At 41.2% G+C, this 47378-nt stretch carries 49 protein-coding genes and 3 pseudogenes; 47 read left to right on the forward strand and 5 right to left on the reverse strand.

Annotated elements, in window-relative coordinates; genetic code table 11:
- Positions 1 to 95: 95 nt before the first annotated feature.
- From AB5213_RS14575 to AB5213_RS14610, 8 genes and pseudogenes are all read left to right on the forward strand, one after another.
- The gene (locus AB5213_RS14575; RefSeq protein WP_008375501.1) at positions 96 to 527 is read left to right on the forward strand and encodes a hypothetical protein; all 432 of its coding nucleotides are present in this window, start codon (positions 96 to 98) and stop codon (positions 525 to 527) included.
- A 298-nt stretch (positions 528 to 825) separates the two neighbouring features.
- On the forward strand, positions 826 to 2307 hold the full coding sequence (locus tag AB5213_RS14580) for a peptide MFS transporter (RefSeq protein ID WP_368276869.1): 1482 nt from the start codon (positions 826 to 828) through the stop codon (positions 2305 to 2307).
- 135 nt (positions 2308 to 2442) lie between these two features.
- On the forward strand, positions 2443 to 2880 hold the full coding sequence (locus tag AB5213_RS14585) for a hypothetical protein (RefSeq protein WP_055247362.1): 438 nt from the start codon (positions 2443 to 2445) through the stop codon (positions 2878 to 2880).
- 86 nt (positions 2881 to 2966) lie between these two features.
- The gene (locus AB5213_RS14590) at positions 2967 to 3287 is read left to right on the forward strand and encodes a hypothetical protein (protein WP_055247366.1); all 321 of its coding nucleotides are present in this window, start codon (positions 2967 to 2969) and stop codon (positions 3285 to 3287) included.
- A 115-nt stretch (positions 3288 to 3402) separates the two neighbouring features.
- Positions 3403 to 3663: a type II toxin-antitoxin system Phd/YefM family antitoxin gene (locus AB5213_RS14595; protein WP_044999282.1), complete on the forward strand. Its 261-nt coding sequence runs from the start codon at positions 3403 to 3405 to the stop codon at positions 3661 to 3663.
- Entirely contained in the window at positions 3653 to 3949 is a 297-nt protein-coding gene (locus AB5213_RS14600; protein WP_368276870.1) for a type II toxin-antitoxin system RelE/ParE family toxin, read from the forward strand. Before AB5213_RS14595 ends, AB5213_RS14600 begins: the two co-directional genes overlap by 11 nt.
- 135 nt (positions 3950 to 4084) lie before the next feature.
- Positions 4085 to 4531, forward strand: a pseudogene (locus AB5213_RS14605) (helicase); the annotation flags it as partial.
- Positions 4511 to 4708 carry a restriction endonuclease subunit S gene (locus AB5213_RS14610; protein ID WP_256171082.1) on the forward strand — a complete coding sequence of 66 codons (198 nt, stop codon included), beginning with the start codon at positions 4511 to 4513 and terminating at the stop codon, positions 4706 to 4708. The pseudogene AB5213_RS14605 and the gene AB5213_RS14610, both read left to right, overlap by 21 nt.
- Here the strand turns inward: AB5213_RS14610 and AB5213_RS14615 are convergent.
- Positions 4687 to 5226 (reverse strand): restriction endonuclease subunit S, encoded by a 540-nt coding sequence (locus AB5213_RS14615; protein ID WP_055157818.1) that lies wholly within the window; start codon positions 5224 to 5226, stop codon positions 4687 to 4689. The genes AB5213_RS14610 and AB5213_RS14615 overlap by 22 nt on opposite strands.
- A gap of 221 nt (positions 5227 to 5447) precedes the next feature.
- On the opposite strand from AB5213_RS14615, the gene AB5213_RS14620 reads away from it, so the two are divergent.
- The 3 genes and pseudogenes from AB5213_RS14620 to AB5213_RS14630 all read left to right on the forward strand — a co-directional run.
- Entirely contained in the window at positions 5448 to 6128 is a 681-nt protein-coding gene (locus AB5213_RS14620) for a GTP pyrophosphokinase family protein (RefSeq protein WP_009203863.1), read from the forward strand.
- A gap of 35 nt (positions 6129 to 6163) precedes the next feature.
- Positions 6164 to 7723 (forward strand): cardiolipin synthase, encoded by a 1560-nt coding sequence (gene cls / locus AB5213_RS14625; protein ID WP_009203864.1) that lies wholly within the window; start codon positions 6164 to 6166, stop codon positions 7721 to 7723.
- A 160-nt stretch (positions 7724 to 7883) separates the two neighbouring features.
- Positions 7884 to 8165, forward strand: a pseudogene (locus AB5213_RS14630) (CDP-alcohol phosphatidyltransferase family protein); the annotation flags it as partial.
- 207 nt (positions 8166 to 8372) lie between these two features.
- On the opposite strand, the gene AB5213_RS14635 reads toward AB5213_RS14630, so the two are convergent.
- A complete protein-coding gene (locus AB5213_RS14635; protein WP_055248539.1) occupies positions 8373 to 8711 on the reverse strand; it encodes a hypothetical protein in 339 nt (112 codons plus the stop codon).
- Positions 8712 to 8862: 151 nt separating this feature from the next.
- On the opposite strand from AB5213_RS14635, the gene AB5213_RS14640 reads away from it, so the two are divergent.
- Genes AB5213_RS14640 through ftsH form a run of 3 tightly spaced genes read left to right on the forward strand, consistent with a single transcriptional unit; the run spans position 8863 to position 11930 of the window.
- Complete coding sequence (locus tag AB5213_RS14640) at positions 8863 to 9054, forward strand: hypothetical protein (protein WP_008370191.1); 192 nt, start codon at positions 8863 to 8865, stop codon at positions 9052 to 9054.
- A gap of 21 nt (positions 9055 to 9075) precedes the next feature.
- Entirely contained in the window at positions 9076 to 10065 is a 990-nt protein-coding gene (bsh, locus tag AB5213_RS14645; protein ID WP_055158662.1) for a choloylglycine hydrolase, read from the forward strand.
- Positions 10066 to 10115: 50 nt separating this feature from the next.
- Positions 10116 to 11930: an ATP-dependent zinc metalloprotease FtsH gene (gene ftsH, locus AB5213_RS14650; RefSeq protein WP_368276871.1), complete on the forward strand. Its 1815-nt coding sequence runs from the start codon at positions 10116 to 10118 to the stop codon at positions 11928 to 11930.
- A gap of 939 nt (positions 11931 to 12869) precedes the next feature.
- On the opposite strand, the gene AB5213_RS14655 is transcribed toward ftsH, so the two are convergent.
- Complete coding sequence (locus AB5213_RS14655; RefSeq protein ID WP_243861738.1) at positions 12870 to 13082, reverse strand: hypothetical protein; 213 nt, start codon at positions 13080 to 13082, stop codon at positions 12870 to 12872.
- A 251-nt stretch (positions 13083 to 13333) separates the two neighbouring features.
- Between AB5213_RS14655 and AB5213_RS14660 the strand changes: the two are divergent.
- From AB5213_RS14660 to AB5213_RS14770, 23 genes and pseudogenes are all read left to right on the forward strand, one after another.
- Positions 13334 to 13975, forward strand: a pseudogene (locus AB5213_RS14660) (recombinase family protein); the annotation flags it as partial.
- Positions 13976 to 14177: 202 nt separating this feature from the next.
- Entirely contained in the window at positions 14178 to 14795 is a 618-nt protein-coding gene (locus AB5213_RS14665; RefSeq protein WP_368276872.1) for an ATP-binding cassette domain-containing protein, read from the forward strand.
- A 112-nt stretch (positions 14796 to 14907) separates the two neighbouring features.
- A complete protein-coding gene (locus tag AB5213_RS14670; protein ID WP_117834776.1) occupies positions 14908 to 15105 on the forward strand; it encodes a helix-turn-helix domain-containing protein in 198 nt (65 codons plus the stop codon).
- A 310-nt stretch (positions 15106 to 15415) separates the two neighbouring features.
- Positions 15416 to 16147 carry a tyrosine-type recombinase/integrase gene (locus AB5213_RS14675; protein WP_256171318.1) on the forward strand — a complete coding sequence of 244 codons (732 nt, stop codon included), beginning with the start codon at positions 15416 to 15418 and terminating at the stop codon, positions 16145 to 16147.
- A complete protein-coding gene (locus tag AB5213_RS14680; RefSeq protein WP_022221001.1) occupies positions 16138 to 16575 on the forward strand; it encodes a tyrosine-type recombinase/integrase in 438 nt (145 codons plus the stop codon). Before AB5213_RS14675 ends, AB5213_RS14680 begins: the two co-directional genes overlap by 10 nt.
- A gap of 38 nt (positions 16576 to 16613) precedes the next feature.
- A complete protein-coding gene (mutS, locus tag AB5213_RS14685; RefSeq protein WP_055157135.1) occupies positions 16614 to 19244 on the forward strand; it encodes a DNA mismatch repair protein MutS in 2631 nt (876 codons plus the stop codon).
- Between the two features lie 33 nt (positions 19245 to 19277).
- A complete protein-coding gene (mutL, locus tag AB5213_RS14690) occupies positions 19278 to 21398 on the forward strand; it encodes a DNA mismatch repair endonuclease MutL (RefSeq protein WP_173686614.1) in 2121 nt (706 codons plus the stop codon).
- 9 nt (positions 21399 to 21407) lie between these two features.
- Positions 21408 to 22373 (forward strand): tRNA (adenosine(37)-N6)-dimethylallyltransferase MiaA, encoded by a 966-nt coding sequence (gene miaA, locus AB5213_RS14695; protein WP_173686615.1) that lies wholly within the window; start codon positions 21408 to 21410, stop codon positions 22371 to 22373.
- On the forward strand, positions 22373 to 23668 hold the full coding sequence (locus tag AB5213_RS14700; RefSeq protein WP_117558327.1) for a methionine gamma-lyase family protein: 1296 nt from the start codon (positions 22373 to 22375) through the stop codon (positions 23666 to 23668). The genes miaA and AB5213_RS14700 overlap by 1 nt, the downstream gene beginning before the upstream one ends.
- 1 nt (position 23669) lies before the next feature.
- On the forward strand, positions 23670 to 24905 hold the full coding sequence (locus tag AB5213_RS14705) for an NAD(P)/FAD-dependent oxidoreductase (protein WP_368276873.1): 1236 nt from the start codon (positions 23670 to 23672) through the stop codon (positions 24903 to 24905).
- A complete protein-coding gene (locus tag AB5213_RS14710; RefSeq protein WP_173692524.1) occupies positions 24898 to 26550 on the forward strand; it encodes an NAD(P)/FAD-dependent oxidoreductase in 1653 nt (550 codons plus the stop codon). Before AB5213_RS14705 ends, AB5213_RS14710 begins: the two co-directional genes overlap by 8 nt.
- 105 nt (positions 26551 to 26655) lie before the next feature.
- Positions 26656 to 26916 carry a DUF4321 domain-containing protein gene (locus AB5213_RS14715; protein ID WP_055157107.1) on the forward strand — a complete coding sequence of 87 codons (261 nt, stop codon included), beginning with the start codon at positions 26656 to 26658 and terminating at the stop codon, positions 26914 to 26916.
- A gap of 66 nt (positions 26917 to 26982) precedes the next feature.
- The gene (gene radC / locus AB5213_RS14720; RefSeq protein ID WP_008370231.1) at positions 26983 to 27693 is read left to right on the forward strand and encodes a DNA repair protein RadC; all 711 of its coding nucleotides are present in this window, start codon (positions 26983 to 26985) and stop codon (positions 27691 to 27693) included.
- Positions 27694 to 27714: 21 nt separating this feature from the next.
- A complete protein-coding gene (locus AB5213_RS14725; RefSeq protein ID WP_008370233.1) occupies positions 27715 to 28737 on the forward strand; it encodes a rod shape-determining protein in 1023 nt (340 codons plus the stop codon).
- Positions 28738 to 29625 carry a rod shape-determining protein MreC gene (mreC, locus tag AB5213_RS14730; RefSeq protein WP_368276874.1) on the forward strand — a complete coding sequence of 296 codons (888 nt, stop codon included), beginning with the start codon at positions 28738 to 28740 and terminating at the stop codon, positions 29623 to 29625.
- Positions 29626 to 29627: 2 nt separating this feature from the next.
- On the forward strand, positions 29628 to 30155 hold the full coding sequence (mreD, locus tag AB5213_RS14735; RefSeq protein WP_172676481.1) for a rod shape-determining protein MreD: 528 nt from the start codon (positions 29628 to 29630) through the stop codon (positions 30153 to 30155).
- Complete coding sequence (locus AB5213_RS14740) at positions 30136 to 33057, forward strand: penicillin-binding transpeptidase domain-containing protein (protein ID WP_368276875.1); 2922 nt, start codon at positions 30136 to 30138, stop codon at positions 33055 to 33057. The genes mreD and AB5213_RS14740 overlap by 20 nt, the downstream gene beginning before the upstream one ends.
- Before the next feature lie 19 nt (positions 33058 to 33076).
- On the forward strand, positions 33077 to 33721 hold the full coding sequence (gene minC / locus AB5213_RS14745; protein WP_022221007.1) for a septum site-determining protein MinC: 645 nt from the start codon (positions 33077 to 33079) through the stop codon (positions 33719 to 33721).
- 13 nt (positions 33722 to 33734) lie between these two features.
- Complete coding sequence (minD, locus tag AB5213_RS14750; RefSeq protein ID WP_215686514.1) at positions 33735 to 34526, forward strand: septum site-determining protein MinD; 792 nt, start codon at positions 33735 to 33737, stop codon at positions 34524 to 34526.
- Between the two features lie 11 nt (positions 34527 to 34537).
- A complete protein-coding gene (locus AB5213_RS14755) occupies positions 34538 to 34768 on the forward strand; it encodes a cell division topological specificity factor MinE (protein ID WP_022221008.1) in 231 nt (76 codons plus the stop codon).
- Positions 34765 to 35889 carry an FtsW/RodA/SpoVE family cell cycle protein gene (locus AB5213_RS14760; protein ID WP_195250629.1) on the forward strand — a complete coding sequence of 375 codons (1125 nt, stop codon included), beginning with the start codon at positions 34765 to 34767 and terminating at the stop codon, positions 35887 to 35889. The genes AB5213_RS14755 and AB5213_RS14760 overlap by 4 nt, the downstream gene beginning before the upstream one ends.
- 14 nt (positions 35890 to 35903) lie before the next feature.
- The gene (locus tag AB5213_RS14765) at positions 35904 to 36299 is read left to right on the forward strand and encodes a methylglyoxal synthase (protein WP_008370250.1); all 396 of its coding nucleotides are present in this window, start codon (positions 35904 to 35906) and stop codon (positions 36297 to 36299) included.
- Positions 36283 to 37269, forward strand: coding sequence for a D-alanyl-D-alanine carboxypeptidase family protein (locus tag AB5213_RS14770; RefSeq protein WP_055157101.1), 987 nt, complete (start codon positions 36283 to 36285; stop codon positions 37267 to 37269). The genes AB5213_RS14765 and AB5213_RS14770 overlap by 17 nt, the downstream gene beginning before the upstream one ends.
- 122 nt (positions 37270 to 37391) lie before the next feature.
- Here AB5213_RS14770 and AB5213_RS14775 read toward each other — a convergent pair whose 3' ends face one another.
- Complete coding sequence (locus AB5213_RS14775) at positions 37392 to 37598, reverse strand: DUF378 domain-containing protein (protein WP_022221010.1); 207 nt, start codon at positions 37596 to 37598, stop codon at positions 37392 to 37394.
- 79 nt (positions 37599 to 37677) lie between these two features.
- Here AB5213_RS14775 and AB5213_RS14780 point away from each other — a divergent pair, with 79 nt between their 5' ends.
- The 10 genes from AB5213_RS14780 (at position 37678) to pepV (ending at position 46357) form a co-directional block, all read left to right on the forward strand.
- Entirely contained in the window at positions 37678 to 38622 is a 945-nt protein-coding gene (locus AB5213_RS14780; RefSeq protein ID WP_055260970.1) for a TIGR01212 family radical SAM protein, read from the forward strand.
- Positions 38623 to 38639: 17 nt separating this feature from the next.
- Entirely contained in the window at positions 38640 to 40055 is a 1416-nt protein-coding gene (locus tag AB5213_RS14785) for an HlyD family efflux transporter periplasmic adaptor subunit (protein WP_368276876.1), read from the forward strand.
- 17 nt (positions 40056 to 40072) lie between these two features.
- Positions 40073 to 40771, forward strand: coding sequence for a YggS family pyridoxal phosphate-dependent enzyme (locus tag AB5213_RS14790; protein WP_008370261.1), 699 nt, complete (start codon positions 40073 to 40075; stop codon positions 40769 to 40771).
- Between the two features lie 28 nt (positions 40772 to 40799).
- Positions 40800 to 41345 carry a cell division protein SepF gene (locus AB5213_RS14795; RefSeq protein ID WP_008370263.1) on the forward strand — a complete coding sequence of 182 codons (546 nt, stop codon included), beginning with the start codon at positions 40800 to 40802 and terminating at the stop codon, positions 41343 to 41345.
- 17 nt (positions 41346 to 41362) lie between these two features.
- Positions 41363 to 42139 (forward strand): YlmH/Sll1252 family protein, encoded by a 777-nt coding sequence (locus tag AB5213_RS14800; RefSeq protein WP_008370265.1) that lies wholly within the window; start codon positions 41363 to 41365, stop codon positions 42137 to 42139.
- A gap of 25 nt (positions 42140 to 42164) precedes the next feature.
- Positions 42165 to 42692: a signal peptidase II gene (lspA, locus tag AB5213_RS14805; RefSeq protein WP_022221012.1), complete on the forward strand. Its 528-nt coding sequence runs from the start codon at positions 42165 to 42167 to the stop codon at positions 42690 to 42692.
- Positions 42682 to 43599: an RluA family pseudouridine synthase gene (locus AB5213_RS14810; protein WP_055260964.1), complete on the forward strand. Its 918-nt coding sequence runs from the start codon at positions 42682 to 42684 to the stop codon at positions 43597 to 43599. The genes lspA and AB5213_RS14810 overlap by 11 nt, the downstream gene beginning before the upstream one ends.
- 83 nt (positions 43600 to 43682) lie before the next feature.
- Positions 43683 to 44318: an AAA family ATPase gene (locus tag AB5213_RS14815; protein ID WP_022221014.1), complete on the forward strand. Its 636-nt coding sequence runs from the start codon at positions 43683 to 43685 to the stop codon at positions 44316 to 44318.
- Between the two features lie 143 nt (positions 44319 to 44461).
- Positions 44462 to 44911: a D-aminoacyl-tRNA deacylase gene (dtd, locus tag AB5213_RS14820; protein ID WP_055157091.1), complete on the forward strand. Its 450-nt coding sequence runs from the start codon at positions 44462 to 44464 to the stop codon at positions 44909 to 44911.
- Positions 44912 to 44989: 78 nt separating this feature from the next.
- Positions 44990 to 46357 (forward strand): dipeptidase PepV, encoded by a 1368-nt coding sequence (gene pepV, locus AB5213_RS14825; protein ID WP_055157089.1) that lies wholly within the window; start codon positions 44990 to 44992, stop codon positions 46355 to 46357.
- A gap of 271 nt (positions 46358 to 46628) precedes the next feature.
- On the opposite strand, the gene lexA is transcribed toward pepV, so the two are convergent.
- On the reverse strand, positions 46629 to 47249 hold the full coding sequence (gene lexA / locus AB5213_RS14830; RefSeq protein ID WP_055157087.1) for a transcriptional repressor LexA: 621 nt from the start codon (positions 47247 to 47249) through the stop codon (positions 46629 to 46631).
- Between the last annotated feature and the right edge of the window lie 129 nt (positions 47250 to 47378).

Consider the following 47378-nt stretch of genomic DNA (forward strand, 5'->3'; position numbering starts at 1 on the left):
CGCCAGCCATAGCATGGCTGACGATACAAAAATTTATTATTTTTTATTGTCCTCTTGACGGGGAGCATACCATTTGCATAGTGAGGGCGTTTTTTATGGTGAAAAGAGTGAGTAAAAGGGTAAGTGAGATAGTCTTTCTGATAGCAGCAGGGGGAAGCACCTATTATCTGATCGAGATCTGGTTTCGTGGATTTTCTCATTGGACTATGTTTGTGCTTGGGGGAGTTGCATTGACATTTTGTAGTTTTCAGGGCGAGGTAATGCACTGGTCTGAGCCGATGTGGATTCAGATTATCCGGGCAGTGCTTTTCCTGACATCCCTGGAATTTATGACGGGGATTATCTGTAATAAATGGCTGAAGATCGGGATCTGGGATTACCGGGATCAGCCGTTCCAGCTGTGTGGCCAGATCTGCCTGCCATTTATGGTGATGTTTTCAGGACTTTTATGCCTTGCGATCGTGCTTGGAGGAGTGGTGCTCTGGGGCGTATATGGGGAGGAAAAGCCGGAGTTTCATGTGTTGTAAAAGGGACTTAAGCATTTTTTATATGTGAAAAATGATGAAATTAAGATGAAAAGAGTCGTGGGAAACCAAACTCTTTTCATCTTTTTTTGTGGATGGTTACAAAAATGAGCATAAATGCATTTTGTTAAATGTAAAATGTTGACAATTCTAGGAAAATTAAGTAAGATACAAGAAAGGTTCAAGATAAAAAACAAGTGAATATAATCATGGAAAAAGGAGGGCAGCAGGAAAAATCGGGGAAAATATAAACTGTTTTTTATTGAATGAGAAGTATATGTTATTTGGAGGAAAACTAAAAATGAATCAATATGATGAAGCCTTAAAAAAGGAGACCGCGTTTTTGGGCCAGCCTAGGGGGGTGGGGACTCTCAGCTTTGTACAGCTTTGTTCGTCTTTTTCAAACTACGCAATGAATGCCGTAATGATCTATTACCTGTATGCAAATGCACCTGCAGGTCTTGGATTTGATAAAGCGGATGCAGCACAGTTGATTTCTTTATATGCAACTGTAGTCGGAATGACAACCATCATCGGAAGCTATGTCTGCGACCGTATTCTTGGATGTCGTAGGTCACTGCTTGTAGCCAGAATTACCGGATTTATCGGTTATACTTTACTTGCATTTCCACTTGGGGTAGTAGGATATGCAGTAGCTATGGGATGTATGGTATTCGGTTCACTCTTCGCAGGAAGATGTATCGAAACTCTGATCGGTAAATTCTACGATGAGAACGATGGAAGACGTGACAGTGCCTTCACAATTTCCTACGTAATTTCCAATATCGGTGCAGCAGCTCCGGCCCTTGCAGGTGTAATCGCAGCGAAATGCGGATATCACGCAGCATTCGCATTATCAGCAGTTCTCTCATTCTTAGGTACTGTTGCTTATATTGCTACTTACAAAAAATTCTTTGGAAATATCGGTCTGGAACCGGATGATCCGCTTCCGGCAGATAAGAAACGTTCTTTTGTTGTAAAAATGCTTATTGTTGTTGCTATCGTAGGAACAGCTTTAGCAGTTTCATTTGCAACAGGAAAGCTGAAAATATCTTCCTTTGCAAACGTAGTAAGTACTATTTCCATCTTTATCCCGCTTGCTTATCTTGTCTTCATCTACTCAAGCAAGAAGACAGAAAAGCACGAGAAAAAGAAAGTACTTTGTCTGCTTCCACCATTTATCTGTAACGCCGTTACACTTTTGATCTGGACACAGACAATTTCAATCCTTGCTATTTTCTATGAAGAAAAAGTAAACCGTGTGATCTTCGGAGTAGAAATTCCGGCAGCTTCATTCCAGACAATCCCGGCAATCTTTGCGGTTTGCTTCGGTAGTCTTCTTACCATGCTTTGGACAAAGCTTGGCAAGAAACAGCCATTCGGAACAACAAAGATGGGATTCGGAACGATCTTGTGGGGACTTGGAGCAATGATTATTGCACTCCTTTATATCATCTACCCGGGCGATGCAAAAGTAAATGCATGGTGGATCGTATTATTCTATGCAGTACTGATGGTCGCCGAAGGATTTACCTGCCCGATCGGTTACTCCATTACAGCAGTAGCAGCACCAAAAGCCTTTGTAACACAGATGATGACTGTATGGTCAATGTCTCAGTCAGTAGGAGCTGCTCTTAACATGATCCTCGTTAACTTCTATAAAGAAGGAAGCGAAGTGCCGTTCTTCATCGGAATCGGTGCAGTTGTAGCTATCCTTGGTGCAGTCGTACTCGCTTTCAGCAAGAAGCTTGCAGAAGGAATGGGAATGGAAAGAGAAGCGTAGGAAGTTTCTCAAGAATAAATCTAATAAATGTCCTCTTAAAGAAGAAGTAGTAAAAGTATCAAAAAAATCCTTGTCAGGCAGAGATGTCCGGCAAGGACTTTTTGATTTTGTAATATTTTGTAATAAAGGAGGAAAGTGAGGTGGACAGATTTAAAAGAATGCTGCGATTATTACAATATAAACTATAAATCCCTATGTACTTATATGCAGAAAAATAAAATATCAAAAGAGGAGGCGCTCAGTCATTATTATCAGTATTATAAATATAATCGTTTTACATATAACCATGTGACCTATGACAGTTTCGCCGCATGCTGCATGGCATATGAGATTAAACCGATCTGCGTCCGGCGATATGCAAAAAGAAAGCATTTTCTGCTGCGGCATGCGCTTTCCAGCTATTTGAATTATCATAATAAAAGAAAAATATATTTCTGCGGACAGGAATATATTACATTTACATCATGTTGCAGAGCATTTGGATGCAATGCATCTTATGTGTCGGCATACGCAAAACGGCACGGAATATCCAGAGAAGAAGCTTTGAAATTTTATATCAATCGGTGTCATTAAAAGCGGTGCGCAATAGAGCATGGCGAAAGAATTGTTCGGCACAAGAAGCATTCCGGCATTGTTTGAAAAGGAAGAAGAATCTGGAAATGGACGCGTTTTACTATAAAGGTGATAGGTATAAGGACTTGAAAGAATGCTGCAAGCAATATGGAATCAATGTTCAATCTGTGCATTCTTATAGGTTCCGGAATAAAGACAGCGATTATGATGAGGCGATTGATTATATTAGAAAGATTACGAAACAGCGGCAATTTATTTGGGAGGATGGAAGTGTATATGAATCAATCAATTCCTTTTGTAGAATGAAAAGTATCTCTGTAAGCAGTGTGAGAGATAAAGTGAGAAAGAAAGGGATGTCTTTACAGGAAGCGGCAAAATATTATATTGAGAGAAATAGTTATGACTGATGAGTACGCAGTATAAGCGGATGGTAGAATTTGTGAGAAATGTGTTGCTGTTTATTGCAATTATGATAAAATTAGGATAAAATAAAGATAGAAAAAAGTGAAAGGAGAGGTGGAAATGATACAAATTCGCCCAGTTTCTGATCTCAGAAATAAATTTCCTGAAATTGAGACTCTTGTTAATAGTGGAAATCCTGTGTATTTAACTAAAAATGGATATGGAGCTATGGTTGTTTTAAGTTTAGAAGAGTATGCAAGCCTCACTGATAATATCGAAATGAAGCTTGATGAAGCTGACAGACAGGCTGCGGGAACCGATGAAAGACTTTCTCACGAAAGCGTGTTCAAAAATGCAAGGAGTGCAATACATGGAAAATAAATCTTATCAGCTTCGCTACTTGTCAATATTTGAAACTGATTTGCTAAGTACGGTAAATTACATTACAAATGTCTTGAAAAATGAAGATGCAGCACATCGGTTGGTTGATGATATTGAAAGTGCCATATTGAAAAGGCTGGAAAATCCTCTTGCGTTTGAACCTTATCGTTCTGCAAAAAGGAGAGAGTATCCATATTATCGGATTTATGTGAGGAATTATGTGGTATATTATGTGGTTATCGGGAATGTTATGGAAATAAGGCGACTGATATATAAAAGCACTTGATAAGGAACTGTAAGTTACGATGTTAAAAAGTAGAAGTTACTGATGATGGAACGCCGGATGAGGGGAAACTCTCATGTCCGGTGTGAAGTGGGGGAAAGTCTGGCGATAACATCAAAGGATTACCTATCACTATAGGACCGTTTGATTGCCCTGCATCATTTGGATATTGGTTGGAAACCATCTGACTTGGAACAGAGGGAAGGACGTATTATCCGTCAGGGAAACCATAATAAAAAGGTTCATATCTTCCGGTATGTAACAGAATCCACTTTCGACAGTTATATGTGGCAGTTGATCGAGAACAAGCAGAAATTCATTTCCCAGATTATGACGAGCAAAGCACCGGTCAGAAGTTGTGAAGATGTGGACGAAGCGGCGCTGTCCTATGCAGAGGTCAAAGCACTTGCAACCGGAAATCCGGCAGTAAAAGAGAAGATGGCATTAGATGTGGATGTGGCAAAATTAAAGCTTTTAAAAGCTAATCACATGAATAACCAGTACCGCCTGGAAGATGACATTGCAAGGAATTTTCCGCAACAGATTGCAAAACTGACGGAGATTATTGCCAGCTACAAGGCAGATAAAGGAAGTACTGTTGATCGTATTTCGGTAGAGGAGTTTCCAAATTACACTATTCCCGTGATTTCATTGAAGAATCAGAAAAAAATGGTTGCAGTATTAGAAAAAATCGACGCTAAGATAAGGACTAATAATAAGATAAATGATTATTTATCATATCAATCTTCGATGGCAGCTTGACCATTCATGAGCATTGGAAGTAACCAGTCTCTTATTGAGGCTAATTCATCACTTTCTTTCTGATATTGTTCTTGAAGCATGAGCAAACAATTAAACTTGTTTAAAATAGCTTTATTATCAGGAATAAAAACTGGAATATTTTCAATATCTCCTTTGGTAATGAATTTTACAATCGAACCTGAAGCTGCAGATTTAAATGACTTTATTTGATACATGCTTGCTAAATACAGAAGAGCATAATACTCTAGGTCTGGTATTAACACATATGTTCTTTGATAAGCATTAAATTTTCCTGTATAATGCTTAACATTAAACTCTCCATTGCCGGCTATCAAAATAGATGAAGCATTGAACGCATATTCATCACATTTCAATGTATTACTTGAGCAAGTAAAGAAATTATATTTCCCATTTGGTGATGAAAAATTTGCATCTTCCTTCCCAGTAACAATATTGGTCAAAGCAGATGCAATTGTATTACGACCAGTAATATTCCCAGTTTGAGCATCATTCATCATATTTTCATACAACAAGCAAAGTAGCTGTTCTAAATAATCATTTAAAGTGGAATGGAGAAGATAGATACGATCGAGAAATTTCTATTGTAAAAGAGTCATGACCAAAGAGAAATATCTAAATTATATAGATAGCCTTGTTATCCAGTAATTCAAGGAGAACGAATCAACTATCAAAATAAATAATGTTTTGAATACGGGGATGAAGTAGAAAGGAAAGTACCATGACAAAGGATGAAGTAAAAAAACTCTGGATGGACAGTCCGGAATCACTACAATTTTTAAATAATGCTACAAAATTTTATAATTTAATGATGATGTATCGTTGTGCTATTCGGGAGATACAAACTAAACTTGAGGTTTTGGATGATGAATTTTCAGTTGAGAACAATCGAAATCCTATTTCTTTTATAAAAACAAGGATTAAGAAGCCCAATAGTATTTACAATAAATTGCAGAAAATGGGACATGATTTTACAACAGAAAATATACAGACATATTTAAATGATGTAGCAGGCGTTCGAATAGTTTGTGCGTTTATTGACGATATTTATATGATATCAGATTTGATTACCCAACAGGATGATATTAAAGTTATTGAAATAAAAGATTATATAAAAAATCCAAAACCAAATGGTTATCGAAGCTATCATATGATTGTTGAAATACCAGTATTTTTTGCTAAGGGTAAAACACCTATGCGTGTAGAATTACAGATCCGAACCAATGGTATGGATTTCTGGGCAACATTGGAACATCAACTTCGCTATAAAAAAGGAATTGAAGAAATGCCTGGTTATGATGAGATAAGTGAAGAATTACTTCATTCTGCAAGAGCTATCATTGAAGCGGATAATGAAATGCAGAGAATAAAAGACAAAATTGGTATGTTTCATGAAATTTAGGCAGAAAACTGAGCAAGTAGGAAGGTGGAATATATATGAAGCAAGATACTTTAGAGGGCAAAGCAAAAACAAAAAATGGGGTAAAACGGCTGTGTTTTTCCATAGTCTGCATTCTTCTGGAAGTAATTTTTATTATTACTATCGTAACACGCTTGAATGAATATGCAGAAATTATAAATTTATTTACAAGGATTTTGAGTGGAATCTTGGTTTTGGGATTGTACGCATCAGATAAGACCTCTTCTATGAAAATGCCTTGGGTCATCTTAATTCTAATCTTCCCAATTATGGGTGTAGGCCTGTATTTGTTGATTGGTTTGAATGGTGGCACACATAAAATGCGTGAACGATATACAGAAATTGATAGTAAATTATTACCAATGCTTCCTGACAATCAGGAGTGTTTGAGTAGAATAAAAGAAACGATTCCGAAAGCAGGAAATATCGCAAGTTACATACAAAGAAATTCGCAGTATCCAATCTATCAGAATACAGATATTGTGTATTTTGATGAAGCAGTGACAGGATTAGAGGCACAGCTTAAGGATTTGAAGAAAGCACAGAAATTTATCTTCATGGAATATCATGCGATAGAAGACGCTGAAGCATGGCATAAGATTCAAGATGTTCTGGAAGAGCGAGTAAAAGCAGGTGTGGAAGTTAGAGTATTCTATGATGATATGGGTTCTATAGGCTTTATTAATACAGATTTTGTGAAAAAAATGGAGCGAATAGGAATTCATTGCCGTGTATTCAATCCGTTTATGCCAGGTTTAAATCTGTTTTTGAACAACCGTGATCATAGAAAAATAACAGTTATTGATGGAAAAGTCGGATTTACAGGTGGATATAATCTCGCAAATGAATATTTTAATTACACACACCCGTACGGACAGTGGAAAGATACAGGTATTCGTTTAGAAGGAGATGCTGTTCAGTCGCTTACGGTGACATTTTTGGAGATGTGGAATGCAGTAAGTGATAAGGATGCTAATGATTCTGATTTTAGTAAATACCTTTTCCATTATGATTATGCGGCACAGCAAACTGGGTTTGTTCAACCTTATGCAGACAGTCCTATGGATAATGAGCAGGTAGGAGAAGAAGTTTATATCAGTATGATAAATAAAGCTGAAAAATACTGTTGGTTTATGACTCCATATCTAATCATAACAGATGAAATGACACATGCGTTATGCCTGGCTGCTAAGCGAGGGGTAGATGTAAGAATTATCACACCGGGTATCCCTGATAAGAAGTTCATTTATAATATAACTCGTTCTTTTTATCATGGATTAGTTAAACATGGTGTTCGTGTTTATGAGTGGACTCCTGGTTTCTGTCATGCAAAAATGAGTGTGGCAGATGATTGTATGGCAACCTGTGGAACAATTAATCTGGATTATCGAAGTTTATATCACCATTTTGAAAACGGCTGTTTTATGGCAGATTGTCAGGCAGTTGTGGAAATAAAAAATGATTTGATAAGAACGATGGGAGAATGTCGTGATGTGACAGACCAATATCAAACCGGACGAAGTGCATATTTGCGACTGGGACAATTATTTATGAGATTATTTGCTGGATTGCTATAAGAATCTGATGAAACGACCTTTCAAAAAACAGTTGATTTAGAAGTTAACTGTTTTTGAAAGGCCGTTTTTGTTATATCTAACAGTCTGTTGTACAAAGAAGATTTTGCATGGATGAAAAAACAAACCTTGTTGAGGTTAAATTGAGTTTTCCATTGTATTGTATGTGTTTCTTTTAATCGTAATAATGGCAGGTAAGGAGCTGTATATGGTAGTCAGTGGATGTCTTGTGATACGAAAGACAGGAAAAGTACATGGTGCAGACTGGCATGGAAAGATAGTAACCTTTTTATTATATGGAACTGCAGCGGTGCATATTATATGGTTCCACATTACACCGATGGTATCAGATCTGTTGATTGGTTTGTGCGCTATAATGATGGTCATATCGGTCGCTCTGTATATTATCCAGAATACCAGGACTCTTAAGGGAGAGACTGTATAAGCAATTTTATATTGCAATGACTAGAAAAATATTTAGGAGAAGATAGATATAAACAGTAAGTCAAACACACAAACTATGGAGTCTTTAGTCGGTTTAATAAAATTTTAGATAGAAAATAAATCATTCAATGTCATTTAGATAAGGTTTTTTATGACAAAAAGACAGATTGCATATCTGCCTCATAATGCAGTATAATAGTAACGAGATTTATGTAACCCGATACATGAAATCCCTATTTCTCTTTGGACTGAGGTGGATAGGATATTTTCGATTGTACCTGACAGGTGTCAGATACTTTTGTATGAGAAGCATGGTCTCTGTTTCATCACCGCCGTGTTTGAGATATGCCCTGCATATGTTTACTGCATTTGAAACGGATTTACTCTGCATCTGGAGCATAAACTGAATATACTCGCGGAAAGAAAGTTTGCGGTTCCTGGTAAAATCACTTTCCGGATTACGGCAGAACATGGAGTGAATTTCATCGAGTTCTGTGATGCAGTTGTCGAGTGTGGATTTTAAATTAGATAAGAAAAAATCAGCCATAATGAGCCTCCTTGAAATATGTTTATAATCAAGGCTTGCGCAACATATATTGGCTTACTTGTCAACTGTTTTTTGTAATATTTTTAAAGTTTTTAGGCATAAAAACAGTGGCTTTCTATGACAGAAAACCACTAAAATGATGCTTAACTGAATGGCATTGCTTTATAATCACTTTGAAAATGGATGTTTTATGGCGGATAGTCAGACAGTTTTGGATATAAGAGATGATCTTGGAGCAACAATGAATGAATGTAGGGAAGTGACCGAAAAGTACCGCACAGGACGGAGTGCATATTTACGGATCGGACAGTTGTTTATGAGATTGTTTGCAGGACTATTATAGCAGAAAGAAGAGGTGTTCGATATGTGTACAGCAGCAACTTACAAAACAAAAGATTTTTATATGGGTAGAACGCTTGATTATGAATTTTCCTATGGGGAACAGATTACGATAACGCCAAGAAATTACGAATTTGATTTCCGGTTTGCCGGGAAGATAAAAAGCCATTATGCTTTGATCGGAATGGCATTTGTTGCAGGAGGTTATCCGCTTTATTATGATGCTGTTAATGAAAAAGGCCTTGGAATGGCAGGTCTTAATTTTGTCGGCAATGCGGCATATGAAGAGGCTTTGCCGGAAGATGAAACAGAAGTCAGCCAGGTGGCACAGTTCGAGTTCATCCCATGGATCCTTACACAGTGTGCTACTGTAGCAGAGGCGAGAGAGAAGCTGGCAGCAATGAGACTGACAGGCACAGCATTCAGTGAACAGCTGCCGACAGCACAGCTTCACTGGATCATTGCAGACAAAGACGCCTGTATCGTTGTTGAGTCTATGAAGGATGGGCTGCATGTATATGATAATCCGGTAGGAGTGCTTACCAATAATCCACCATTCCTGGGTCAGATGTTTGCACTGAATAATTATGCCGGAGTATCCAGAAAACAGCCGGAGAGTACTTTTGCAGGAGTATTACAGCTTGATGCATATAGCAGAGGAATGGGTGGAATGGGAATACCTGGAGATCTTTCCAGCCAGTCAAGATTTGTGAAAGTTGCCTTTACAAAATTAAATTCGATCTCCGGTGAAGAAGAGGGTGAGAGTGTAAGCCAGTTCTTCCATATCTTAGGATCTGTAGATCAGCAGCGTGGATGTTGTGAGGTGACAGAAGGCAAATATGAGATCACGATATACACGTCCTGTTGTAATACAGCAAAAGGTATTTATTATTATACGACTTATGATAATCATCAGATCACAGCGATTGACATGCATGCGGAAAATCTGGATTCAGATCAGCTGATCTGTTATCCGCTTCTGTCCAAGGGCGAAGTCAGATGGCAGAATAAATAATACGAAAATGCGCGGAGAAAGCATATCGCAGAACAACAGGAGGAAAGACCATGAAAGAAGTTAAAACACCGAAAAAACCACTGGCATATTATTATGGGATTGTGTTAATAGTGCTGATCGTATTTAATCTGGTTGTCACACCAATCCTTATGGAGCATCAGGTAAAGGAAACGGATTATGGAACTTTTATGAGCATGATCGAGAAGAAGAATATCGGTGAAGTAGAAGTTAAGGACAATCAGATCATCTTTACAGATAAAGATCAAAAAAATATTTATAAAACAGGTCTGATGAACGATCCGAACCTGACGGACAGGCTATATGAATGTGGAGCAGTATTCGCAAAAGATATCGATAAGCAGATGTCACCGATCATCAGCTTCCTGCTGACCGGGGTTTTGCCATTGATCCTTTTTATCGCACTGGGAAATTATATGGCGAAGAAACTGATGGAGCATGCCGGAGGAAAAAATTCGATGGCTTTTGGAATGGGAAAAAGCAATGCGAAGATTTATGTGCAATCCAGTGAGGGAATCCGTTTTTCAGACGTTGCAGGAGAAGATGAGGCGAAAGAAAACCTTTCAGAGATCGTTGATTATCTTCACAATCCGAAGAAGTATACCGATGTAGGTGCGTCTATGCCAAAAGGTGTCCTTCTTGTAGGACCTCCGGGAACTGGTAAAACAATGCTTGCAAAAGCAGTTGCGGGTGAATCAAATGTACCATTTTTCTCAATGTCCGGATCAGAATTCGTAGAGATGTTTGTCGGTATGGGAGCTTCCAAGGTTCGAGATCTTTTCAGACAGGCAAAGGAAAAGGCACCATGTATCGTGTTTATTGATGAAATTGATGCCATTGGTAAAAAGCGTGACGGACAAATGGGCGGAAATGATGAGAGGGAGCAGACCTTAAATCAGCTTCTTACAGAGATGGATGGATTTGAAGGAAATAATGGTGTCATCATTCTTGCTGCAACGAACCGTCCGGAGTCGTTAGATCCGGCACTTACACGTCCGGGACGTTTTGACAGGCGTGTGCCGGTTGAACTGCCGGATCTTGCAGGACGTGAAGCAATTTTAAAGGTTCATGCAAAGAAGATAAAAGCATCTGATGATGTTGACCTGCATACGATTGCACGTATGGCATCCGGTGCATCCGGTGCGGAGCTTGCCAATATTATAAATGAAGCAGCATTACGTGCTGTCCGTAGTGGAAGGATCGTTGTAAATGAATCTGATCTCGAAGAAAGTATAGAAGTGGTTATTGCAGGATATCAGAAGAAGAATGCGGTTCTTTCAGATCAGGAGAAGAAGGTTGTTGCATATCATGAGATAGGACACGCTCTGGTAGCTGCATTGCAGAGTCATTCAGCACCGGTCCAGAAGATTACGATCATCCCGCGTACCTCAGGTGCACTCGGCTACACTATGCAGGTTGAGCAGGGTGATAAATATCTGATGACGAAAAAAGAACTTGAGAATAAGATTGTTACATTTACAGGCGGACGTGCGGCAGAGGAGATCGTATTTGGTGAGATCACGACAGGAGCCTCCAATGATATCGAACAGGCAACAAAAATTGCAAGAGCGATGATCACCCGCTACGGCATGACAGATGAATTCGACATGGTGGCAATGGAAACCGTGACCAACCAGTATCTTGGCGGCGATACGTCTCTTTCCTGTTCCACAGATACCCAGAAGGAAATTGATGAAAAAGTCGTGCAGCTCGTAAAAGCAGAGCATGAAAAAGCAAGAAAAATCCTTTCCGAAAACAGGGAAAAACTGGACGAACTGGCTATGTACCTGTATGAGAAGGAAACAATTACAGGTGACGAATTTATGGATATTTTAGACAGAAAATAATGTAGTTAATTAGATAATCAATGTCATTTAGATAAGGTTTTTTATGATGAAAACAGTATATCATATGCGTTCATGCATTGAAAATACTGTTCAGTTAAGAAATGCTGTATTTTTTAGGTGCACTAATGCGTAGAAAGCAGGTGTATGATGAGTTCAAATCATTTTTTGTGTATGACAAAAAGACAGATTGCATATCTGCCTCATAACGCAGTATAATGGTAACGAGATTTATGCAACCCGATACATGAAATCCCTATTTCTCTTTGGACTGAGGTGGATAGGATATTTTCGATTGTACCTGACAGGTGTCAGATACTTTTGTATGAGAAGCATGGTCTCTGTTTCATCACCGCCGTGTTTGAGATATGCCCTGCATATGTTTACTGCGGTGGCGAAATTAATTTTATAGACGTGTTTGGTATTTTTAGATGTTTTTACCACAGCGTGAGAAGTCACTAATTCACAGAAATTATACAGAATCATACGAGCATTGATTTCCCCGATTAATACTAAATTGACTACTCCAGCATCACCTATTGATCATATCTTTACTAAAGGATTTATAAAAAATACATGTAGAGTGTCGCAACCAACAGAGTGTTCTGATCGTTTAATTTTATGGGCTGAAGAAAAATAGTTAGTAGTTCTGAAAAATGGAATTATTTTATATAAAGGAGCGGACAAATTCTCATTTACAGGGAGCGGAAGATTGAGCTGGATAAAATACCCAGCTCAATCTTCCACATGGAATACATCTTCCACCAGCATATTAAGGGTGATAGGGTAGAGCAATAAAACAGATTAGATGGAAAGGGAAGAGGCACCGTTACATAGGTACCTCTTCTTTTTAAAGAGTTGGCTCTTTCCCTGATACAGGAATTTGCATCTCCGGAGCATTGAGCAGTGCTGTGAAATTCTGCTGAATGATTTCCAGAGTTTTCAGCTTTTTCTGTAATTCCTGTTTTCCCGAACAGTAGAAGTCTGTTCAGATTCAAGATTTTCAATCTGCTTCTGGATTTTATTAGAGCTTGGGATTTTGGTAACACCGAGATCCTGAAGCTCTTTTTTTAGTGAATCGTGGAGCTGGTATTCTGCCTGATGTTTGATCCGGTATGCTTTGGGATTTTTAGCAGATTTGCAATCTTCAATCACTTTTCGGCAGAGACGGTAAGAATCACAGTGTTTTTGAATGATTTTCTGTGTGCTCAGCTCACTGTTAATTTGTATTATTCTCTGTTCAGCCGCTTTAACAGAAGCATCAACGTCAGAAATATGCTGTTGGAAATCTTCATAATTCAGCAGGTTATTTTCGGAAAGATAGTTGAAGGTGCGGGCTGCTTCTTTTAGATTATTTAGTTTTGCCCAACGTTCAAATCCTTCTCGATTGCCGGTTGTAACATACGTGCCGTGACATTTCTATTAAGATCAGGAGTAATCTTGAGATTAAGAGGGAAAAAGGGGAATGCGTGACTCCGTTTGTAGCATTTGGATACAGGAAGACAAAGACAGATAAGCATAAATTAGAGATTGACCCATCTGCAGGCAGTGTAGTACAGGATATTTTTAAGATGAAGCTACGGGGAATGAGTCAGGATGCGATCGCTAATCGTTTAAATGAACTGGGTATTCTTTCACCATTTGAATATAAAATCAGCAGCGGCAGTCATTATGAAACTGGCTTCCGGCAGAAAGAGCAGGCACTTTGGAGTTCTGTTACAGTCCGTAGGATACTGGAAAACGAGGTTTATATCGGAAATCTTGTGCAGGGAAAAAGGACAACACCGAACCATAAAGTGAAGCAGACTTATGTGAAACCGGAAGATGACTGGATCCGGATTGAGAAAAATCATGAGCCACTGGTGAGTGACCGTGATTTTGAAATTGTTCAGAGACTTCTGGGCATGGATACACGTACTTCACCTGACCAAAAGCAGGTATATCTGTTATCCGGAATTGCTGTATGTGCGGATTGTGGTGCACCTATGACAAGAAAGGTTTCCACTGTGGCAGGAAAAAAATATGCTTATTATCTATGTTTCACAAATATTGTAGGAGATGGAACTCCAGGGGATATCTTTGGAGATATTCAACTATTACAAGATGTTAAAATGGATATTCCGCCGGTGGTTGAATTGGGGATGAGATTAAAAAGAAGAGGAATCGAATTAGATACACCGATTCTCAGAGAGCAGGACATGATAGAAGCTATAGAAAAATTATACAGAATGAAATGTGGAGGCAGTGAAGATGCTGAAAGGTAAAAATATCACATTTTCTTATTCGGATTCTGCAAAGGGGAAAATACAAATATTAAAGGATATTTCATTTCATATCAATAAAGGGGATTTCATTGGATTAATTGGTGCATCGGGGTCTGGAAAAACAACTTTTATCAAACATTTAAATGGTTTATTAAAGGCAGATTGTGGAGAAATTTTTTTTGAAGGGCAAAATATATATGAAAAAAAATATCCGTTGTCACAGCTTAGAAAAGAAGTAGGGCTCGTTTTTCGGTATCCGGAGCAGCAATTATTTGGAAGAACAGTTTTGAAAGATACGATGTATGATCCGCTAAATCTGGGGATGAGCGAACAGGACGCAAAAAAGTCCGCAATTGATAGTTTAGAGCTGGTTGGAATAACAGAAGAATATTATCAGATGAGTCCGATTGAATTGTCTGGTGGTCAGAAACGTTGCGTGGCAATTGCAGGGGTACTTGCAATGCAACCGAAAATATTAGTTCTTGATGAACCGGCTGCAGGACTTGACCCTGAAACAAAATGTGATATTTTTGAAATATTACAGAAAATACGTAAACAACGAAACGCGGCAATTGTATTAGTATCCCATCATATGGAAAAATAGGACCTTTCGCATGAACGAATGGTCCTATTTCTTTTAGGGACTTATTTCACAGCCTCTTTTCCTATTTTTTACAAATTATTTCATATTGCTCATAGCTAAGGAGGTTTATTAATTGGAATATACTAAGAAAAATACAGAGGATCCAAAACTTCTTTTATCAGTAAAAGAAGCCTGCAAGTTAACAGGAGTGTCCGAAAAAACAATGCGTTCTTTAGCTTATGAGCAAAAAATGATGGTGCGAATAGGAAAAAGAACTTTAATTCACAAAAAAAAATTAGAAAAATGGATTGACTATCAAGTGCGGCATTGAGTATTTTATCCTATAGTACCCAAAAAGAGCTTCTTGAAAAGCTCATTAAAATTTGATACTATTAAACGGATGAAGTACCTGTCCATGGGTCAAGAAAAGACAGGTGATCGTCATGGGAAAAGATCTAACAGGCAAAGAATTAGGAAAAGGGTTTACCCAACGAAAAGATGGGCGTTATCAAACACGCATATCACTTGGAGGAGGAAAGAAACCGATATGCCTAATATGGTCATACTTTAAAAGAAGTTAAAAAGAAAAGGGAAAATTATTAGAAAAAACAAAATACGGATTAGATATAGACACACACAAAATAACTCTAAATCAGTGGTTTGAAAAATGGATGGAACTCTATATCGTAAATAGGATAAAAAAAACAACAATTCGGAATTATATCGATTCGTATAATCGGTGTATAAAATATATAGGCTATATGAAATTAGCAGATATTCAAATCACGCATGTTCAAAATATGGTTATTGAACTAGCTAACAAAGGCTATAAAAAATCCACTATCCGTTCTACTGTTTCTGTCGTATCCAGCTGTCTTGAAAGAGCTGTAATCGGAAAAATGCTTTTATTCAATCCATGCAGAGGGATTGTTTATCCGGAAATAACGAATAAAAACTTCAAACCGGTCAAAATAGCAGGACAGAATTTGAAACGCATGACAAACGACGAAATCATAAGGTTTTTTGATGTAGCAAGAGATACTCGATATTACGAATTATATATGCTGCTTCTTTTTACAGGAATGCGGATTGGAGAGGCGTGTGCATTGGAATGGAAAGATGTTGACTTTCAAAACAACTATCTCCATGTGTATAAAACAATCAATATTGTCCCTGTTTATTACGATGACAACGGGAACAAACTAGATAGACCTTATTACATCAAGCAAATTACATCTCCAAAAAGAACCGCAAGTATAAGAAAAATCCCTCTATTCAAGGCGGCAGTTGATGCGTTATATAGTTGGCGCGAAAAACAGCTTGCTGACAAAAGAAAGTACAAAAAAAGTGGGGGATTAAAAATTTGTTATTAAATGATTATCCTCAATTGATTTTTACGACACAAGAGGGAAATTGTTTTATGCCGACACAGGCAGAAAAAGAGTGCCGACGGATAACTTCCATAATGAATAATCATGAAAAACAACAGGCACTAACAGAAAATAGGGAATATCATATTTCCAATATTCATCCTCATTTATTCCGCCATACGTTTATTACATTGTGTTATGAATCTCATATGGATCCAGCGTCTATAATGCTTATTTCCGGACATAATGATATTGATATGATGAAACATTATACACATCCGGACTCCGTATTTATTAACAGCGAGTTTAATAAATATACAGGTTATATGCATAATTATTCATTTCGTTCAAATGCAACAATTGATCAGGATTTACAAATTTGGTCAAAAGATGGTCAAATTAGCATACCACAAACGCTGAAACCCTTATAAAATAAGGAGATTTTGATATGAGTAATGAATTAACACCGATGATGAAGCAATATATGCAGACAAAAGAGGAATACAAGGATTGTATCCTTTTTTACCGCTTAGGAGATTTTTATGAAATGTTTTTCGACGATGCTCTCACAGCATCAAAAGAGCTGGAAATTACTCTGACTGGAAAGAATTGCGGACTGGAAGAACGGGCACCGATGTGCGGAATCCCGTACCATGCAGTTGACAGTTATCTGAACCGTCTGGTATCAAAAGGCTATAAGGTAGCAATCTGTGAGCAGGTAGAAGATCCGAAAACAGCAAAAGGAATTGTAAAACGGGAAGTTATCCGTGTAGTAACACCTGGAACCAACTTGGATACTCAGGGACTGGATGAAACAAAGAACAATTACATTATGTGTATTGTCTATATGGCAGACCGGTACGGACTTTCGGTTGCGGATGTTACAACCGGGGAATATCTGGTGACAGAACTGGATTCCCAGACAAAACTGATGGATGAGCTTTACAAATTTATGCCGTCTGAGATTGTCTGCAATGAAGCATTTTACATGAGTGGACTGGATTTGGATGATCTGAAAAACCGTCTGCATATGGCAATTTATTCACTGGAAGCATGGTATTTTGATGATGCACTCTGCCGGGAAACTTTGCAGGAGCATTTTAAGGTGGCTTCTCTTGAAGGGATTGGACTTTCGGACTATGAATGTGGGATGATCGCGTCCGGTGCGCTTTTAAAGTATCTGGAAGAGACGCAGAAGAATTCCCTGTCTCATATGAGCCGTCTGACACGTTATGCAACGGGTAATTATATGGTTCTGGACAGTGCTACAAGGCGTAATCTGGAGTTGGTTGAGACTTTGCGTGAAAAGCAGAAAAGAGGATCCCTTCTGTGGGTACTGGATAAGACAAAGACGGCAATGGGGGCGAGAACCCTTCGGAAATATGTAGAACAGCCGTTGATCGACAAGAAATCCATTGTCAAAAGGCTGGATGCAGTTGCGGAATTGAAGGACAATGCTATTTGCAGAGAAGAAATCCGGGAATATTTGAATCCGGTGTACGATCTGGAGCGTCTGGTCGGGAAAATCACCTATCAGTCAGCAAATCCAAGAGACCTGATTGCATTTCAGAGTTCCCTTTCCATGCTTCCGTCGGTAAAATGCATATTAAAGGATATGGAGAGTGACCTTTTAAAAGAAATTTATGAAGAACTGGATCCGCTGGAAGAACTTTGTGATCTGGTTGGACGGGCGATTCAGGAAGAACCGCCGCTTGCCATGAAAGAAGGCGGAATCATCAAAGACGGTTATAATGAAGAAGTGGATCGTCTTCGAAAAGCAAAATCCGAAGGAAAGAACTGGCTTGCTGATCTGGAGACCAAGGAACGGGAAAAGACCGGGATTAAAAACCTGCGGATCCGTTATAATAAAGTATTCGGTTATTATCTGGAAGTTACCAATTCGTTCAAAGATCTGGTTCCGGATTATTATACAAGAAAGCAGACCCTTGCCAATGCGGAGCGTTATATCATTCCAGAACTGAAAGAGCTGGAAGATACGATTCTGGGAGCAGAGGATAAACTCTGTGCACTGGAATATGAGCTTTACTGTGAGGTTAGAAATACTATCGCAGCAGAGTTGACCAGGATACAGAGAACAGCAAAGGCAGTTGCAAAGCTGGATGTGATAGCTTCTCTTGCACTGGTTGCCGAGCGCAACAACTATGTACGGCCAAAGATCAATGAAAAGGGCGTGATCGACATTCGTGATGGGCGACATCCGGTGGTGGAAAAGATGATCCCGAATGATATGTTTATTGCCAACGATACTTATCTGGATGATAAAAAACAGCGCATTTCCATCATTACCGGACCAAACATGGCTGGAAAATCCACCTATATGCGTCAGGCTGCGCTGATCGTACTGATGGCACAGCTGGGATCCTTTGTGCCGGCGTCTTCAGCAAATATTGGACTTGTGGACCGCATTTTTACCCGTGTGGGAGCGTCAGATGACCTGGCAAGCGGACAGAGCACCTTCATGGTGGAAATGAACGAAGTGGCAAATATTCTGCGAAACGCGACAAGCAAGAGCCTTCTGATCCTGGATGAGATCGGAAGAGGAACCAGTACCTTTGATGGATTGAGTATTGCTTGGGCGGTTGTCGAGTATATAAGCAACAGCAAGCTTCTTGGGGCAAAGACCTTATTTGCAACCCACTATCATGAGCTTACCGAGCTGGAAGGCAAGATTAGCAATGTCAATAACTATTGTATTGCGGTCAAGGAAAAAGGTGATGATATCGTATTCCTGCGTAAGATCGTAAAGGGTGGAGCAGACAAGAGTTATGGTATCCAGGTCGCAAAGCTTGCAGGAGTGCCGGATCCGGTCATTAACCGCGCCAAAGAGATCGTAGAAGAGCTGGTGACAGCGGATATTACCGGAAAAGTAAAGGATATTGCGGTACAGGGAAGTGAGACGAAGAAAAAAACGCAGAAGAAGCTGGATGAGGTGGATCTGACACAGTTTTCTCTGTTTGATACCGTAAAAGATGATGATGTGTTAAATGAGTTAAAGGAACTGGATATCAGCCATATGACGCCAATGGATGCCATGAACAAACTGTATCAGCTGCAGAATAAGCTGCGGAACAGATGGTAGGCTGATCCATAAGAGAAAGGAAAGAAGAATCGAATGCCGCATATAGAATTGCTGGATCAGATTACAATTGATAAGATAGCAGCCGGGGAAGTGATTGAACGCCCGGCTTCTGTTGTGAAAGAGCTGGTGGAAAATGCGATTGATGCAGGATCTACAGCGGTGACTGTGGAGATTGAAGAGGGCGGGATTTCTCTGATACGAATTACGGATAATGGTTGTGGGATCGCGAAACAGGACGTGGAAAATGCATTTCTGCGCCATTCGACCAGCAAAATCCGCAGTGCAGAGGATCTGACACATTTGTCTTCTCTTGGGTTCCGCGGAGAAGCGTTGTCGAGTATTTCGGCAGTTGCAAGAGTGGAACTGATCACAAAGACAAGAGAAGATGTATTTGGGACAAAATATATCATAGAAGGCGGAAAAGGAAGAACGCCGGAGGAGACCGGAGCGCCGGATGGGACGACCTTTCTGGTGCGTCAGCTGTTTTTCAATACACCTGCCAGGCGCAAATTCCTGAAGACGCCGATGACAGAGGCAAGCCATATCAGTGATCTGCTGACTAGACTTGCCCTTTCCCATCCGGATATTTCCTTCCGGTTTATCAACAATGGACAGGTAAAGCTGCATACTTCCGGGAACGGGAAGATGAAAGATGTCATTTACCACATTTACGGACGGGAAATTGCGAACAATCTGATCCCACTGGAATTTGAAAAAGATGGTGTAAGGCTGTCCGGATATCTGGGAAAGCCAGTGATTAACCGTGGAAATCGAAATTTTGAAAATTATTTTGTCAACGGGCGTTATGTAAGGAACAGTATTCTTGCAAAAGCGATTGAAGATGGATACAAAGATTTTACGATGCAGCATCGTTATCCGTTTGTTGCATTCCAGATTGAGATCAATCCGGAAAAAATTGATGTAAATGTGCATCCATCCAAGATGGAACTTAGGTTCAGTAACCAGCAGGGGATTTACAATCTGCTTTATGAGGCGATCAGTAAAGGATTGCATGAGCCGGAGTTGATTCCGGAAGTGGAAATGTCTGAGATCAAAGTACCGGGAATGTCTGAAAAAAGACAGGAAAAGAAAACTGTTATAAGAGATGCGGGAAATCCATATCGGACAGATGGCACTTCACCCAAGATGCGAAAGAGTTCCGTTCAGGAGGGGGCAGAGCGAGCGGAATCCTGGTCGCAGTCAGAGATGCCGTCAGCAGAACTTCAGACACAGATAAGTACAGAAAAGACAGTCTCAACCGGTGACGAAAAGCTGGATTATTTTATGCAGAAGATGAGGGAGCGGGTTTATGCCAGTCATCTTACAGAAGCAAAAGAAGAGCAAGAGAAGAATATCGGTGCTAAAGAGTCAAAGATGGCTGCATTAGATGAAAATCCGGCTGTAGATATCCAGAATAAAGGAACAGAAAACAGAGCGCATTCTGATAAAAGTAAAGAAAAAACAGAGCGTGATCCAGAAAAAACAGAGCCAAATCTGTTTTTGAAGGATTTGAAAGCAAAAAAAGTAAAACAGTTAGATTTGTTTGAAGAGCAGATTTTAAAGAAAGAGGCAAGACAGGAATACCGGATCATCGGACAGGTTTTTGAAACCTACTGGCTGATCCAGTATCGTGACAGCCTCTATATTATAGACCAGCATGCCGCACATGAAAGAGTCCTTTATGAAAGGGCCCTTGCAGGAATGAAGAAGAGAGAGTATACTTCACAATACTTGAGCCCACCGATCATCCTGAGCCTTTCTATGCAGGAGATTGATGTGTTGGAGACATTTAAAGACCGCTTTACGGCAATCGGGTTTGAAATTGAGCCATTTGGTGGTGACGAGTACGCAGTTCGCGCAATTCCGGATAATCTGTTTGGAATCGCCAAAAAGGAACTGCTTCTTGAAATGTTGGATTCCCTGTCGGATGGGTTATCGACCAGTCTGGAACCAGAGCTGATTGATGAGAAGATTGCGTCCATGTCCTGCAAGGCGGCTGTCAAAGGAAATATGAAGCTGTCCTATGCAGAAATGGATGAACTGATCAATGAACTGTTGTCCCTGGATAATCCATATCATTGTCCGCATGGCAGACCAACGATCATTGCGATGACAAAGCGGGAACTGGAAAAGAAATTTAAGCGTATTGTGTAGGAGAAGAACATGACACAGATGACAGAGAAGAAAAAGCCACTGATCATATTGACAGGCCCGACTGCTGTCGGAAAGACGGCTGCGTCGATTGGCCTTGCAAAAGCAATTGGAGGAGAGATCATTTCGGCGGATTCGATGCAGGTATACCGGCACATGGATATTGGTTCCGCGAAGATTTTGCCGGAAGAGATGAAAGGTGTGAAACACTATCTGATCGATGTGCTTAATCCGGAAGAGGAATTTAATGTAGCTGTTTTTCAGAAGATGGCAAAAGATGCAATGGTAGAGATCTATAAGAGAGGACGTATTCCGATTGTTGTAGGTGGCACGGGATTTTATATCCAGGCGCTTTTGTATGACATTGATTTTGAAAAGGGAGAAGAAAACACTGCCTATCGAAAGAAGCTGGAAACGTATGCAAAGGAGCATGGTGCGCAGGCACTCCATGACAGGCTACGGGAAGCGGATCCAAAGTCGGCAGATGCAATTCATGCAAATAATGTAAAACGGGTGATTCGTGCTCTGGAATATTATCATGAGACAGGAACAAAGATTTCCGAACATAATGAAGCAGAACGGGAGAAGGATTCCCCGTATCGGTTTGCGTATTTTGTTCTGAATGATGTGCGTAGCCGTTTGTATGAGCGGATTGATCGTCGTGTGGATCTGATGGTGGTGCAGGGACTTGTAGATGAGGTGACTGCTTTAAAGACCAGAGGATGCACAAGGGAAATGGTTTCAATGCAGGGACTTGGATATAAGGAAATTCTGGATTATCTGGATGGAAAGAATTCACTTGAAGAAGCGGTAACGATCCTGAAAAGGGATACCCGTCATTTTGCAAAACGTCAGTTGACCTGGTTCCGCAGAGAGCGGGATGTGAACTGGATCCAGAAAGAGGAATTCGGATACGATGAAGAGAAGATTTTGCAGGCAATGCTTGCGATACTGAAAGAAAAGGAGATTACAGACTAATGGATATCAGTCAGAAAATACAGAAATTATATGAACAGACCGGAATTTCACCGGAAGTGTATGACTTTGGAGAAAAAATTGAAAAATCACTGAAAGAACGTTTTGATAAGATCGATAAGATGGCAGAGTTGAACCAGTTGAAGGTCATTCATGCCATGCAGGAGGCAAGGGTGAATGCAGAATGCTTTAACTATGCATCTGGCTATGGATACAATGATTTCGGAAGAGATACGCTGGAAAAGGTGTATGCAAATGTCTTTCATACCGAAGATGCGCTGGTAAGACCACAGATTACCTGTGGAACCCATGCACTTGCTTTAACGCTTTCTGCAAATTTAAGACCTGGTGATGAACTGCTTTCCATCGCAGGAAAGCCTTATGACACACTGGAAGAGGTTATTGGAATCCGCCCATCCACAGGTTCCCTTGCAGAATATGGAGTAATCTATAACCAGGTGGACCTGCTGCCGGACGGAAGCTTTGACTTTGATTCGATTGAAAAAGCGATTGGCGAGAAAACAAAGCTGATCACGATTCAGCGTTCCAAAGGATATCAGACAAGACCGAGTTTTTCTGTGGATCAAATTGGGGAAGCAATTGCATTTGTCAAGAAGATCAAACCGGAAGTCATCTGTATGGTGGATAACTGCTATGGTGAATTCGTAGAAGAAAAGGAGCCAAGTGATGTGGGTGCGGATCTGGTTGTCGGTTCCCTGATCAAGAATCCGGGCGGCGGACTTGCCCCGATCGGTGGCTATGTGGCTGGAAGAAAGGATCTGATCGAGCAGTGTGCTTACCGCCTTACTTCTCCTGGACTTGGAAAAGAAGTGGGTGCTTCACTTGGTGTGATGCAGTCGTTTTATCAGGGACTTTTCCTTGCACCGACTGTTGTTGCAGGTGCATTAAAAGGTGCTATTTTTGCGGCGAATGTATATGAAAAGCTTGGTTATGCAGTTGTACCGGACGGAAAAGAGGAACGCCACGATATCATTCAGGCGGTAACACTTGGAAGTGCGGAAGGTGTAATCGCATTCTGTCAGGGAATCCAGGCGGCAGCACCGGTTGACAGTTATGTAACACCGGAACCGTGGGCAATGCCGGGATATGACAGTGATGTGATTATGGCGGCAGGAGCATTTGTACAGGGATCGTCCATCGAACTGAGTGCAGATGGACCGATCAAAGAACCGTATGCAGTATATTTTCAGGGAGGTCTCACCTGGGCGCATGCAAAACTTGGTATTTTAATGTCTCTTCAGAAGTTATATGAAAAAGGAATTGTAAAGGAATTATAGAATGAAAAAAAGAGTCATCATCATCGGCGGCGGAGCAGCTGGCAGTATGGCTGCACTTACGGCGGCGCAGAACGGCGCAGATGTACTGCTTCTGGAACAGAATGAAATAATTGGCAGAAAAATACTGTCGACGGGTAATGGCAGATGTAACTTTACCAATCGTTTTCAGGATTCATCCTGCTATCGAAGCGATAATAGCGGATTTGCATGGAAATCAATCGGAAAATTTTCTGAGCCTGAGACAACATCTTTTTTTAAAAATCTTGGAATTTATCCGAAGGATAAAAATGGCTATCTGTATCCCTGGTCCGAGCAAGCCTCGGCAGTGAGGGAAGCGCTGGAGTCTGCGCTGAAACTGACAAAGATCCGGATTCATACCGGAGTTCGCGTATTTGGGATCATACCAAAGAAAAATGGTTTTCAGATCAGTTTTTCAAAAGATGGGAAAAAAGGAATGATTTCCGGTGAGGCTGTGATCCTTGCGGCCGGATCAAAGGCAGCTGCAAAGCTAGGGAGTGACGGAAGTGGATATGACCTGGCAAAAATGCTGGGACATAAGCTGGTTCCGGTTGTCCCGGCTCTGGTACAGCTCCGGTGCAGGGAAAAGCTGTACCGGCAAGTCGCAGGCGTTCGTACTCATGGAAAAGTAACGGTTTTTATCGATGGGACAGAAACGGCTTCTGATATCGGCGAGCTGCAGCTTACGGATTATGGTATTTCCGGGATTCCGGTCTTTCAGATCAGCCGTTATGCAGCGAGAGGTCTGTATGAAAAGAAAGAAGTTTTTGCAGAACTGGATTTTATGCCGGATTTTGGAGATGTAGAATTTTTGCAGATGTTAAAGGAACGGAAGATAAGGCTGGATGGTCTTGTGATGGAACAGTATTTTAATGGGTTATTCCACAAAAAGCTTGCCGGTGCGTTGCTTAAGAGAATTGGAATTTCAGGAACAATGCCGGTGCATGACCTTAGTGAAGAGAATCTGGAAAGACTTTGCCGGATCTGTAAGCATTTCCGTACTTATATTGATAAGACAAATCCGTTTGAACAGGCGCAGATCTGTGCGGGTGGTGTAGATACAAGCGAAATTGATCCGGACACGATGGAGTCGAAGCTTGTAAAAGGACTTTATTTTGCAGGAGAAATTCTGGATGTAGATGGAATCTGCGGAGGTTACAATCTGCAGTGGGCATGGACCAGTGGTTATCTGGCAGGGAAAGGAGCGGCAAATGCTTAGAATCAGTCAGCTGAAGCTTCCGGTTACGCATACGGAAGAGGATTTGAAGAAAAAGATTGTGCACACACTGATGTGCAGGACAGAAGCGGTACAGAGCTATGAGATTATCAAGCAGTCTCTGGATGCCAGAAAGAAGCCGGAGCTGTTCTATGTCTATACTGTGGATGTAAAAGCGGACAATGAAAAACAGCTTTTGAAGATGCTTACCCGAAAAAAGCGTGCAGGCAATGTGCAACTCCATGAAGCAATGCCATATGTTTTTCCGGCAGGAGGCAACGAAAAATTGAAGTCACGTCCGGTAGTTGTCGGATGCGGTCCTGCCGGACTTTTCTGTGCGTATTTTCTTGCAGAATATGGGTATCAGCCGGTTCTTCTGGAACAGGGGGCACCGGTAGAAGAGCGACAGAAAGATGTTGAGGAGTTCTGGAAGACGGGGGTGCTGAAACCGGATTCCAATGTGCAGTTTGGAGAAGGCGGAGCAGGGACGTTTTCAGACGGAAAACTAAATACACTGATCAAGGATCCGGTGGGGCGCAATCGTAAGGTGCTGGAGATTTTCGTGGAAAACGGAGCACCAAAAGACATTCTTTATGTGAATAAACCACACATTGGAACGGATATTCTACGGACTGTGATCAGAAATATGCGTGAGAAAATCCTTGTGTGGGGTGGTGAAATCCATTTTCATACACAGATGACAGAGGTCCTTTTTACGGAAAATACAAGGCGGATCAGAGGGATCGTATATGAAGATCTTCTGAAAAAAGAAAAAGAAGAAATACAGACGGAGACGCTGGTTCTGGCACCGGGACACAGTGCGCGGGAGACCTTTGCGATGCTCTTCGAGAAAAAGGTTCCGATGGAGGCAAAATCCTTTGCGGTTGGTGTACGTGCAGAACACCCGCAGGAGCTGATCAATCATTCCCAGTATGGGGATGCAAAGGCATCTCTTCCGGCAGCAGCCTATAAGCTGACTGCAAAACTGCCGGATGGAAGAGGTGTATATTCGTTCTGTATGTGTCCGGGAGGCTATGTGGTTAATGCGTCTTCGGAGGAGGGATATCTTGCGGTCAACGGAATGAGCTATCATGCCCGCGACAGCCACAATGCCAACAGCGCAATCGTTGTGACGGTTACACCGGAGGATTTTGAAAGCGACCATCCGCTTGCCGGAATTGCATTCCAGAGAAAACTGGAAAAGGCAGCTTACAAAGCAGGAAAAGGGAAAATTCCGGTACAGAGATACGGGGATTTTTACCGGAGTGTGACCGGAAAAGAAAAGGAAAAGACCGAAGCAGAAGTCTGGTATCAGGGACATGAGCCATGTATGAAGGGTGCGTATGAAGAGACAGACCTGGCGGGGATTTTTCCGGCAAAGATCAGTAGCGCGCTGGTGGATGGGATGGAAGATTTTAACAAGAAAATTCGAGGTTTTTCGCATCCTCTTTCCATTCTTTCCGGAGTGGAGAGCAGAACCTCTTCGCCGGTACGGATCGTAAGAGATAATCATTCGCTGGAAAGCGTGATTGGAGGACTTTATCCTTGCGGAGAGGGCGCAGGATATGCCGGCGGGATTACGTCGGCGGCAGCAGACGGTATTAAAATCGCAGAGAAAATTCGACAAAAATATGCACCGTTTTTATAGAAAACAGCTGTGTTAAGAAAAAAATAATATTTAAAAAGTCTATACACGTTTTTTAAAATATGCTAAAATGATACCAGTTTGTGATTCAAAAGAGGAGGAGTACAGATGAGAGGAGCCGGAAGTAAGAATGTCTGGGCGTTATTTCTGCTGATTTTGGCAGGAATTGTTCTGGGTGGCTTTATCGGTGTGCTTGCAGAAGGGGTTCCAGCACTTAGCTGGCTTTCTTATGGACAGACTTTCGGGGTAGAGACACCGATTGTTTTGAACCTCGGACTTGTCGTTATTACGTTTGGTCTTACGATTAAGATCACGATCGCAAGCATTATTGGAGTGATTATCTCCATATTCATTTATCGTTTCTTATAGGATGTATAAAGCATCCCATATACAAGGGTGGAGAGTCTGGTGTGAATCAACAAATCCTGCAAAAGGATGAATCAAAAAAATACCATTCGAGAAATGTTATCAGAAGAGCGGCCATATGAAAAATGTGAACGCTTTGGGGCGGGCAGTTTAACAGATATTGAATTGCTCGCTGTTTTGTTAAGGACTGGAACAAAGGGAGAGAGTGCACTGGATCTTGCCAGGAAGCTTTTTTATCCCGGAGAAGGTACACAGCCACAAGCCAAAGCCCATCTTCAAAGCTGGACAAAAGAAGAACTGCTGAAAATCAGTGGAATCGGAAGAGTAAAGGCTATTCAGATCTTATGCCTTTGTGAACTTTCCAAGAGAATGTCCCAGCTTTCAGCCAGAGAAGATCTGGATTTTTCAAGACCGGATACAATTGCAGCATATTATATGGAAGATATGCGCTATTACAGGCAGGAGCATTTGAAATTGCTGATGCTGAATACGCGTTCCAGACTGATCGGAGAAAGCGAAATTTCGAGAGGGACAGTAAATATGTCCGTAATTTCCCCGAGAGAGCTTTTTATAGAGGCATTGCAAAAGAACGCAGTCTATATTATATTGTTGCACAATCATCCAAGTGGTGATCCGATGCCGAGCAGGGAAGATATTCTTGTGACACAGCGAATCCGGGAGGGCGGAAGCCTTCTTGGAATTGAACTTCTGGATCATATCATTATTGGTGATAACTGCTATGTATCACTCGCAGAGCAGAAGCTGCTTAAGGAAAAGTAGTATGGAAAGGAACTTTAGATTATGGCGCGAAATATTTACGGTCTTGATCTCGGGACTTATGAGATCAAGGTGTATGATAAAAAGCAGGACAGTACGTGGAAAGAGAAGAATGTAATTGCTATTGTGGACGGAAAAGAGATCTTGGCTGTCGGCGATGAAGCATATGCGATGTTCGAGAGAACACCGGGAAATATTGAAGTGGTGTTTCCGATGAAAGAAGGTGTAATCAGCAGATTTACGGATATGCAGTATCTTCTTCAGAATCTGCTGAAGAAAGAGCGCCGTTTTACAAGAGGATCAGAATATCTGATCGCAGTACCTACGGATGTCACAGAAGTTGAAAAACGGGCGTTTTTTGATCTGGTTGTTCATTCAACGGCGAAAGCAAAAGAAGTGAGTATTGTAGAACGCGGTGTTGCGCAGTGTATCGGAATGGGAATTGATGTCCGGAAGACAAAAGGGATGCTGATCGTTGATTTTGGTGCGGCTACAACCGAATTATCTGTAGTAGGTTCAGGTGGCATGGTACTTAATAAAATGCTTAAGATTGGTGGTATGACATTTGATGTGGCAGTTCAGAATATGGTCCGCCGGAATTATGATTTTCTGATCGGAAGACAGACAGCCGAGGCTCTCAGAAAACGTTTTGGAGTGCTTGGCGGAAACGGAAAAGCTTCCATGGTGGTTGCCGGACGTAATCTGGTTGTTGGTGTACCAAGATACCAGGAAATCCCAAGCAGTGCGGTACGGGCTGCGATGAAAGAATCTCTGGAAACCTGTACTTCGCAGATTGGTCAGTTGATTGAACGGACCCCACCGGAGGTAGCCCGTTCAATCAGAAAGAATGGAATCTGTCTGACGGGTGGTGTTTCCAGGCTACCGGGGCTTGACCGGTACATAGAAGCTGTGACTGGATATCCGGTGCATGTGGCTGCTAAGCCGGATCTGTGTGCAGTAGAAGGGCTGCGACGGATGATCAATTCAAAAGAACTTAAAAAACTTTCGTACTCAATGTTGGATGAAAATTATAGGTGGATAAGATAGATGAAAAGAAAGAATCAATTTTCAACATCAAATAAATACTGGTTGCTGATCCTTGCTATCATATGTATTGTATTGATGGGACTTTCCGGATTTGCAGAGTCCGGGAAAGGACCGCTTTCCTGGGCAGCAGGTTACACGATCGTGCCGATGCAGAAAGGAATCAACCGTGTCGGGATGTGGATCGGCGATGTTTCAGAGAATTTTGCAACACTTCAGGAAATAAAAAAAGAAAACAAAGAACTGAAATCCCGCCTGGAAGAGATGACGACTGAGAATAACCGATTGCAGCAGAATTCAGCAACGCTGGAAAGATATAAAGAACTATATAAGATGGATCAGAATTCAGCGGATTATCCGAAAGTTGCTGCGAATGTAATCGCCAGCGAGAATAGCAACTGGTTTTCGAAATTTACGATTGATAAGGGAAGCAATGATGGGATCAGGGAAGATATGAATGTCCTATCTGGAACCGGACTGGTTGGGATCGTCACAGAAGTCGGACCGAACTGGGCAACAGTAAGTTCGATTATCGATGATAAAAATGTAAGTGCCATGATCCTGACAACCTTTGACAAATGTATTGTAAGCGGAGATCTGCAGACGGTGCAGGACGGACTTTTAAAATTTGAACAGCTTGCCAATAATGAAAATGAAGTGGCGGTCGGAGAACAGGTTGTAACATCGAATATCAGCAGCAAATATCTGCAGGGACTTCTGGTTGGATATATTTCAGAGGTAAATGTAGATTCCAATAACCTGACAAGATCCGGATATATCATTCCTGCTACGGATTTTAAGGAATTACAGGAAGTTCTTGTTATTACAACAACAAAGCAGGATCTGATCGATGGAAAAGGTGAAAGTGGAAGCGATAATGGAGGCGAATAGACATGAAAAAGATTAAAAGGATCCTGATCTGTGCTGTGTTGATCACTGTCTGTTTCCTTCTGGAGACAACGGTGTTTCAAAAGCTGGCGTTTGCCTCGATTATTCCGAATCTCCTGATTATTGTGACGTCCTCATTTGGATTTATGAGGGGACAAAAAGAAGGGATGATCATCGGCTTTTTCTGTGGACTTTTAAAAGATATACTAGGTGGAAATCTGCTTGGATTTTATGCGCTGATCTATATGCTGATCGGATATGGCAACGGATTTTTCCAGAGAGTATTTTATGACGAAGACATCAAACTCCCGTTGGCACTTATTGCCGGCAGCGAGTTTCTATATGGTATGGTGATTTATGTCCTTTTATTCATGTTAAAAAGTGATTTCCATTTTTTGCATTATCTGAGACATGTGATCATGCCGGAACTGGTTTACACGATTCTGGTTACACTTGTTCTGTATCAGATCATTCTGCATATTAACCGAAGACTTGAAGAAGAAGAAAAAAGGAGTGCTAGCAGATTTGTTTGATTTATTGGATCGTCTGAAAAGATGGTTTATCGACTTGGTAAAATCTAGAGTGTTTGTGCTGATGCTTGTGTTTATTGTGCTTTCTACAATTTTGATACAGCGTGTGTTTGTTTTACAGATCGTAAACGGACAGGCATATCTGGATGACTATAAGCTTCAGATCCAGAAAACAAAAGAGGTACAGGGAACCAGAGGTCGTATCCTGGACCGGAACGGAGTGGTTCTGGCAGATAACAAGCTCGCATATTCCGTCACGATTGAAGACAACGGTGACTATGATACGGTTAAAGAGAAAAATAAAATCATCAATGCAACAATTGAGAAAGTGATCAGTATTGTTGAATCGAATGGAGATTCTATTGTCAATGATTTCAAAATTATTCTCAATGATAATGGAGAATATGCTTATTCCATGACAAGCGAGGTGCAGCGTCTGCGGTTCCTTGCGGATGTGTTTGGAAAAGCAACCATTGATAAGCTCAGTAACAAGCAGAAGGCATACAGTGCGGCAGATCTGATGCATTATCTCTGTACAGATGAGACCTATGGTTATGGACTGGACGAACAGAAGCTGTCCAAAGAAGAAATCCTGAAGCTGGTAACAATCCGGTATTCTATGGGACTGAATCGCTATCAGAAGTATGTGGCTACAACGATTGCAAGTGATGTCAGTGAAAGTACAACAGCTGCTATTATGGAAAACCTGGATACTCTTCAGGGAGTTAATATTGAAGAGGATTCAATCCGTTATTACCCAGACAGCAAATATTTTGCGTCTATTCTTGGTTATACGGGTGTGATTTCACAAGATGAATATGATGCGTTGGATGAAAAGGAGCAGGACTCGTATTCTCTTACGGATGTGGTTGGAAAAGCAGGGCTGGAGCAGACACTGGATAAAACACTTCAGGGTGAAAAAGGTGAAATCAAACTTTATGTTAACAGTGTGGGAAAGGTCATTGAGTCCAAGCAGGGGAAAAAGGCAAAGGCAGGAAATGATGTCTATCTTTCTATTGATGCCAATCTGCAAAAGGCAGCTTATGATCTCCTGGAAGAAAAGCTTGCCGGAATCATCCTTTCCAATCTGACTACGTCTCTGACCTATGACCGTACACAGGCAGAAGAGGGAAGTGATGTGAAGATACCGATTGGTGATGTTTACAATGCATTTATTTCCAATGAGATTCTGAATGTGGGACATTTTGAAGCTGCGGATGCCGGGGAGACTGAGAAAAGTGTGTATGCGTCATTTTCCTCCAAAAAGGAGGCAGTGCTTGCAGATGTGATGGCACAGCTGAGTGATTCAGGTGCGCCGGCATATAAAGACTGTGATGAGGATATGCAGGCATATCTCAGTTATATTATCAGTACTGTACTTACCCAGAATGCAGCAATCATTCAGAAAGATTCGATTGATACCAATGATTCTACCTATATTGCGTGGGAAAATGATGAGAGCATCAGTCTCTATACTTATCTGAATTATGCGATCTCCAAGAACTGGATCGATACATCAAAACTGACTGATTATATGAACAGTGACAGTGAGTATTCGGATCAGAATGAAGTATATCAGGGGATTCTGGCGTATATCAGTGCAAATCTTCCTAAGGATTCCGGATTTGACAAACTGATCTACAAGTATATGATACGCAATGAAGAAATCACAGGAAGCCAGATTGGTATGATGCTTTATGAGCAGGGAATTCTGAATTATGATGCAGATGTTTATAATAAGCTTGCGGATGGTACAATGACCGCCTATGATTTCATGTATTCCAAGATTGAAGATCTGGAAATCACACCGGGACAGCTTGGACTGGAACCATCTACCGGATCGGTCGTAGTAACTGACACGAAGACCGGACAGCTTCTTGCCTGTGTATCCTACCCGGGATATGATAATAACCGGCTTGCAAATACCATGGATTCAGGCTATTATACAAAGCTTTTAAATGATCAGTCAGCACCGTTATATAATAATGCGACGCAGGAGAAGACGGCACCGGGATCTACTTACAAACCACTGGTTGCTGTTGCCGGACTGACAGAAGATGTCATTGATACCAGTACGTATATCAGTTGCGGCGGACTCTATGAAAAAATTTCACCGAGTCCACGATGCTGGATTTATCCGGGGTCGCATGGAAGTCTGAATGTGACGAGTGCGATCCAGCATTCCTGTAATATGTTCTTCTATGAAGTTGGATACCGTCTGGGACTTACAAACCAGATGCTCAGTAATGCAAAGAGCAGCGAGTCGGGATATTCTTCTGACCAGGGATGTGAGACGCTTCTGAAATATGCGACTATGTTTGGACTGAACCAGACAACAGGAATCGAAATTCCGGAATCGTCACCTCAGGTATCTGATCAGGACTCTGTACGTTCTGCAATCGGTCAGGGTACTAATAACTATACGACAACTCAGCTTGCAAGATATGTTACAGCAATTGCAAACAGAGGAACTGTTTATAATCTTTCCCTTCTGGATCATGTGGAAAATAAGGATGGTAAGGTAACAAAAACTTACGAACCGGATGTGCTGAACCAGATAGAGGGTGTTTCCGGAAATACATGGGATGCTGTTCAGTCGGGAATGCGGGCAGTTGTTACCAGCAACAGTACATATTCTTCGCTGGGAAATATTACAATGTCAGGTAAAACCGGTACGGCACAGCAGAGTACTACACATCCGGATCACGGTCTGTTTGTTGGCTATGCGCCAAGTGACGACCCGGAAGTCGCATTTGCGATCCGTATCAAAAATGGTTATGAATCTTTATATCCGTCAGAGATTGGAAGAGACCTGATGCGCTATTATTATGGAGAGACAAGCCGTGATGAGCTGATCACAGGGCATGCATCGGCAGCAGGTTCATCATCGACACATGGAGACTAGATTGAGGGGGATCACAGGTATGAAACAGAAAGTCATCATTAAAAGTAATAAATACGGTCTGATTGTTCATATGGATCCTGATGCAGAGTATACAGAGATTCTGAAGGAATTGAGAGAAAAATTTACCGAATCTGCTCGCTTTTTCAAAGATGCGACCATGGCGGTTACGTTTGAAGGGCGGATTCTTACAAAACCACAGGAAGAAGAGGTCATTGGTCTGATCACTGATGTCGCTCATATCCATATTGTCTGTATTTTTGATGCTAATGAAAATACAGAAAGATTATACAAAAAAGTAGTAGAAGACTCTCTTAACAGTTTAACCAGAAAAGAAGGTCAGTTCTACAAAGGTACGCTCAGACAAAGGCAGGTACTGGAGACAGAACAGAGTATTATTATACTTGGCGATGTAGAGTTTGGTGCAACCGTAGTATCCAAGGGCAATATTGTTGTGCTGGGTGCGGTAAGGGGAACGGTACATGCCGGGGCAACAGGAGATCGGAATGCGTTTATTACGGCGTTGTCGATGAGACCGCATGTAATGAAGATTGCAGATATTGTATCAACACATACATATCTTCAGGACGAAACCGTAAGACCAAGTATCGCCCGTCTTGACGGCAAGCGCATTTATATCGATCCACTGGAGAATTTAGAGTGGTAGGAGGATCTGAAAAATGGGTGAAATTATTGTAGTGACATCGGGAAAAGGCGGTGTCGGAAAAACAACAACGACAGCAAATATAGGTGCCGGACTTTCAAGGCTCGGGAAAAAGGTACTGGTGATCGATACGGATCTAGGTCTTCGGAATCTGGATGTTGTCATGGGACTTGAAAACCGGATCGTATATAATCTGGTCGACGTGATCGAAGGTGGCTGCCGTTTGAAGCAGGCGATGATCAGTGATAAGCGTCATGAAAATCTGTATCTGCTGCCATCGGCACAGACAAAGGATAAGTCAGCGATCACACCGGAGCAGATGATCAAGCTTACAAATGAGCTTCGAGATGAATTTGATTACGTTTTACTGGATTGTCCGGCAGGGATTGAGCAGGGATTCCAGAATGCGATTGCCGGAGCTGACAGAGCATTTGTTGTGACAACGCCAGAAGTATCCTCCATTCGTGATGCTGACCGCATCATTGGGCTGCTGGAGCAGAATCACATGAAAAAACTGAATCTTATTATTAACCGTATCAGGATGGATATGGTGAAAAGAGGAGAGATGATGTCAGTAGAAGATGTGACAGAGATTCTTCCTATCGATCTGATCGGAGCAATTCCGGATGATGAACAGGTCGTGATCGGAACGAACCAGGGAGAGACGGTTGTAGATATGGATTCGCTGGCAGGAAAAGCATATACCAATATCTGCCGGCGTATAACCGGTGAAGAAGTGCCATTTCTCGATCTGGATAAACAGGAAAGTTTGTTTTACAAACTTTCCCATATGTTTAAAAGAAATTAGGAGGATGTATCATGCATGTATTTGAAAGAGGTATGCACCATTCATCTGTCCGCATTGCAAAAGAACGTTTGAAAAGCCTTCTTGTTTCGGACCGGGTGCAGTGTCAGCCAGATACTTATGAACTTTTGTGCGGAGAATTATACCACACAATCGGAAAATACATGAAGATAACCGAAGATAATTTTAAAGTGGAAATAACACGTTCACAGATTAGAATCAACTTGACAGGAGAAAAATCGTGAGATTACCAAAAAAGACAAAACCTTATCATTTAAAAGATGTGAAATTCGGTCTGGTCATTTCTGTTATTGCTATATCGATTATCGGAGTTATGGTAATCGGAAGTGCAAAGCAGGCAGTACAGGGAAGACAGATCATAGGACTTGTCGCCGGAGTGATCCTGATGATCATTCTTTCGATGATAGACTATGTATGGCTTCTGAACTTTTACTGGATTTTATACGGGATCAATATCATTGCACTGGTATGTGTAAAGCTGTTTGGAACCAATGTAAATGGTGCACAGCGGTGGATCGATATCGGAGTGACGAATTTTCAGCCATCAGAGCTCAGCAAAATACTGGTTGTCGTATTCTTTGCAAAATTTCTGATGAATCATGAGGATGATCTGAGCAGTGCTGCAACCATCCTGAAAGCAGTAGGACTGATTGCACCAACACTGATCCTGATCGTTCTTCAGCCAGACCTTTCAACAACCTTATCCATAGCGCTTGTCTTTTGTGCTATGATGTATCTGGCGGGACTGAGTTATCGATTTATCGGAACCCTGATTGCGATTCTGGTTCCGGTTACGATTATTTTTATCAGTATTGTTGTACAGCCAAATCAGCCATTTCTGCACGATTATCAGCAAAAGCGTATTCTGGCATGGCTGGAACCACAGAAATATGCAAGTGATGAAGCTTACCAGCAGAATAATGCAATTATGGCGATTGGTTCCGGACAGCTTACCGGTAAAGGACTGAATAATAATACAACCACATCCGTGAAGAATGGAAATTTTATTTCTGAGCCACAGACAGACTTTATTTTTGCAATTGTAGGTGAAGAATTAGGTTTTGTGGGTTGCTGTATCGTGATTGGTCTGTTATTATTGATTGTAGTACAATGCATATTGATAGGACTCAGGGCACAAGATCTGGCGGGGCGGATTATTTGCTGCGGTGTAGCCGCGCAGATAGGATTTCAGTCGTTTATCAATATCGGCGTGGCAACAGGGATCTTACCAAATACAGGAATTCCCCTTCCGTTTGTTAGTTACGGACTGACTTCGCTTATCAGCTTATATATGGGAATTGGCATTGTATTAAATATAGGGCTTCAGCCTAAAAAATATCAGTAAAAGGAGCTGAGAAAATGAATATCGGACTTATTGCGCATGACTCTAAGAAAACACTGATGCAGAATTTCTGTATTGCATATCGTGGGATTTTGAGCAAGCATGAGTTGTATGCGACCGGTACAACCGGCCGGCTGATCGAAGAAGTTACTAATCTTTCTATTCACAAATATCTTGCGGGACCGCTGGGCGGCAAACAACAGCTCGGTGCGCAGATTGCACAGAATGGAATTGATGCTCTAATCTTTCTTCGGGATCCACAGAATCCAAAGCCACATGAACCGGATGTAAATGATGTCATTCGTCTTTGTGACATGCACAACATCCCGATGGCTACCAATCTTGCAACGGCAGAAATCATTATACTTGCATTAGACAGAGGAGACTTGGATTGGCGTGAGATGTATAAGTAGAGCAAAAAGTGCCGCACTGGTATGTGTGGCATCGATAAGTCTGTTTACAGGTGGTTGCATCGGAGGAAAAGGAGCAACACCTGTGACAGCATATGAACTTAAAAATTATAATCAGGATTTATACCAGGGAAAGCTTTATGCAGAGGAGCTGTGTGTAGCACAAAATGATGTGGCGTTAGAGGGTTATACAGAAGATACTGAATTGCACAGTGCTGCATTATTTGATCTTACAGGAGAACGTGTATTATATTCTTATAAAGCGCATGAACGACTGTATCCTGCCAGTACAACCAAGATCATGACGGCACTTCTCGCTATTGAGAATGCAAATTTGGATGACCAGGTGACGATCAGTGGAAACGCAGATGCATCCAGTTTTCCGGCGGATGCACAGGTGTGCGGCCTTGCGAAAGGAGAAGTCTGGACACTCAGGGATCTTTTGGGAGCTCTTCTTTTGTATTCTGGAAATGATGCAGCAACTGCAATCGCGGAATATGTAGGTGGATCAGAAGAAGCGTTTGTTAATATGATGAACCGCAGAGCCCAGGAATTGATGGCGAACGGGACTCATTTTATGAATCCGCACGGACTGCATGATGACAATCATTATACAACAGCGTATGACCTTTATCTGATATTTAATGAGTGCATAAAGCATGAAGATTTTGTAAATATCATACAGAGTGAAGCATATACCGCATATTATACAGATGTGGACGGTAACAGCCAGGAGGCGTTGTTTACACCGACCAATCTCTATGCGCAGGGAGAGGTGGATGTGCCGGAGAATGTTACGATCGTAGGTGGGAAGACCGGGACAACGGATGAAGCAGGATATTGTCTGATTCTGATGGAAAAAGATTCCAGTGACAATCCATACATATCGATTGTTATGGGAGCCTCAGAAAAACCGGTTCTGTATGAGGATATGACATCATTGATCGAGGCAATCCCGTCTGGTCAGCAGTAAATGTGGTGTGTGAATCTTATCGTATACACAAAAAGGGGCATCTCTTGTCTGGGAGCCCCTTTCTTTTTTTCAAGCATGTAGAAAATACACCGAGATGGTATCAGGTACATTACCTGGGCGTATTAAGATTCGGACATGGATCCGATTCTACCAAAAAGACTGATCAGGTAGAGTCCACACAGTCCGACGATCGTGTAGACGATACGTGAGAGCCATGACATGTTTCCAAAAAGCCAGGCAATAAGATCCAGACGGAATATACCGATCAGAAGCCAGTTCACAGCACCGATGATCACAACGGTGAGTGCTGTATTATCAAACCATTTCATGTAAATATCCTCCTTATACGATTCTATACGGTTAGTATGTGTTAAAACTTTGTGATTATTCATAAATGAGAGGAAAAATATGTTATATTATAAATATTCGGATTACCTGAAAAACAAATATGGTGAAAAAGTATACAAGCTTCCGGTGAACCTTCCGGTCACATGTCCGAACCGTCTTGACGGAGATGGATGTGCATTCTGTGCCGGTGCAGGAACCGGATTTGAGGCAATGTCGGCTGCAGTTTCTGTCACAGAACAGTTGACACGGACCAGACAGATGATTACAAGAAAATACCATGCCAACAAATATATTGCATATTTTCAGAATTATACCAATACCTTTCTTCCTCCGGACAGATTTCGCAGTTATCTGATGGAGGCTACCAGGATTCCGGGTGTCGTGGAGATATCTGTTTCCACAAGACCGGATTGTGTTTCGGCTGAGTATCTTGATATTATGAGAGATATCCGCGCGATGACCGGAATTCAGATGAATGTAGAACTTGGATTACAGACAGCAAATTATCATACACTGCAGATGATCGACAGGGGACATGGCCTTGCAGAATTTATCGATGCAGTACTGCGGATTAAAAGATATACTGGTATTTCAATCTGTACCCATGTGATTCTTAATCTTCCGGGAGATACGGCAGCGGATGCAAAAGAGACTGCAAGAATCCTTACTGCGCTTGGTGTGGATATTGTGAAACTGCATTCGCTTTATATTGCCAGAAATACACGGTTGTGCGATTGGTATGAAAATGGTAAAATAACGGTATGTTCAAAGGAAGAATATTTTGAAAGAGTGATTACGTTTCTTGAACAGATTCCGGAAACCGTGGCAGTAGAACGAATGTTTTCAAGAATTCCTGAGAAAGATGCGGTGTTCTGTAACTGGGGATGCAGCTGGTGGAGGCTGAGGGACGAACTGCTGCAGAAGATGGAAGAGGAAGGCAGGTATCAGGGCAGGTGCTGTGATTATCTGAATGGTGCGGCACTGTGCCTGTTAAAATCCGAATAGATTTGGAGGCTTGATTTTTGGCTGGGAAAAAGAAGAATACGGAGGTCGTCAGCCTCCAGAAATATAAACGAAAAGGACATTTAAATATTGGTACGATTCTGTTTGGAATTATTTTTGTGTATCTTGTTTTTACCGTTCTGATCTATTTTACAAAAGATAGAGTGAGTGTATATGAGGTACGGGAAGGAAGCATTTTAAAAGACAGGAATCTTACCGGAATGGTTCTCAGAAAAGAAACGGTGGTAAATGCTGAAAAAAGCGGATATGTCAATTATTTTGTAGACGATGCACAGAAGGTTGCACTTGGAACCAATATTTACACCATTACGTCTTCCAAGCTCGAGACACAGACGGATCAGGACAGCAATGAAGAAGTTTCCCTGAATGCAGATGAATGGAACAGTATTCTACTGAAGGCACAGGGATTTAATGAATCCTATTCACCGGAGGAGTTTAAGACGGCATCAAATCTGAAAAGTGAAGTAACAGCGATCTTACAGAACAATACGACACAGAGCAGGGTTGCACAGCTGAATTCTATTTTGCAGTCCGGAAATGTAGATGCATTTCAAAGTCCGGATGACGGAATCGTGGAGCTTTCGGTAGATGGCTATGAAAATCTGACGACAGATAATATCACGGATGAGATGTTTGATAAGGCAAATTACAGTGTCACAGAGCTTTCAGGCAATCAGAAGATTGATGCAGGGCAGCCGGTATATCGCCTGGTCACAGATGAAGAGTGGACGGTAACGGTACGCCTGACCTCTGATCTGGCACAAACCTTCCAGAAAAAAATGAACGGGGAAGATTCCCTTTCTGTTGAGGTCAGATTCCTGAAGGATAATAAGGACCTGTGGGGAACTATGCGACTTACGGAAAAGAAAAATGATATTTATGCCAATATTACTTTTAAGGATTCCATGATCCGGTATGCAGATGAACGGTTCGTGAATATTGAACTGATCCTGGAAGACGAGTCCGGGCTTAAGATTCCGAAAACCTCGGTAACGGAGAAAGACTGTTATGCTGTTCCGATAGATTATATTACGAGCGGCGGGGCTTCTCAGAACGAAGGTGTCTACAGGCAGACGACCAAAAAAGGAAAGACGACAACGGAATTTATTCCGGTGACGATCATTAACGAGGATACGGAATCGGGTATTGCATATCTGGATACAGAGAATCTGAAAAAAGGAGATACTCTTTTGTTGCCGGAATCTTCCGATACGATGGATCTTTTGAAAATCGAAAGCATCAAAGGAGTTTATAATGTCAATAAAGGCTATGCTGTATTCAAGCAGGTTCAGATCCTGAGTGAGAGTGATGAATACTATATTATTGCAGAAGGAAACAGCTACAGTCTATCCAATTATGATCATATTGCCCTGAACGGAGATTCTGTTCGGGATAATCAGATAGTAAGTCAATAAGAAATGGAGTGAAAGAAATGATCACAGAAAACTTAAAAGATGTGGAAGCACGTGTATGCGCTGCATGCGAACGCTCCGGCAGAAAACGGGAGGATGTAACACTGATTGCTGTCAGCAAGACCAAACCGGTAGAAATGCTGGAAGAAGCGTATGCTTACGGTTGCCGTTATTTTGGTGAAAATAAAGTGCAGGAACTGGATGAAAAATATGACATAATGCCGAAGGATATTCACTGGCAGATGATTGGTCATCTGCAGCGCAACAAAGTAAAATATATCATCGATAAGGCAGAGCTGATCCATTCTGTTGATTCTATTCGTCTTGCGGAAACAATTGATAAAGAAGCAGCGAAAAAAGGTATTGTTGTAAATGTGCTTCTCGAAGTAAACATGGCAAAAGAAGATACAAAATTCGGTCTGATGCCAGAGGAAGTTATGGATTTTATTCATGAAATTGTCAGATTTCAACACATAAAAGTACAAGGATTGATGACAATTGCTCCGTTTGTAGAAAACCCGGAAGAAAATCGTATACATTTTGCAAACTTACGAAAATTATCTGTTGACATTGCAAAGGAAAAAGTTGATAATGTTAACATGAGTATTCTTTCAATGGGGATGACCAATGATTTTGAAGTTGCTATAGAAGAGGGAGCCACCATGGTTCGGATAGGGACAGCAATTTTTGGCGAGCGAAATTATGCTCATCAGATTTAGATACCACAGATAGGAGTGTATAAGAAAAATGGGAGTATTAGATAAGTTTTTAGACGTTATGAAATTAAACGGCGACGATGATGAGTATGATGATGATTTCTACGATGAAGATGACGATTTTGAAGATGAGTCATATGAAGAAGAGAAGCCAAAAAAGAATATTTTTGGAAAGAAAGATAAACCGGCTGCTTACGAAGAAGAAGAGGAAGATTATCAGCTTAAAAAATCAGGTCGTTCAAATAAAGTCACCCCGATGCGCCAGCCTTCTACACGCAGAAATGCTCCTGCAATGGAAGTTTGTGTAATCAAACCAAACGCAATGGATGATACACGTGAGATTACAGAGACTCTTCTCGCGGGAAGAACTGTTATTTTGAATCTGGAAGGTATGGATCTTGAGATCGCGCAGAGAATTATTGATTTCACATCAGGATCTGCTTTTGCAATTGATGGTAATCTTCAGAAGATTTCAAGTTATATTTTTCTGGTAACACCGGCAAATGTTGATATTTCCGGCGATATGCAGGATCTTCTGAATACTTCGTTCGATGTGCCGATCCAGAACCGTTACTAGAAGAAAGAAGACAGGGTATGGAAAAAGAAGAGACTTTACTTCGTAAACGTCTGATTGAGCTGTCTAACAATGCTTATCAGAGAGGAATCATTATGTATTCCGATTTCCTGAACCTGAATGAACTGAATATATTACATACTACGCCGAAGGATTCTTTCCCTGTTCCATACAGGACCTTTGGCGGGTATGATCCGTCAGAGCGTCAGATGGCAGCATTTCTACCTGATGCTTTTTATATGTATATGGATGAGGAAAGTATCCGCAGTACATATCCGATCCGCATTCTGAAGATCAGTCCGCTGCAACCGAAATTTGCTGAGGAATTATCACACAGAGATTATCTGGGTGCACTTCTGAACCTTGGGATCACACGGGCAAAGACGGGAGATATTCTGATTCACGATAAGGAAGCTTATGTGTTTGTACATCAGGAACTGACGGAGTTTCTTGTAAAAGAACTGACCAGGGTACGTCATACAACCGTTCGTGCCGTAGAAGTAGAAAATGCAGATTTTAAATGGGAGCCAAAGTACGAAGAGATTAAGGGGACTGTTGCATCAGTACGCCTGGATTCCCTTCTTTCACTGGCTTTTTCTTCGTCCAGAAGTAAACTTACTGCATTGATTGAGGCTGGGCGTGTATACGTAAACGGAAAGCTGATTACCAGTAATGGATATCATGTAAAGGACAACGATATCATTTCCGTAAGACAGATGGGACGTTTTCAGTACGAAGGAGTTCTTTCCGAGACAAAAAAAGGACGTTATTATGTTACAATCCGAAAGTATATCTAATGGCATTAGCAGTAAAGGAGAGCATATGAAGAACAGACCAGGGTTAAAACAATATATTTTTGCAGCACTTGGAGTCGTAATCCTGGTGCTTCTGGATCAGTATACAAAGCTTCTGGCAATTGCACATTTGAAGGATCAGTCTGCATTTGTGTTGTGGAATAATGTTTTTGAATTGCATTATCTTGAAAACAGAGGAGCTGCATTTGGGATTTTTCAGAACCAGCGATGGTTCTTTGTCATCATGACCGTTGTGATCCTTGTTATTGTGAGCTGGTTTTATGGCAGAACTCCGGTAGAAAAAAGATATCTGCCACTCAGAATCTGTATGATCATTCTGACAGCCGGAGCAATCGGGAATTTTATTGACCGTCTGACCAGAGGATATGTGGTTGACTTTTTTTATTTTTCACTGATTGATTTTCCGATTTTCAATGTGGCGGATATTTATGTGACTGTGACGTTTATCGTTCTGGTTCTGCTGATCTTTTTTTATTATAAGGACGAAGATTTTTCTATTTATTCGCGCAGACAGGAGCAGAAACATGCAGATTAAAGAATTTCAGAGTGAAGAAAATGCAGGGGAGAGAATCGACAAATTTCTCACAGAGAAAGTGCCGGAGCTTTCCCGTTCTTATATTCAAAAACTGATAAAAGAAAAAAATGTAAAGGTAAATTCCACAGTAATCAAATCTAACTATAAGGTTGCAAAAGGAGATCAAATTCAGATTACGATACCGGATTTGACGGAACCGGATATCCTGCCGGAAAATATACCATTGGATATTCTCTATGAGGATGATGATATCCTGGTGGTTAATAAGCCGAAAGGTATGGTAGTGCACCCGGCAGCAGGTCATTATACCGGAACCCTGGTCAATGCGATCATGTATCATTGCAAAGACCGGCTTTCAGGAATCAACGGTGTAATGCGTCCGGGAATCGTACACCGGATCGATATGGATACTACCGGTTCTCTTCTGGTATGTAAAAATGATACCGCACACCAGATCCTTGCAGAACAGTTAAAAGAGCACAGCATTAAGCGGATTTATCATGCGATTGTACACGGTAATATCAAAGAGGATTCCGGTACTGTGAATGCGCCGATCGGACGCCATCCGATTGACCGGAAGAAAATGAGTATCAATGAGAAAAATGGCAGAAATGCAGTGACACACTACCGGGTCCTGGAGCGTTTTGGCGAATATACTTATATTGCCTGTGAGCTTGAAACCGGTCGCACACATCAGATCCGTGTGCATATGGCAAGTATCCATCATCCGTTGCTTGGAGACTGTGTATATGGTCCGGCAAAATGTCCGTGGACACTACAGGGGCAGACACTTCATGCGAAAATTCTTGGAATTATCCATCCGAGAACCGGAAAATATATGGAATTTGATGCCCCACTTCCGGAATATTTTGAAAATTTATTGAAAAAACTACGCAAAATGTCATGAAAATCTATACATTTATTATGAATTGTTATATAATATGTATAGGATAATCATGGAATAATGACCTGCAAAGGAGCGTGACGTTTATGAGTAAAACACATACAATTATAACAATAGGTCGTCAGTTTGGAAGCGGAGGACGCGAAATTGGAAAACGTCTGGCAGATGAACTGGGAATTGAGTTTTATGATAAAGAATTGTTGTCACGGGCAGCAAAGGACAGTAAGATATGCAAAGAGCTTTTTGAGACACATGATGAAAAACCGACGAACAGTTTTCTCTATTCATTGGTAATGGATACATATTCTATGGGATTTGCATCCGGTTCTGTCAATGAAATGCCACTAAATCACAAGATTTTCCTTGCGCAGTTTGATGCGATCAAAAAGATTGCGGAGGAAGGACCGTGTGTACTGGTAGGAAGATGTGCGGATTATGCACTGGAAGAGCGGGATGATGTACTAAGTGTATTCATTCATGCAGATCTGGAAGACAGGATTAAAAATGTAGCAAAGCTGAATGAACTGACAGATAACAAAGCAAAAGATCTGATACATAAGACAGATAAACGCAGGGCAAGCTATTACAATTATTATACCAACAAAAAATGGGGCGATGCCGAAAGTTATGATATTTGTATAAACAGTTCCAAGTTTGGTGTTGACGGATGTGTGAAAGCTATCAAGGATTTTCTTGAATTAGAGGCAAGCTTGGAAGAGTAAGAACAGCGATTATAATGTTATAAGACGGGGGAAATAAAAATCCCCCGTTTTTTAGACCTGTAGCAAAATACTTATGTTCTGATAATTTCGGAACACAGGCATTATAGTGTCAAATAAAGAGAAGAAAGAGGAGACAAGAAAACATGAAATTTGTAATTCAGAGAGTAACACATGCCGAGGTTGCGGTAGAAGGAGAAGTGATCGGAAAGATTGGGAAAGGATTTATGGTGCTGATCGGAGTGGCACAGGATGATACCAGGGTGATTGCAGACAAAATGGTAAAGAAGTTGACAGGACTTCGCATTTTTGAAGATGAGAACGGAAAGACCAATCTTGCCCTGAAGGATGTGGATGGAGAACTTCTTCTGATTTCCCAGTTTACCTTATATGCAAACTGTAAAAAAGGATTCCGCCCAAGTTTTATTGAGGCAGGTGCACCGGATATGGCAAATGAACTGTATGAATATATTATTGAAGAATGTAAGAAAGTGATCCCGGTTGTGGAAAGAGGAAGCTTTGGCGCGGATATGAAGGTATCTCTTTTAAATGACGGTCCATTTACGATCGTGCTGGATTCGGAGCAGATTTGTTAAATTATTATTTGGTTTCTAAAGATGTATCGTGTATAATAGAATACAGATGGAATACACAAGAAAGTGGGGAATGTAATAATGAGTTATGAAGCATTAAACAGCAGGATTATGGAGATGAAGGATGAAATTCTTGCTGGAATCCAACAGAACATGAGAATTGAAAGCGTGCGTGGTGAGGCACAGCCAGACGCGCCATATGGTCCGGGACCGAAGGCTGCTCTGGAAGATGCCCTTGAACTTGGCCGCAAGCTTGGCTTCAAGGTTGGGCAGGCAGACAATCGTATAGGCTGGGTAGAATATGGAGAAGGAAAAGAGATGGTAGGCGTTCTTGGTCATGTAGACGTTGTACCGGCTGGCGATACCGGTTGGACTTATCCTGCCTATGGTGCCGAGATCCACGATGGAATTCTTTGGGGAAGAGGATGTCTGGATGATAAGGGACCGATCATTGGATCAATTTACGCATTGAAGGCGATCCGTGACCTGAATCTTCCAATTGACCGTAGAATCCGTGTTATTTTTGGATCTGATGAGGAATGTGGCTCTTCATGCGCGGCGTATTACGTAGAGAACGGATATGAGATGCCGACGATCGGATTTACTCCGGATGCAGATTTTCCTGTTATTTTCTGTGAAAAAGGAACGACCGGAATCAAAGGCGGTTCTAAGGTTTATGACAAAGGTCATATCGAAGTGGAATATTTTGGTGGTGGAATTGCTGACAATGTCGTGATTCCAACTTGTAAACTGATCGTAAAAGGAGACATTAAGGTAGCAGAGACAGAAGGAATCACTGTGACGCATGAAAACGGAAAAACAATCGTTGAAGCGGTGGGAAGAAGTGCACATGGAAGTACCCCGCATCTTGGTGTAAATGCAGCAATTCTTCTTTTGAATGCAGTGAAAGAGAATGAATTTGGTGGAGAATTCCAGCAACTGATGGAATTTCTTCTGAAAGAGATCGGAACGGAGACAAATGGAGAATCACTGGGAGTACATTATGTGGATGAAGAAACTGGTGAGACAACCGTAAACCTTGGTATTGTTTATTATGATGGAGAAGAGACCTATTTTACATTAGATGTCCGTTATCCAAAAAATGCAGATCCGAAAGTTGTTGATGATACACTGATCAATCATATCAACAGTTACACATTCGATGTGCTCCGGAAAAATAACCACAAAATTCTCTATGTACCAAAAGACTCTGAACTGGTGACAAAGCTCGTTCATGTATATGAAGAAGAGACTGGCGAGCACTTGGAACCACTTGCAATCGGTGGTGGAACTTACGCAAAGAAATTCCAGAACATGGTTGCATTCGGACCGGTATTTCCAGGTGAAGCAGACGTGATCCATCAGCCAGATGAACATGTGGAAGTAGAAAAGCTTCTCCGTGCACTGCAGATTACGGCAGCAGCGATGTACGAACTTGCAAAAAAATAGTAGAAAACAGTGCTGACTGAATTATCTGGATATGTCATAATAGATACGAGCATCGAAGGGTGAGTTGTTCAATGGAACAAAAGCCGGATAAGATGACAGGTTGAGAATACCTGTACATCTTATCCGGCTTTTTTGATGCATTTGAAAAAATATTTATGATAGTAAGAAAAAAAGGGATATGGAGAAGAACATATATAAAAAACAGGTGATTACTTGCAAAAAGCACTTCTATCTGAGATGCTTCTGCAAGTAATCACCTGTTTTTTTAAAATTAACGGAAGAAGCGCATAACAGCAGCAACTTTCCCTAAAATCGTAACATCTTCAAGGATAAATGGTTCCATTGCATCATTCTCCGGCTGAAGACGGATCACACCTTCTTCTCGGTAAAACGTCTTTACCGTTGCACCGTCATCAATCAGAGCAACAACCATGTCACCGTTCTCTGCAGTTGCCTGCTTTTCCACAATGACATAATCTCCATCCAGTATACCGGCATTTATCATACTTTCACCCTGAACTTTCAGCATAAAGAGTTCTTTATTTGATGAAATATATTCAGTAGGAACAGGATAGTAATCTTCAATATTCTCCTGTGCAAGAACCGGTTCTCCTGCAGCTACATGGCCTACGATCGGAATCTGAACCATCTCACGTCTTGTGAGATTAAATGAATCATCCAGAATCTCGATTGCACGTGGTTTGGTTGGGTCACGTCGTATGTATCCGTTCTTCTCAAGAGTCTCGAGATGAGAGTGTACAGAAGAAGTTGACTTCAGATTCACAGCATCACAGATCTCACGTACAGCCGGTGGAAAACCACGTTGCAGGATCTGGGACTTAATATATTCAAGTATCTCTTCCTGTTTCTTGCTAATATTACCTTTACTCATAAAAGACCTCCTAAATCTGTATCTATATCAATTTGAAGTATTATCTGAACTAACTTAAATGAAAAACTAAATTCCAGCTGTGGATTATCTCAGTAACTATGCGGGATTAAATTCTGTAATGCACCTTAA

The organism is Coprococcus sp. RTP21204st1_G4_RTP21204_210225 (assembly GCF_040915385.1).
In the GTDB taxonomy this organism is placed as follows: domain Bacteria; phylum Bacillota; class Clostridia; order Lachnospirales; family Lachnospiraceae; genus Allocoprococcus; species Allocoprococcus comes.

Bases quoted from the DNA above. Each gene is read 5' to 3' on its own strand.
- AB5213_RS14715 (WP_055157107.1), top strand. From the start codon at position 26,656: ATGAGAGGAGCCGGAAGTAAGAATGTCTGGGCGTTATTTCTGCTGATT.
- mreC (WP_368276874.1), top strand. From the start codon at position 28,738: ATGAAAAGAAAGAATCAATTTTCAACATCAAATAAATACTGGTTGCTG.
- ftsH (WP_368276871.1), top strand. From the start codon at position 10,116: ATGAAAGAAGTTAAAACACCGAAAAAACCACTGGCATATTATTATGGG.
- AB5213_RS14765 (WP_008370250.1), top strand. From the start codon at position 35,904: ATGAATATCGGACTTATTGCGCATGACTCTAAGAAAACACTGATGCAG.
- minD (WP_215686514.1), top strand. From the start codon at position 33,735: ATGGGTGAAATTATTGTAGTGACATCGGGAAAAGGCGGTGTCGGAAAA.
- miaA (WP_173686615.1), top strand. From the start codon at position 21,408: ATGACACAGATGACAGAGAAGAAAAAGCCACTGATCATATTGACAGGC.
- lexA (WP_055157087.1), bottom strand. From the start codon at position 47,249: ATGAGTAAAGGTAATATTAGCAAGAAACAGGAAGAGATACTTGAATAT.
- AB5213_RS14795 (WP_008370263.1), top strand. From the start codon at position 40,800: ATGGGAGTATTAGATAAGTTTTTAGACGTTATGAAATTAAACGGCGAC.
- radC (WP_008370231.1), top strand. From the start codon at position 26,983: ATGAATCAAAAAAATACCATTCGAGAAATGTTATCAGAAGAGCGGCCA.
- AB5213_RS14590 (WP_055247366.1), top strand. From the start codon at position 2,967: ATGGACGCGTTTTACTATAAAGGTGATAGGTATAAGGACTTGAAAGAA.
- mreD (WP_172676481.1), top strand. From the start codon at position 29,628: ATGAAAAAGATTAAAAGGATCCTGATCTGTGCTGTGTTGATCACTGTC.
- pepV (WP_055157089.1), top strand. From the start codon at position 44,990: ATGAGTTATGAAGCATTAAACAGCAGGATTATGGAGATGAAGGATGAA.
- AB5213_RS14575 (WP_008375501.1), top strand. From the start codon at position 96: ATGGTGAAAAGAGTGAGTAAAAGGGTAAGTGAGATAGTCTTTCTGATA.
- AB5213_RS14790 (WP_008370261.1), top strand. From the start codon at position 40,073: ATGATCACAGAAAACTTAAAAGATGTGGAAGCACGTGTATGCGCTGCA.
- AB5213_RS14635 (WP_055248539.1), bottom strand. From the start codon at position 8,711: ATGGCTGATTTTTTCTTATCTAATTTAAAATCCACACTCGACAACTGC.
- AB5213_RS14580 (WP_368276869.1), top strand. From the start codon at position 826: ATGAATCAATATGATGAAGCCTTAAAAAAGGAGACCGCGTTTTTGGGC.
- AB5213_RS14800 (WP_008370265.1), top strand. From the start codon at position 41,363: ATGGAAAAAGAAGAGACTTTACTTCGTAAACGTCTGATTGAGCTGTCT.
- mutS (WP_055157135.1), top strand. From the start codon at position 16,614: ATGATGAAGCAATATATGCAGACAAAAGAGGAATACAAGGATTGTATC.
- AB5213_RS14705 (WP_368276873.1), top strand. From the start codon at position 23,670: ATGAAAAAAAGAGTCATCATCATCGGCGGCGGAGCAGCTGGCAGTATG.
- AB5213_RS14640 (WP_008370191.1), top strand. From the start codon at position 8,863: ATGGCATTGCTTTATAATCACTTTGAAAATGGATGTTTTATGGCGGAT.
- cls (WP_009203864.1), top strand. From the start codon at position 6,164: ATGAAGCAAGATACTTTAGAGGGCAAAGCAAAAACAAAAAATGGGGTA.
- AB5213_RS14595 (WP_044999282.1), top strand. From the start codon at position 3,403: ATGATACAAATTCGCCCAGTTTCTGATCTCAGAAATAAATTTCCTGAA.
- AB5213_RS14725 (WP_008370233.1), top strand. From the start codon at position 27,715: ATGGCGCGAAATATTTACGGTCTTGATCTCGGGACTTATGAGATCAAG.
- AB5213_RS14665 (WP_368276872.1), top strand. From the start codon at position 14,178: ATGCTGAAAGGTAAAAATATCACATTTTCTTATTCGGATTCTGCAAAG.
- AB5213_RS14775 (WP_022221010.1), bottom strand. From the start codon at position 37,598: ATGAAATGGTTTGATAATACAGCACTCACCGTTGTGATCATCGGTGCT.
- AB5213_RS14615 (WP_055157818.1), bottom strand. From the start codon at position 5,226: ATGATGAATGATGCTCAAACTGGGAATATTACTGGTCGTAATACAATT.
- dtd (WP_055157091.1), top strand. From the start codon at position 44,462: ATGAAATTTGTAATTCAGAGAGTAACACATGCCGAGGTTGCGGTAGAA.
- minC (WP_022221007.1), top strand. From the start codon at position 33,077: ATGAAACAGAAAGTCATCATTAAAAGTAATAAATACGGTCTGATTGTT.
- AB5213_RS14620 (WP_009203863.1), top strand. From the start codon at position 5,448: ATGACAAAGGATGAAGTAAAAAAACTCTGGATGGACAGTCCGGAATCA.
- AB5213_RS14780 (WP_055260970.1), top strand. From the start codon at position 37,678: ATGTTATATTATAAATATTCGGATTACCTGAAAAACAAATATGGTGAA.
- mutL (WP_173686614.1), top strand. From the start codon at position 19,278: ATGCCGCATATAGAATTGCTGGATCAGATTACAATTGATAAGATAGCA.
- AB5213_RS14710 (WP_173692524.1), top strand. From the start codon at position 24,898: ATGCTTAGAATCAGTCAGCTGAAGCTTCCGGTTACGCATACGGAAGAG.
- AB5213_RS14755 (WP_022221008.1), top strand. From the start codon at position 34,538: ATGCATGTATTTGAAAGAGGTATGCACCATTCATCTGTCCGCATTGCA.
- lspA (WP_022221012.1), top strand. From the start codon at position 42,165: ATGAAGAACAGACCAGGGTTAAAACAATATATTTTTGCAGCACTTGGA.
- AB5213_RS14700 (WP_117558327.1), top strand. From the start codon at position 22,373: ATGGATATCAGTCAGAAAATACAGAAATTATATGAACAGACCGGAATT.
- AB5213_RS14815 (WP_022221014.1), top strand. From the start codon at position 43,683: ATGAGTAAAACACATACAATTATAACAATAGGTCGTCAGTTTGGAAGC.
- AB5213_RS14600 (WP_368276870.1), top strand. From the start codon at position 3,653: ATGGAAAATAAATCTTATCAGCTTCGCTACTTGTCAATATTTGAAACT.
- bsh (WP_055158662.1), top strand. From the start codon at position 9,076: ATGTGTACAGCAGCAACTTACAAAACAAAAGATTTTTATATGGGTAGA.
- AB5213_RS14810 (WP_055260964.1), top strand. From the start codon at position 42,682: ATGCAGATTAAAGAATTTCAGAGTGAAGAAAATGCAGGGGAGAGAATC.